This window comes from Streptosporangium nanhuense (assembly GCF_059358815.1).
Window position 1 is genome coordinate 286,900 of sequence record NZ_JCADBG010000009.1, and the last position, 44,317, is coordinate 331,216.

39 protein-coding genes and 2 tRNA genes are annotated in these 44,317 nt (G+C 70.1%); 27 read left to right on the forward strand and 14 right to left on the reverse strand.

Going from position 1 to position 44,317, the window contains the following annotated elements; genetic code table 11:
• Positions 1-476 precede the first annotated feature (476 nt).
• Positions 477-755 carry a cytochrome P450 gene (locus AC5L38_RS19715; protein ID WP_495244259.1) on the forward strand — a complete coding sequence of 93 codons (279 nt, stop codon included), beginning with the start codon at positions 477-479 and terminating at the stop codon, positions 753-755.
• Positions 756-817: 62 nt separating this feature from the next.
• Here AC5L38_RS19715 and AC5L38_RS19720 read toward each other — a convergent pair whose 3' ends face one another.
• Positions 818-1,834, reverse strand: a complete 1,017-nt coding sequence (locus tag AC5L38_RS19720; protein ID WP_495244260.1) for a LacI family DNA-binding transcriptional regulator — start codon at positions 1,832-1,834, stop codon at positions 818-820.
• 62 nt (positions 1,835-1,896) lie between these two features.
• Here AC5L38_RS19720 and AC5L38_RS19725 point away from each other — a divergent pair, with 62 nt between their 5' ends.
• The 4 genes from AC5L38_RS19725 to AC5L38_RS19740 all read left to right on the forward strand — a co-directional run bounded on the left by AC5L38_RS19725 (position 1,897) and on the right by AC5L38_RS19740 (position 6,233).
• Positions 1,897-3,066 carry a trans-sulfuration enzyme family protein gene (locus AC5L38_RS19725; RefSeq protein ID WP_495244261.1) on the forward strand — a complete coding sequence of 390 codons (1,170 nt, stop codon included), beginning with the start codon at positions 1,897-1,899 and terminating at the stop codon, positions 3,064-3,066.
• 99 nt (positions 3,067-3,165) lie between these two features.
• Positions 3,166-4,455: an ABC transporter substrate-binding protein gene (locus AC5L38_RS19730; RefSeq protein ID WP_495244262.1), complete on the forward strand. Its 1,290-nt coding sequence runs from the start codon at positions 3,166-3,168 to the stop codon at positions 4,453-4,455.
• A 2-nt stretch (positions 4,456-4,457) separates the two neighbouring features.
• Positions 4,458-5,393, forward strand: coding sequence for a carbohydrate ABC transporter permease (locus tag AC5L38_RS19735; protein ID WP_495244263.1), 936 nt, complete (start codon positions 4,458-4,460; stop codon positions 5,391-5,393).
• Positions 5,394-5,396: 3 nt separating this feature from the next.
• A complete protein-coding gene (locus AC5L38_RS19740) occupies positions 5,397-6,233 on the forward strand; it encodes a carbohydrate ABC transporter permease (RefSeq protein ID WP_495244264.1) in 837 nt (278 codons plus the stop codon).
• 22 nt (positions 6,234-6,255) lie between these two features.
• Here AC5L38_RS19740 and AC5L38_RS19745 read toward each other — a convergent pair whose 3' ends face one another.
• Positions 6,256-7,059, reverse strand: a complete 804-nt coding sequence (locus AC5L38_RS19745; RefSeq protein WP_495244265.1) for an SAM-dependent methyltransferase — start codon at positions 7,057-7,059, stop codon at positions 6,256-6,258.
• Positions 7,060-7,415: 356 nt separating this feature from the next.
• Here AC5L38_RS19745 and AC5L38_RS19750 point away from each other — a divergent pair, with 356 nt between their 5' ends.
• On the forward strand, positions 7,416-10,664 hold the full coding sequence (locus AC5L38_RS19750; RefSeq protein ID WP_495244266.1) for a penicillin acylase family protein: 3,249 nt from the start codon (positions 7,416-7,418) through the stop codon (positions 10,662-10,664).
• Between the two features lie 88 nt (positions 10,665-10,752).
• On the opposite strand, the gene AC5L38_RS19755 is transcribed toward AC5L38_RS19750, so the two are convergent.
• From AC5L38_RS19755 to AC5L38_RS19765, 3 genes are all read right to left on the reverse strand, one after another.
• A complete protein-coding gene (locus tag AC5L38_RS19755) occupies positions 10,753-12,477 on the reverse strand; it encodes an IucA/IucC family protein (RefSeq protein ID WP_495244267.1) in 1,725 nt (574 codons plus the stop codon).
• Complete coding sequence (locus AC5L38_RS19760) at positions 12,474-14,351, reverse strand: IucA/IucC family protein (protein WP_495244268.1); 1,878 nt, start codon at positions 14,349-14,351, stop codon at positions 12,474-12,476. The genes AC5L38_RS19755 and AC5L38_RS19760 overlap by 4 nt, the downstream gene beginning before the upstream one ends.
• 119 nt (positions 14,352-14,470) lie before the next feature.
• On the reverse strand, positions 14,471-15,628 hold the full coding sequence (locus tag AC5L38_RS19765) for an ATP-grasp domain-containing protein (RefSeq protein ID WP_495244269.1): 1,158 nt from the start codon (positions 15,626-15,628) through the stop codon (positions 14,471-14,473).
• Between the two features lie 177 nt (positions 15,629-15,805).
• Here AC5L38_RS19765 and AC5L38_RS19770 point away from each other — a divergent pair, with 177 nt between their 5' ends.
• From AC5L38_RS19770 to nudC, 6 genes are all read left to right on the forward strand, one after another.
• Positions 15,806-16,204, forward strand: coding sequence for a hypothetical protein (locus AC5L38_RS19770; protein ID WP_495244270.1), 399 nt, complete (start codon positions 15,806-15,808; stop codon positions 16,202-16,204).
• 27 nt (positions 16,205-16,231) lie between these two features.
• Positions 16,232-17,620: a sensor histidine kinase gene (locus AC5L38_RS19775; protein WP_495244271.1), complete on the forward strand. Its 1,389-nt coding sequence runs from the start codon at positions 16,232-16,234 to the stop codon at positions 17,618-17,620.
• Between the two features lie 73 nt (positions 17,621-17,693).
• The gene (locus tag AC5L38_RS19780; protein WP_362837064.1) at positions 17,694-18,356 is read left to right on the forward strand and encodes a response regulator transcription factor; all 663 of its coding nucleotides are present in this window, start codon (positions 17,694-17,696) and stop codon (positions 18,354-18,356) included.
• A gap of 96 nt (positions 18,357-18,452) precedes the next feature.
• The gene (locus AC5L38_RS19785; RefSeq protein WP_495244272.1) at positions 18,453-19,031 is read left to right on the forward strand and encodes a GVDTG sorting domain-containing protein; all 579 of its coding nucleotides are present in this window, start codon (positions 18,453-18,455) and stop codon (positions 19,029-19,031) included.
• Between the two features lie 2 nt (positions 19,032-19,033).
• The gene (locus AC5L38_RS19790; protein ID WP_495244273.1) at positions 19,034-19,669 is read left to right on the forward strand and encodes a class F sortase; all 636 of its coding nucleotides are present in this window, start codon (positions 19,034-19,036) and stop codon (positions 19,667-19,669) included.
• A 289-nt stretch (positions 19,670-19,958) separates the two neighbouring features.
• Positions 19,959-20,936, forward strand: a complete 978-nt coding sequence (gene nudC / locus AC5L38_RS19795) for an NAD(+) diphosphatase (RefSeq protein WP_495244274.1) — start codon at positions 19,959-19,961, stop codon at positions 20,934-20,936.
• 131 nt (positions 20,937-21,067) lie between these two features.
• Here the strand turns inward: nudC and AC5L38_RS19800 are convergent, their stop codons facing one another.
• Together AC5L38_RS19800 and AC5L38_RS19805 are read right to left on the reverse strand one after the other, a co-directional pair.
• Entirely contained in the window at positions 21,068-21,322 is a 255-nt protein-coding gene (locus tag AC5L38_RS19800) for a glutaredoxin family protein (protein ID WP_495244275.1), read from the reverse strand.
• A 58-nt stretch (positions 21,323-21,380) separates the two neighbouring features.
• Positions 21,381-22,565, reverse strand: a complete 1,185-nt coding sequence (locus tag AC5L38_RS19805) for an alpha/beta hydrolase (protein ID WP_495244276.1) — start codon at positions 22,563-22,565, stop codon at positions 21,381-21,383.
• A 189-nt stretch (positions 22,566-22,754) separates the two neighbouring features.
• Here AC5L38_RS19805 and AC5L38_RS19810 point away from each other — a divergent pair, with 189 nt between their 5' ends.
• From AC5L38_RS19810 to AC5L38_RS19830, 5 genes are all read left to right on the forward strand, one after another.
• Positions 22,755-24,827: an ATP-dependent DNA helicase UvrD2 gene (locus AC5L38_RS19810; protein WP_495244277.1), complete on the forward strand. Its 2,073-nt coding sequence runs from the start codon at positions 22,755-22,757 to the stop codon at positions 24,825-24,827.
• Positions 24,824-25,690 (forward strand): acyl-CoA thioesterase II, encoded by an 867-nt coding sequence (tesB, locus tag AC5L38_RS19815; protein WP_495244278.1) that lies wholly within the window; start codon positions 24,824-24,826, stop codon positions 25,688-25,690. Before AC5L38_RS19810 ends, tesB begins: the two co-directional genes overlap by 4 nt.
• A 130-nt stretch (positions 25,691-25,820) precedes the next feature.
• Positions 25,821-26,105: a hypothetical protein gene (locus AC5L38_RS19820; RefSeq protein WP_495244279.1), complete on the forward strand. Its 285-nt coding sequence runs from the start codon at positions 25,821-25,823 to the stop codon at positions 26,103-26,105.
• A gap of 128 nt (positions 26,106-26,233) precedes the next feature.
• Complete coding sequence (locus tag AC5L38_RS19825; protein WP_329085648.1) at positions 26,234-26,503, forward strand: WhiB family transcriptional regulator; 270 nt, start codon at positions 26,234-26,236, stop codon at positions 26,501-26,503.
• Between the two features lie 70 nt (positions 26,504-26,573).
• Positions 26,574-26,768, forward strand: a complete 195-nt coding sequence (locus AC5L38_RS19830) for a hypothetical protein (RefSeq protein ID WP_389927376.1) — start codon at positions 26,574-26,576, stop codon at positions 26,766-26,768.
• Between the two features lie 398 nt (positions 26,769-27,166).
• Here AC5L38_RS19830 and AC5L38_RS19835 read toward each other — a convergent pair whose 3' ends face one another.
• Positions 27,167-28,504, reverse strand: a complete 1,338-nt coding sequence (locus AC5L38_RS19835) for an ABC1 kinase family protein (protein ID WP_389927379.1) — start codon at positions 28,502-28,504, stop codon at positions 27,167-27,169.
• Positions 28,505-28,567: 63 nt separating this feature from the next.
• Positions 28,568-29,668 (reverse strand): ThiF family adenylyltransferase, encoded by a 1,101-nt coding sequence (locus AC5L38_RS19840; RefSeq protein ID WP_495244280.1) that lies wholly within the window; start codon positions 29,666-29,668, stop codon positions 28,568-28,570.
• 505 nt (positions 29,669-30,173) lie between these two features.
• On the opposite strand from AC5L38_RS19840, the gene AC5L38_RS19845 reads away from it, so the two are divergent.
• The 3 genes from AC5L38_RS19845 (at position 30,174) to AC5L38_RS19855 (ending at position 32,212) form a co-directional block, all read left to right on the forward strand.
• Positions 30,174-30,959 carry an enoyl-CoA hydratase/isomerase family protein gene (locus AC5L38_RS19845; RefSeq protein ID WP_495244281.1) on the forward strand — a complete coding sequence of 262 codons (786 nt, stop codon included), beginning with the start codon at positions 30,174-30,176 and terminating at the stop codon, positions 30,957-30,959.
• A gap of 141 nt (positions 30,960-31,100) precedes the next feature.
• Entirely contained in the window at positions 31,101-31,616 is a 516-nt protein-coding gene (locus AC5L38_RS19850) for a M48 metallopeptidase family protein (protein ID WP_329085638.1), read from the forward strand.
• Positions 31,613-32,212, forward strand: a complete 600-nt coding sequence (locus AC5L38_RS19855) for a glycosyltransferase family protein (RefSeq protein WP_495244282.1) — start codon at positions 31,613-31,615, stop codon at positions 32,210-32,212. The genes AC5L38_RS19850 and AC5L38_RS19855 overlap by 4 nt, the downstream gene beginning before the upstream one ends.
• A 117-nt stretch (positions 32,213-32,329) precedes the next feature.
• Here the strand turns inward: AC5L38_RS19855 and AC5L38_RS19860 are convergent, their stop codons facing one another.
• From AC5L38_RS19860 to AC5L38_RS19870, 3 genes are all read right to left on the reverse strand, one after another.
• On the reverse strand, positions 32,330-33,331 hold the full coding sequence (locus AC5L38_RS19860; RefSeq protein WP_495244283.1) for an endonuclease/exonuclease/phosphatase family protein: 1,002 nt from the start codon (positions 33,329-33,331) through the stop codon (positions 32,330-32,332).
• A 163-nt stretch (positions 33,332-33,494) separates the two neighbouring features.
• Positions 33,495-34,040, reverse strand: a complete 546-nt coding sequence (locus AC5L38_RS19865) for an NUDIX hydrolase (protein WP_495244284.1) — start codon at positions 34,038-34,040, stop codon at positions 33,495-33,497.
• The gene (locus AC5L38_RS19870) at positions 34,037-35,398 is read right to left on the reverse strand and encodes a zinc-dependent metalloprotease (RefSeq protein WP_495244285.1); all 1,362 of its coding nucleotides are present in this window, start codon (positions 35,396-35,398) and stop codon (positions 34,037-34,039) included. Before AC5L38_RS19870 ends, AC5L38_RS19865 begins: the two co-directional genes overlap by 4 nt.
• Before the next feature lie 79 nt (positions 35,399-35,477).
• Here AC5L38_RS19870 and AC5L38_RS19875 point away from each other — a divergent pair, with 79 nt between their 5' ends.
• The 7 genes from AC5L38_RS19875 to AC5L38_RS19905 all read left to right on the forward strand — a co-directional run bounded on the left by AC5L38_RS19875 (position 35,478) and on the right by AC5L38_RS19905 (position 42,966).
• Entirely contained in the window at positions 35,478-36,551 is a 1,074-nt protein-coding gene (locus AC5L38_RS19875) for an NAD-dependent epimerase/dehydratase family protein (protein WP_495244296.1), read from the forward strand.
• 207 nt (positions 36,552-36,758) lie between these two features.
• Positions 36,759-37,184: a molybdenum cofactor biosynthesis protein MoaE gene (locus tag AC5L38_RS19880; RefSeq protein ID WP_389927402.1), complete on the forward strand. Its 426-nt coding sequence runs from the start codon at positions 36,759-36,761 to the stop codon at positions 37,182-37,184.
• Positions 37,185-37,267: 83 nt separating this feature from the next.
• Positions 37,268-38,314 (forward strand): YlbL family protein, encoded by a 1,047-nt coding sequence (locus tag AC5L38_RS19885; protein ID WP_495244286.1) that lies wholly within the window; start codon positions 37,268-37,270, stop codon positions 38,312-38,314.
• A gap of 309 nt (positions 38,315-38,623) precedes the next feature.
• A complete protein-coding gene (locus tag AC5L38_RS19890; RefSeq protein WP_495244287.1) occupies positions 38,624-41,572 on the forward strand; it encodes a UPF0182 family membrane protein in 2,949 nt (982 codons plus the stop codon).
• Between the two features lie 74 nt (positions 41,573-41,646).
• Positions 41,647-41,720 (forward strand) — tRNA-Met (locus tag AC5L38_RS19895).
• Between the two features lie 599 nt (positions 41,721-42,319).
• Positions 42,320-42,396, forward strand: a tRNA-Met gene (locus AC5L38_RS19900).
• A 198-nt stretch (positions 42,397-42,594) separates the two neighbouring features.
• Positions 42,595-42,966 carry a PH domain-containing protein gene (locus tag AC5L38_RS19905; protein WP_495244288.1) on the forward strand — a complete coding sequence of 124 codons (372 nt, stop codon included), beginning with the start codon at positions 42,595-42,597 and terminating at the stop codon, positions 42,964-42,966.
• Between the two features lie 104 nt (positions 42,967-43,070).
• On the opposite strand, the gene AC5L38_RS19910 is transcribed toward AC5L38_RS19905, so the two are convergent.
• Positions 43,071-43,304: a hypothetical protein gene (locus AC5L38_RS19910; protein ID WP_495244289.1), complete on the reverse strand. Its 234-nt coding sequence runs from the start codon at positions 43,302-43,304 to the stop codon at positions 43,071-43,073.
• A 53-nt stretch (positions 43,305-43,357) separates the two neighbouring features.
• Entirely contained in the window at positions 43,358-43,768 is a 411-nt protein-coding gene (locus AC5L38_RS19915; RefSeq protein WP_495244290.1) for a hypothetical protein, read from the reverse strand.
• Positions 43,769-44,317: the final 549 nt, after the last annotated feature.

The following is a 44,317-nucleotide window of genomic DNA, read 5'->3' on the forward strand; positions in this document are numbered from 1 at the left end:
GGCGATCCTGTTTTCTTCGGGGGCAGATCACGGGAATCTTGGCATGCGGGCCCGACGGAAACCTGCGCCGGTCGCGAGCGGAGTGTGCCGGCCCGCGGAGCGGTGTCCCGTTTCCCGCTCTGACCGTCCGATGAACTGCGGCATACGGCTGGTGACACGTTCGTCGACGGCACCCCGGTTCGGCACCGGCGGGGATCGCGCTCATCCCCGGCCGGCCGCTGCGGCGTGGTGGCCGGGGAACATCACGCGCTTGACCGGCGGAACGAGTTCGGCCACCCGCAGCGCTGTGCGGAACGCGATCCGGGCTTGTCCGCTCCTGGAGGGAGGTCTACCGTCTGACTTGTTGACCAGATTTCATAATTGGTCACGAAGTCAGAGCGATCAGGGTAATCAGAGCGATCAGGGCGGACGGACACGGGCGCCGACCGGAGCCTCGACGCACGCGGGGCCCCCGCCGAGCCGCCGACCAGCTCCTCATGGTCTGGATCGCGGCGGCCAACCGCGACCCGAGGCAGTTCGCCGACCCCGACGTCTTCGATCCCTCCCGCGACCCCAACCCCCACCTCGGCTTCGGCCGGGGCATCCACTTCTGCATCGGCGCGCCGCTGGCACGCCTGGAGGGCAAGGTCGCGCTCGACCTGCTGCTCGACCGCTTTCCCCACCTGCGCACCGACCCGGACGAGCCGCCGCGCTTCATCCCGAGCCCGAGCATGACCGGGGTACGGAAACTGCCGCTGCTTACCTCCGGCACCTGAACGAGCCTCCGGCACCTGAACGAGGCCACCGGGGTGACGCCCCCCGGGTCCCCCGGGGGGCGTCACCTCTGTGGCGGCAGCTCTCCTGAACCCCGGACGACGAGCTCGACCGGCACGGTCACGTGCTGCTTCGGGCGCGCGGGATCGCGCAGCCGGGCGAGCAGCAGCTCCACCGCCGCGCTGCCGAGGCGGCCGACGTCGTAGCGGACCACGGTGATCCCCGGGTTGAAGACCCCCGCCATCTCGAAGTCGTCGAAGCCGACGAAGGCCGGGCGGGGGCCCGCGTGGTCGCGCAGGGCCTGTACGAGGCCGAGCGCGGCGCGGTTGTTGGTCGCGAAGAACGCGGTCGGCGGATCGGGCAGCGCGAGCAGCCGCCGTACCTCCTGCTCGACCCGCCAGGGGTCGAACACGCCGGTCACGCACAGCGCCGGGTCCACGGCGACCCCGGCCGCGCGCATCGCCGCGCGGTGTCCCTCGGCGCGGGCGTGCACCGAGCTCAGCGGGTCGTTGTCCGAGATCAGGGCGATCCGCCGGTGGCCGTACGCGAGCAGGTGCTCGGTGGCGATCCGGCCGCCCGCGTCGGCGTCGAGGAGCACGGCGTCGACCTCCGGCAGCCCCTCGGGCACGCGGTCGACGAATACGGCGGTGAGCCCGCTCGCGACGTACTCCGCCAGCCAGGTGTGGTCACCGGCGGTCGGGACGATGACCATGGCGTCCACGCCCCGGCCGTACATCGTCTCGATGATCATGACCTCGCGGTCGGCGCGCTCCTCGTAGCTGCCGAACACCACCAGCGCCGCGTGCGCCGAGGCGGCCGACTCCACGGCCTTGGCGAGCCGCGAGTAGAACTCGTTGGAGATGTTCTCGATCACCAGGCCCAGGGTGAGCACCGAGCCGCCCCTGGCCAGCCGGCTGGCGGCCTCGTTGCGCCGGAAGCCCAGCGTCGTGATCGCGTCCTGGACGCGCCGCACCACGTCCAGCTTCACGTGGGGCTCCTGGTTCACCACCCGGGAGACCGTCTTGAGGCTCACCCCCGCGTGGCGCGCGACGTCGGCCATCGTGGTCCTGCGAGGAGTCATCCCCATCCTTTTCCCGGAGCGGTCGGACAGATCTTCCGGAACATGTTGTACCTTGCGCAGTCATGTACGAAGACATCGACGACAACTGGATCTGCAGCAGGTACGGCGAGGACGAGCCCTGGATGCTGGGCGCGGTCAACCCGCCGGTCTTCGAGAGCTCCCTGTTCACCTTTCCCACGGCGCGGGAGCTGTCGGAGAGCCTGGCGGCCGAGGACGAGAACTACGTCTACTCGCGCGGCACCAACCCCACGGTGGACCTGCTCCAGCGCAAGCTCGCCGCGCTGGAGCGGGCCGAGCGGGCCAAGTGCTTCGGCTCCGGCATGGGTGCCATCGCCGCGACGATCTCCTCGCTGGTCTCCGCGGGCGACCACGTGATCGTGCTCGGAGCGGTCTACGGGCCGACCACCCAGTTCCTCCGCTATCTGGAGAAGTTCGGGGTGTCGCATACGACTGTGCACACCGATAATCCTGCCGCGCTTGATAGCGCTGTCAAGCCGAACAGCAGGATGCTCTACCTGGAGTCACCCTCGTACATGCGCTACGGGGTCATCGACATCCGCGCCTTCGCCGGGTGGGCGCGCGGTCGCGGGCTGACCACCGTGATGGACAACACCTGGGCGACGCCCATCTTCCAGAAGCCCCTCACGATGGGGGTCGACCTGGTCGTGCACTCGCTGTCGAAGTACATCGGCGGCCACAGCGACCTCGTCGGCGGCGTCGTGGCGGGCCCCGCGCGCCTGGTCAGGCCGCTGGCGCTGACCGAGTACCAGCTGTACGGCGCCGCGCTGTCCGCCCACGAGGCGAGCAAGGCGATCAAGGGGCTGCGGACCCTGCCGATCCGCATGGCGGCGCACCAGGAGCGCGGGCTGCGGGTGGCGGAGTTCCTGGTCAAGCACTCGGCGGTCCGGGCGGTCAACCATCCGGGCCTGCCGGACCACCCCGGGCACGATCTCGCGAGCACCCAGATGACGGGCTTCTCCAGTGTCTTCAGCGTCGAGCTGGACACCGAGGAGGTCGCCGAGGTGGGCCGGTTCGTGGACGCGCTGCGGCACTTCCGCGTCGGCGTGTCCTGGGGCGGATACGAGAGCCTGGTCAACGCCCCGGCGCTCACCACCCTGGACTCCGTGCGCGCGACCATGGAGATCCCGGTGGGACTGGTCCGTCTGTCGGTGGGCCTGGAGGACCCCGCCACGCTGATCGCCGATCTCGCGAACGCCCTGGAGAAGTCTTGACGGACCACCGGGGGCTCCGTAGCATCCCCGTCATCCAAAGTTGTGACAGCGCTGTCAAAGGCACTGCCCTCCGTTGAGCCGACCCCTTTGGGGAAAATCATGAAAACACCCCCCAGGTTCGCCGCCCTGATGGTCGGCGTGCTGACCGTGACGCTGGCCGCCTGCGGCGCCGACGACGCCGCGGGCACGGTGAGGCTACGCATGATCGAGAGCCTCACCAGCCCGGACCGCACCAAGCTCCTGCGGAGCCTGCTCGCCGACTTCGAGCGGCGGAACCCGGGGGTCAAGGTCGAGCTGATCTCGCCGCCCCTGGAGAGCGCCGACCAGAAGATCACCCAGGTGCTGCAGACCAAGAAGGGCGTCGACGTCCTGGAGGTCCGCGACCACACCGCCAAGTCGTTCTCCAACAACGGCTGGCTCGCCGAGCTCCCGACGCAGGGCTGGCCCGGCTGGGACGAGCTGACCGAGCTCGCCCGGAAGAAGGCCGTCGAGGTGGGCGGCAAGCCGTACCTCATCCCCTACGGCTTCTACGAGAAGGTGCTCTTCTACCGCTCCGACTGGCTGCGCGAGGCAGGCGTCGCGCAGCCGCCCGCCACCTGGCAGGAGCTGTACGACACCGCCAAGCGGCTCACCGACAAGGGCAAGCGCCGCTACGGATACTCCTTCCGCGGCGGCAAGGGCGGCTTCGACTACGCCGTCCTGATCGTCAGCGCCTTCAACGGCGACAAGGTGGACACCGAGAAGTCGTTCTTCCTCAAGGACGGCAGGACGATCTGGTCCACGCCGGAGGCCGCGCAGGCGATGGACCTGTTCGTCCGCCTGTTCAAGGACGCCTCCCCGGCCGACTCGGTCTCGTGGAGCTTCCCGGAGATGGTCCAGGGCTTCACCTCCAACGTCACCGGCATGCTCGTCCAGGACCCCGAAGTGATCAAGACGATCCAGGAGAGCGGGGTTCCCAAGGACGGGTGGAGCGCCGCGCCGATCCCGAAGGGCCCCGGCGGGTACGCCCTGCAGCCCGTCGGGTACGCCGGCTGGGGCGTGACGTCCTTCAGCACGTACAAGAACGAGGCGACCAGGCTGGTCCAGTTCCTCAGCGAGAGCGCGCAGAGCGTCAGGTTCGCCAAGGGCAACTCGCTCATCCCGATCGCCAAGGCCGCCGAGCAGGACCCCGAGTTCTCCCAGGGGGCCTGGAAGGCGTACCTGGACGCCCAGCGGGACGACAAGCAGGTGATCACGATCCGGCCGGTCGACTACCCGGGCTGGAGCGAGTGGCAGCAGGCGGCCGACAAGGACATCCAGTCCCTGCTGACCGGCGGCAAGACGGCCGCTGACGTCCTGGCCTCCTGGGACGCGTTCTGGACGGACCAGGCGACGAAGAAGACCTCGTGACGGTGGCGGAGAGAACCGGGCCGGGCACCGGCGGCACCGGCAGCGCGGCCCGGCCCGTCTTCGACGCCAGGCGGGCCCGTTTCATCGCGCTCTGCCTGCTGCCCGGGGTCGTGTTCGTCGCGGTGTTCACGTACTACCCGATGATCCGGGGCGGCGTGCTCGCGTTCCAGCGCTACAACCTGTTCGACCTGACCTCCACACCGTTCGTGGGGCTGGAGAACTTCCGGGCCGTCCTCGGCGACGACCAGTTCTGGACCGCGCTGGCCAACACCGGGATCTGGGTGTTCGTGTCCGTGCTGTTCCAGCTCGTGCTCGGCTTCGGCCTCGCGCTGCTGCTGCGCAGGCACTTCCGGGGGCGCGGGCTCTACCAGGCGTGGGTCTTCTTCCCCTGGGCGATGTCGGGCTTCCTCATCGGCCTGCTGTGGCGCTGGATGTTCAACGGCGAGTTCGGTGTCGTCAACGACCTGCTGATCAAGACCGGGCTGGCCGACGAGCCGATCCCCTTCCTGTCCTCACCCGGCTGGGCGATGGCCTCGATCATCATCGCCAACGTCTGGTACGGCGTGACGTTCTTCGCCATCATGATCATCGCCGCGCTCCAGTCGGTGCCCCGCGAGCTGTACGAGGCGGCCGACGTCGACGGCGCCTCCCGCTTCCGGCAGTTCCGCCACGTGACGCTGCCGTCCATCCGGACGACGCTGGTGCTCATCGTCCTGCTGCGGGTCATCTGGATCCTGAACTTCCCCGACCTCATCTACTCGATGACCGGCGGCGGTCCGGCGGGAAGCACGCACATCGCCACGACCTACCTCATCGAGCAGGTGCAGAACGGCGACTACGGCAAGGCCGGGGCAATTGGGATCTTCGTCCTCGGGCTCCTGCTCTCGTTCAGCGTCTTCTATCTCAACGCGACCCGGTTCGAGAAGGCGAGGGACTGACCCGTGAACCGTCCGGCCCCGCTGCCCGCCCGGATCGCCGAGGCCGTGGTCCTCGGCGTCTGGCTGCTGATCACCGTCTTCCCGCTCTACTGGATCGTCGTCACCTCGCTGAAGCCCACCTCGGAGATCTTCGCGGTGCCGCTGCGCTATCTCCCCGGCAGCCCCACGCTGGAGCACTACCGCGAGCTCTTCTCCTTCGCCTCCTTCGGCACGTACCTCGGCAACAGCCTGGTCGTCTCGCTGGTCTCGGCGGCGGTGGTCACCGCCACCGGCGTGCTGGGCGGCTACGTGCTGGCCCGCTTCCACTTCCCGGGGCGCGGGGCGCTCATGCTCGCCTACCTGGTCACCCAGATGATCCCGCTGTTCATCGCGTTGGGCCCGCTGTACCTGATGATGTCCGGGTTCGACCTGCTCAACCGGCTGAGCGGGCTGATGCTCGTCTACGTCGCGATGCTCGTCCCGTTCTCGACGATCATCATGCGCGGCTTCTACGAACGGGTCCCCGCCGCGCTGGAGGAGGCGGCCATGGTCGACGGCTGCTCGCGGCTGACGGCGATGGTTCGCGTGGTCGTGCCCGTCATGCTGCCCGGGATCGCCGCCACCTTCATCTTCGGCTTCGTGCAGTGCTGGAACGAGCTCTTCCTCGCGATCGCCTTCATCGACAGCGAGGAGACCAAGACCATCCCGGTCGCGATGAACTCGTTCATCACGCAGTACGACATCGACTGGGGCCCGATGGCGGCCGCGACGGTGGTCTCGGTCATCCCGACGCTCGTGCTGTTCTCCTTCGCCCGCCGCTACATCGTGGAGGGCCTGACCTCGGGCGCGGTCAAGGGCTGACACCGCCGCGCCCTCATGACGGTCAGAGCTTGCGGCCCACCCCGACGTAACCGATCGGGGCGTTGCGCCGCTCGAACAGGGGCGGGTCGGTGGGGCGCCAGTCCGAGGGGAACACCAGGCCGGGCTCGGCCAGCTCGTAGCCGTCGAAGAAGCGGGCGATCTCCTCGTGGGTGCGCAGGCTCAGCGCCTCGGTGGCCCGCTTGTAGACCTCCAGCGCCCCCGGCGTGTTGTCGGGGCGGGCGTCGATCGCGTGACTGAGAACGAGGTGGCTGCCCGGCGCGCTCGCCTTGCGCAGCCGCTCGATGATCTCGTACGCGCCCGCGCCGTCGGGGTTCTCGTCCGGGACGAAGTGCAGGATGGCGAGCAACAGGAACGCCACGGGCCGGTCGAAGTCGACGTGCTCGCGCAGCTCGGCCAGCAGCCCCTCCGGGTTGCGCACGTCGGCCTGCACGACGGTGACGTTCTCGCCCTTGCCCAGGATCGCCCGGCTGTGCGCGCACACGACGGGGTCGTAGTCCACGTAGACCACGCGCGTCTCGGGCGCGACCTCGTGCGCGATCTCGTGCGTGTTGCCCCGCGTGGGCAGCCCGGACCCCAGGTCCACGATCTGGCGGACACCCGACTCGACCAGGTGGCGTACCGCGCGCGCGAGGAACGCCCGGTTCTCCTTCGCGGAGTCGCGGGTGTCGGGAAAGAGCTTCAGAATCTGCTCGGCCGCGTCCCGGTCGGCGGCGAAGTTGTCCTTGCCGTCCAGGTAGTAGTCGTACATCCGGGCGACATTGGGCACGCTCGGGTCGACCCCGGCCGGCGAAGCCTGATCATCCACGGTCTCTCCAGACTCTCCAGCACTTATCTGGGTTTGATCTTAGAGAGTCTTTCACGTTTTGGCAGTGAGATAGGGCGATCGATGCCTGTCTGACCGTCATTCGCCCAGAGGGGCCGAACCCGCCGTTCCTCACCCTGCCGGCGAACGTCCGCCGCTCGCGGGGACAAACCCGGTGACCCCTCCCACGGGGTCGCCGGACCCCGGCCCCCGGGCTCCGCGAAGGGGTCGACCGGCTTTCCTGACAACCGGTCACATGCGGTACGGCCGATTATCACAGTGCCCATTGATTCGCTGTTGGCCTGAACGTATGTTCCTCTCACCATCCGAGTACGCCTCATGTTTAGGGGACCCTCCTAATGCATGCACGTCTCCGGCGGGTGATCACGGCGGCCTCCGGGTTGTCGCTGGTCCTCGCGCTGGCATCCCCCGTCGTGCCCGCATCCGCCACCGCGTCCGAAACCGTGGCCGAAACCGCGTCTGGAACCGCGTCCGGCACCACGGCGGCGGCCGTTCTCCCTCCCGACGACTACTGCCTCGGCGAGTGTTCCGACATCCTGCCCCCGGGGCAGAACGGCAACGCCACCCTGGCCGGGATCCTCGCCCACCAGACCCTGGGCACCAAGCCGAGACACAGCGACGACCAGCTCGGCAGGTACGCGAACCTCCTGTCCGGCTACACCGGCCTGACCGACGACCAGATCGCGAACTTCTTCAACGACGCCTCGTTCGGCGTCCCCGCGGGACAGGTGGAGAGCACCACGAGCCCTCGGCCGGACGTGACGATCGTCCGCGACAGGGCGACCGGCACCCCGCACATCACCGGGACGACCCGCGAGGGCACGATGTTCGGCGCCGGGTACGCGGGCGCGCAGGACCGCCTGTGGGTGATGGACCTGATGCGGCACGTGGGCCGCGGCGAGCTGACCCCGTTCGCGGGAGGCGCGCCGGGCAACCGGGCGCTGGAGCAGAGCGCCTGGCGCAACTCCCCCTACACCGAGGCGGACCTCCAGGCGCAGATCGTCAGGGTGAGGGACTCCGGTCCCCGGGGCGCGCAGCTCTACAGCGACGTGGAGAACTACATCGCCGGCGTCAACGCCTACATCGACCGCTGCATGGCGGACCGCAACTGCCCCGGCGAGTACGTCCTGACCGGCCACCTCGACGCGATCACCAACGCGGGCGGCCCGGTGGACTTCACCATGACCGACCTGGTGGCGATCTCCGGCGTGATCGGCGGCCTGTTCGGCGGCGGCGGCGGGGCGGAGATGCAGTCGGCCCTGGTGCGGGTCGCGGCCCGCGCCAAGTACGGCACGACGGCCGGCGACCAGGTCTGGTCGGCGTTCCGGGCGCAGAACGACCCGGAGACGACGCTCACCCTGCACAACGGGCAGAGCTTCCCGTTCGGCAACGCGCCCGCCGGAGCCACCGGGGTCGTCCTGCCCGACCCGTCGACGACGCCGGTGGACATCACCGCGAACGAGACCGGCTCGGCCACCTCCCCGGCCCCGGCCTCGGCGCAGAAGGGCGTGCTCGACGGGCTGCTCGTCGACAACTCCAAGCCCGGCATGTCCAACGCCGTGGTGGTCTCGGCGGCCAAGTCGTCGACCGGGAACCCGGTCGCGGTGTTCGGCCCGCAGACGGGCTACTTCGCCCCCCAGCTGCTCATGCTGCAGGAGCTCTCCGGACCCGGCATCCGGGCGCGCGGCGCCGCCTTCGCCGGGCTCAACCTCTACGTGCTGCTCGGCCGGGGCACCGACTACGCCTGGAGCGCGACCTCCAGCGGCCAGGACCTCACCGACACGTACGCCCTCCAGCTCTGCGCCCCCGGCGGCGGCGCGGTCACCACCGCGTCCAACCACTACCTCTACCGGGGCGTCTGCACGGAGATGGAGACGCTGCGGAAGACCAACTCGTGGAAGCCCACCGTCGCCGACTCCACCGCGCGCGGCTCGTACGACCTCGTCATCCAGCGCACGAAGTACGGCCTGGTGAGCTGGCGCGGCACCGTGAACGGGCAGCCCACCGCCTTCACCACGCTGCGCTCGACCTACCGGCACGAGGTCGACTCGGCCATCGGCTTCCAGATGTTCAACGACCCGGCGGCGATGGGCGACCCGGCGGCGTTCACGAACTCGGCCTCGACCATCGGCTTCGCGTTCAACTGGTTCTACGTCAACTCCAGGGACTCGGCGTACTTCATGTCGGGCAACACCCCGGTCAGGTCCGCGGTGTCCGACCCGAACCTGCCGATGACGGCCGACGCGGCGCACGAGTGGGCGGGCTACGACCCGGCCGCCAACACCGCGACCTACACCGCCCCCGCCACCCACCCGCAGGCGGTCAACCAGGACTACTTCGTCAGCTGGAACAACAAGCAGGCCAAGGACTACGGCGCCGCGGACGGCAACTTCAGCTTCGGCCCCGTCCACCGGGTCGACCTGCTGGACGCCCCCGTCAAGGCGGCCCTGTCGGGAAGCGGCAAGCTCGACCGGGCGGGCACCACGAAGATCATGGCCGATGCCGCCGTGACCGACCTGCGCGGCAAGAAGGTCCTGCCCGACCTGCTCAGGGTGATCAACAGCGCGGCGGTGACCGACCCGGCCCTCGCCTCGGCGGTCTCCAAGCTGTCGGCCTGGACGTCGGCGGGCTCCAGGAGGCTGGAGACCACGCCGGGCAGCAAGGCGTACGCCCACGCCGAGGCGATCCGCGCGTTCGACGCGTGGTGGCCCAAGCTCGTCCGCGCGCAGTTCAGGCCGGGACTGGGCGACGGCCTCTACCAGGCGGTGGTCAACGCCATCCAGATCAACGAGTCACCCTCCGGCCACCAGCAGGGAGACAAGTCCACCCTGCCCACCTCCGCGAACGAGGCCCAGACGCACAAGGGGTCGGCGTTCCAGTACGGCTGGTGGGGCTACGTGAGCAAGGACCTCAGGAGCGTCCTCGGCGACCCGGTCTCCGGGCCGCTGCCCGCCAAGTACTGCGGGAACGGCACGGTGGCGGGCTGCCGCACCGTCCTGCTGGAGAGCCTGGCTGCGGCGCTCGCCGAGCCCGCGACCACGACCTACCCGGCGGACGACGTGTGCTCGGCCGGTGACCAGTGGTGCTCCGACGCCGTCGAGCAGTCACCGCTCGGCGGGATCAAGCACTCGCTGATCTCCTGGCAGAACCGGCCGACCTACCAGCAGGTCGTGTCGTTCCCCGCCCACCGGGGGGACGCGATCGCCAACGTGGCGGAGGGGAAGAGCGCCAGGGCGTCGAGCACCCAGCTCTTCTACCCGGCGGGCAGGGCCGTCGACGGCGACCCGACCACCCGGTGGTCGAGCTCGTCCAGCGACAACCAGTATCTCCAGGTCGATCTCGGGGCGGCCACGACCGTGTCCAGGGTCCTGCTGCGCTGGGAGGCGGCCTACGGGGCCGCGTACTCGATCCAGACCTCGGCCGACGGCTCCACCTGGACCACCGTCCACTCCACCACCACCGGGAACGGGGGCGTGGACAACGTGAGGTTCGCCCCGACCAGCGCCCGCTACGTTCGCATGCAGGGTGTCACGCGCGGGACGTCGCACGGCTACTCCCTCTACGAGCTGGAGGTCTATCCCCGGTGACGAGCACCCCGGCATAGCGGACGGGAGACGGCGGCGACCATCGCCGTCGTCTCCCACCGTTACGTCGGGAACCGAACTTCGAGGGACGTCAGGCCGTGGCCAGCGGGTTGGCGACCGTCACGTACCCCGCGGAGCGGTCCGCCGAGCGCGCCCACCGGACCGACAGGTTGGCCTTGGCCGGCAGCGACGCCCCCGACAGCAGGTCCGACAGCGGCGGGGGCCATCCGCGCGACGCCGCGTACTTCTCCAGGACCTCCCCGGCCACCGCCCACAGCTCCCGGGTGGACCCGGTCCCCGCCAGGGAGGCGGCGATCTCGGCGAGGTGGTTGACCATCAGGCAGTAGACCACCCGGTTCCAGCCGGAGGCCGCGTCGTAGGTGAGCGCCTCGGCGACCCGGCCGGGCAGCCCGGACAGGTCGTGCCGCCCGGCGACGAGCTTCGTGCCCTCCAGGTCGCGGAAGACGGCCTCCACGGGCATCCCTTCGGCGTCCACGCCGATCAGGACGTTCTGCAGGTGGGGTTCCAGCACCACGCCGTGGCCGAGGTAGGCGTCGAGCACCGGCGGCGCCACGCGTTCCACGTACGCCCGCCACCAGCGCGCCGGATCGGCCACCGGCCACCCGGCCATGGTCGGCGCGCCACCCGGTGACGGATCCGCCGGGCCCGGCACGTGGCCCGGCACGTAGCCCGGCACCGTGTCGGCCCCCTGCCGCCCGGCGGCCAGCGCGCCGCTCAGCAGGGGGGTCACCCCCGGCCTGCAGACCGACCACGGGCCCATCCGGACGATCACGCCGAGCCCCTCCAGCAGCCGGGTGCCCAGCTCGGCGGAGCGGTAGCCCGGTTCGGGCAGCCAGCGGGTGCCGGGGAAGGCGGCGGCCAGGTCGAGGAACACCGGTTCGAGGCGACGGCTCAGCTCGACCGCGCCGGCCAGCTCGTACCAGGAGTTCTTCCGCACGCAGTTGGTGATCCGCACGTCCAGGCTGAACTTCAGGCACCGGTCGATCAGCGGCTCGTAGACCGTGCGGACCGACGACGTGGGAACCGCCATCCGGGAGCTGTCGCCCAGGTCGATCAGGCGGCCGTCGGCCAGCGGCGCGGCCAGGTCCGCCGCGAGCAGTTCCAGCTGCCACGGGTGCGCGGGCAGCAGCGAGTAGCCGGGCGGCGCCTGGCCGAGCTCGTCGAGCGCGCCGGTGTCACCCGCCCCGGCCAGCACGTCGTCCCTGACCCCGAGCAGCCGCAGCGGGAAGCTCGCGTGCGCCTCGGGCGCGTAGCGCAGCCAGCCCTCGCCGCCGCGCGCCTTCGGGCTGGGATGGAACGGGTGCCCGAGGACGAGCGCCTGCTCCGAGGCCAGCCACGGGTCGGCGGGTGGCGGGACCTCCCGCCGGGCCGCGACCAGCGTCGCCAGGGCGTCCCTGCTCGCGGCCACCTGGGCGGCGAACTCGTCGTTCCCCCCGCCCTGACCCCCGCCCTGACCCCCGCCCTGACGCCCGCCCTCGCTTTCGCCCTCGCTTTCGTTGTCGCCCTCGCCGAGCTCGGCCTCCACCAGCCGGACGAGCAGGTCCGCCGAGAGCGGCTGCCAGGAGCCGTTCTCCAGCCACTCCGGCCGCCCCGCGAAGCGCAGCGCGAGCCCGCCGTGCGTGCGCGCCCGCAGGTGGGTGCCCGCGACGCGCAGCAGCACGTACGGTCCCTCGTGCCTGACCTGTCCGCGAGGTCCCGCGATCTCCCTTACGCAGCAGCGCAGCAGCGCCGACACGGAGGCCTCCTCGGCGATGGCCATGGCGACGGCGGGTGAGTCGAGGGCGAGGCTCGTCATGTCGTCCTTTGCGTGATCTGGGAGGGCTGGCGGAGATAGTTCGGTCCGCTCGTGCCGTAGAACTTGTTCACGTCCCGCGCACCGGTGCGCGCCTTGTCCACCAGGGTCCCGGCGGTGATCATCGACTTGCCGACCAGCCGGGCGGCGTCGAGGGTCCTGGCCCGCAGCAGCCTGGCCATCGGGTCCTCCCCGTACGCGTCGAGCGCCTCGGCGAGCGTGCCGCGGACCAGCTCGAAGGCCGCCGGCGGCGGCAGCGCGCCGAACGTCACGGCGGCGGCGGCCAGGTGCAGGGTGATGGTCACGAACACGTCGGCGAGAGCGTGCGGGTCGTCGGTGAACATCCGCGCGTCGGCGAAGCCCGGCACCGCGAGCCCGGCGTCCCGCAGCCTGTCGGGCGAGGTCAGCAGGCCGTCGTTGTCCTTGACGAGCAGCCGCAAGCCACCCTCGCCCGCCGCCCCCTCCGTGCCGAAGACCAGCGAGAGGTTCTGCTGGTGGGCCTCCAGCGCCGTGCCGTACCTGACGAAGAGCCGCACGTGGAAGCGGAACAGCACCCGCAGGTACCGGCCGAGCAGCCCGGCGACGTCCCCGCCGGACCACCTCTCCGCGAGCTCCTCCACCACCAGCCCGCCCCCCGGCAGCGGTGCCGTCAGCGCCGCGACCGGGACGACCTCACCCGCGGGGTGGCGGCGCAGGAGCCAGCCCAGGTACTCGTGCCCGGCGTGCCCGTACGTCTGCTCGTCGGCCAGGAGCACCTCCGGGTCGGGCATGGCCCGCAGGAGCAGCTCGGCCCGCGCCCCGTCGGCGAGCGTGTCCGGCTTGAGGGACCTCCGGTTGCGCAGCCCGAGGGTGCTGGTGGTCAGCGGCAGCTTCAGGTGGGTGCCCGGGGCGATCTCGACCGTGCGCATCGACAGCGTGGGCCGCACCTCCAGACGCGCGATCGGGGCCACGACCGTCCACGGGATCTCCTCGACGGCGGGAACCGTCAGCGGGTGCACGGGGAACAGCACGTGGGTCCGCGCGAGGTCCGCGGCCAGGCCGACGGCGGGGAATCCGGGCGCCCCCGGCGGCTCCGCCCCGACGACCCGCTCCCTGGGCACCGCGGCCCAGCGCAGCTCGAAGACGGGCGCGAACTCCGGCGCGTACGCGGTCAGGTCCTCGTCGGACAGGCCGCTCCGGGACCGGGCCGTCGGATAGACGGGGTGATCGACGAACGCGGCCAGCGTCTCGTACCACATGCCGTCGCGCCCGCCACTCGCCGCCCGCGCGGCCCCGTTCCCGTTCCTCGTCGCGTGCCCGCTTTCGCGGTCCGGTGCATGAGTGCGGGCGGGGGGTACGGTCGCCTCCAGCCTGGCGAGCACCTCCTCGCGGTGGACGTCGTGGAGGTCGAGGGCGCGCAGCGCCTCGCGGCACTCCGTGACGAACGACTCGACCCCGGCGGCGTCGGCGGGAGCGGAGATCTCCCGCAGGGTGCCCAGGACCTCCTCCAGGCGGAGCGCCTCCTCCGGGGCCGCCACGAAGTCCTGGAACAGCGAGCCCGGGGTGAGCCGGACCCGCCTGCCCCCGGGCAGGACCAGCGCGACGCCGTCCTTGCTGCGGGTCACCCGCCCGGCCAGGCCGCCGTAGTCCTCGCGCAGGAGCGCGTTCAGCACCCGTCCGGCGAGGTATCGTTCCCGCCCGCTCACGGAACCACCGCCGCGCACGCGCTCACCCGCCGGTCCCCGGCTCACGCGCTCGCCCGCGGACCTCCGGCTCGTGCGCTCGCCCATGGATCCTCGCTTCGCGCGGTCGCCCGTGAACTCCTCGCGTACGCGGTCGTCCGCGGATCCCCGGTTCGCGCGGTCGCTCGCGGGTCCTCGGCTCGTGCGCTCGCCCATGGATCCTCGCTTCGCGCGGTCGCCTGTGGATTCCCCGCGTACGCGGTCGTCCGCGGATCCCCGGTGCGCGCGGTCGCTCGCGATTCCCCGGTTCGTCCGGCCGCCCGTGGACTCACGGCTCATGCGACCACCCACGGGTTCTCGGCGGTGAAGGCCGCGACGGCCGCGTCCACGCGCGCCCGGTCGGGCCCGATCGCGCGGACGATGCCCATGTAGTCGCGGTTGGTGTTGCTCACGTCGATCCGGTCACCCACGGCGCGCAGCGGCCGATGCCAGATCCGGACCGGATCGCCGGGCGCCGGAACGATCGTCCCGGGAGACCTCACCACGGTCCCCGCGCGGTCGGCGACCAGGCTCAGCGCCGTCGCGTGCCCCCCCGCCCCATCGGGAAGCTTCGGCTCCGCCCCGAGATGCACGCCGAGGATGAGCTCGAACAGGGGCGCGTCCAGCACGCTCGCCAGCAGGAAGTCGCAGTGGTCGCCGATCACCCGGTAGTTCACCTCGACGATCCGGGGCCCGGCCGGGGTCATCACGTACTCGGTGTGGCAGGCCCCGAACCCCACCCGCAGCGCCTCCAGTGCCCGCAGCACATGTTCACGGCCCGGTGGCGGCTCCCAGTCGAGCCGTTCCTCCACGAAGTGCGGCAGCGGCCCGAGGGTGGTGCGGAACCCGCCGAGCACCCTGATCCGCTCGCCGTCGCCGAGCGTCTCCATCGTGTGCAGGGGCCCGTCGAGATACTCCTCCACGACCAGCGTCTCTCCCGGCCGCCTGTCCCGGATGGCCGCGACGGCCCTCGCGAGCTCGCCCGCGTCGCGGACCAGCACGACGTCCTCGCTGGCCACGCCCTCGCGCGGCTTCACGACCGCGGGGAACGGCATGTCGGCGGGCGGCGCGTCGGCCGGTGCCAGCCGCGCGGAACGTACGGTCTCGACCCCGGCGGCGGCCAGCCGTCGCCGGGTGAGGGCCTTGTTCTTGGTGTCGACGCAGGCCCGCCAGTCCTTGCCGGGGAGGCCGAAGTAGGCGGCGGCGAGCGCCGTCTCCGCCTGGATGTGGTCGGAGTTCGAGAAGATCGCGTCCGGGGGGCGGTGGTGCGCGACGGTGTCGACCACGGCCCGCGCGTCGCGTACGTCGCAGAGGAGCACCTCCGCCCCGGAGTCGCGATGCCGCTCGGGGCGGTCGGTGAGGATCGTGACCTCACAGCCGAGCGCGCGTGCCGCCGGGAGGAATCCGTCGGTGACCGAGTCCGTCGGTTTGAGCGCGGTGAGGTACAGCCGCAATGCAGGGACCCCCGATATCAGGCAAGGCTAACCTAACTCGGTGATCCTAGCCTGAGGCCGATCGGAGCGCGGAGGCGATCGGTTTATTGACAGTACATGTCCGTGTCGCCCGATGATGAGAGTCTTCTCATCTCCATCCCAGCCTGATCTCCTGTGACGGCGCCTAGCGTGGACGCCATGAGCCGCAGGACGTCAACCGTCAGCATGGTGATCGGGATACTCGTCACCGCGGTCGCGATGTTCGCGGTCGTGATACTGGTCCAGGGCAACTCCGGCAGCCTCGGGGAGGCCGTCGTGGTCGACCGGGACCGCGGGAACGAGACGGCCGGGACGGGCACCGCGCAGCCACGGTCCTCCACAGGCTCCACGACACCGGCCGACCCCGGGGCGTCCGGCGACCCGAAGGCGCGGGACGACCGGACACCACCGGCCTCCGCGACCTCGGGCGGGCCCGGCGCGTCCAGCCTGACCGGAAGGGAACGGGCCGAGCGGGTACAGCCGCCACCGCCACCGCGAGGCGGGGGAGATGACGATGACGACGACGATGACGGCGGCGGCGATGACGGCGACGACTGAGACCGCGACAACGGCAGCGGCCGGGCGGTGAGCGCACGGACCCGCATCGTGGGGTGGACGCTCGCGGTCGTCGCCCTCGCCCTGAGCGTCTCGGTGTTCGCCACCTGGACCATCCTGCTGGTCAGGCTGGAGGACCGGGTGAACGCCGAACTGGCCAACGAGGTGGAGAAACTCCACTGGTACGCGAAGAACTCGACCGCCTCCCCGCCGGCGCTGCTCCAGGAGTACCTGAAGGTCAACGCGCCCGACCGCCACGAGACCTTCTTCGTGATCCTGGACGGGAAGGTCCGCTGGCGCACGTACGCCGAACCCCCGGCCGTGCTCGACACCGACCGGGCGCTGGTGGCGCGGATGGCCGCCGCGACCGAACCCACCTGGGACTGGGCCCCCAGCACGGCCGGGCTCGTCCGCTGGGCGGTCGCACCCGTGATCGCCGACGGCGAGGTCGAGGGCGCCTTCGTGGCCGTCGTCTTCTACGACCTCGAACGCCGTGAGGTCGATGAGGCGGTGCGCGTGCTGGGCCTCACCGCGCTGGCGGCGCTGCTCCTGGCCGGGGCGGGCGGGTGGTTCGTCGCGGGAAGGGTCCTCGCCCCCGTGCGGCTGGTCCGTCAGACGGCGGAGCGGATCGGCGGCTCCGGCGATCTCAGTCGGCGTCTGACCGTCTCCGGCGACGACGACGTCTCCGCGCTGGCCGCGACCTTCAACCACATGCTCGACCGGCTGGAACGAGCCTTCGCCGTGCAGCGCGACTTCCTCGACGACGCCGGGCACGAGCTGCGCACCCCGATCACGGTCGTCCGCGGCCACCTCGAACTCATGGGAGACGACCCCGAGGAGCGGACCGCCACCCTGGCCCTGGTCACCGACGAGCTGGGACGGATGAACCGGATCGTCGACGACCTGATCATGCTCGCCAGGTCGGAGCAGCCGGGCTTCCTCACCCTCGGCGAGGTCGAGCTTGCCGACCTGACCGTCGAGGTCGTGGCCAAGGCCCGCGCCCTGGGGGAGCGCCGCTGGCGGGTGGACGAGGTGGCCGAGGAACAGGTCACGGCCGACCGGCAGCGCCTCACCCAGGCGCTGATCCAGCTCGTGGCCAACGCCGTGCGGCACACCGGCCCAGGAGACCTGATCGCGGTCGGTTCCGCCGTACGGGACGGCCAGGTGGAGCTGTGGGTGCGCGACACCGGTCCCGGCGTGCCCGAGCGGGATCGCGAACGTATCTTCAACCGCTTCGTCCGGGGCGCGGGCCGCACCGGGTCGCACGACGGCGCGGGACTCGGCCTCGCCATCGTCCGCTCCATCGCCGAGGCGCACCGGGGCACCGCACGGGTCCACCCGTCCGACGGGGGCGGGGCGCTCTTCCTGATCTCCTTCCCGTACGAGGAGATCCCCATGACGCTCCCGTACGAGCACTGATGCCCCCGACGTCCTTCCGCGCCGCGCGGCGGGGAAGGCCCAAACCTGACAGTCCCCGAGTGAGGAGCCGAGGGTGAACCGCATCCTGATAGCCGAGGACGAGGGCCGGATCGCGTCCTTCCTGGAGAAGGGCCTGAGAGGCAACGGGTTCACGACCACCGTCGTCGCGGACGGGGTGGCGGCGTACGAGTACGCCCGTGCCGGTCGCTTCGACCTGATGATCCTGGACATCGGGCTTCCGCTGAGCGACGGCTTCACGGTCCTGCGCCGGCTCCGGCAGGAGATGGCGACCATCCCCGTGATCATCCTCACCGCCCGCGACAGCGTCGCCGACACCGTCGCCGGCCTTGAGGGCGGGGCCGACGACTACCTAGCCAAGCCCTTCTCCTTCGAGGAACTGCTGGCGCGGGTACGGCTCCGCCTGCGCCCGGAGCGCGTCCCGGAGACGACCGTCCTGCGCGTCGGCGACCTCGCCCTGGACCTGCGGACCCGGCGGGCCCACGTGGGCGAGCGCTCCGTCGACCTGTCCACCCGCGAGTTCGCCCTCGCGGAGATCTTCTGCCGCCACCCCGACCAGGTTCTCACCCGCCAGCAGTTGCTCAGCCACGTGTGGGGGTTCGACTTCGACCCCGGCTCGAACGTGGTGGACGTCTACGTCCGCTACCTGCGCCGCAAGCTGGGAAACCAGCGGATCGAGACCGTCCGGGGGTCCGGCTACCGTCTGCGGGTCCGGTGAGAGCCCTCTCATCTCGCGCTCATGGTGGATCCACCGGCCACCGGAAATCTGGAGTCATCCGCACAGAAGGTGCGGAACGACCTTCAGGAGGGCCAGATGAGCCTGGAACCACGGCGGACCCTGCTCGCCATCGCGATCACCCTCGGACTCGGGACCACCGGCGTCCTCGCCGGCGTCCCGGCGGCCCAGGCGTCCGCGTTCCCGGCTTCGTCCACGGCGGTGGTCGACGTCGCGGACGACGACGATGACGATGACGATGACAGAGATGGTGACGATGACGACGACGGCGGTGACGACGACCGGGATGACCGCGACGACCGCGACGACCGCGATGACCGCGATGACCAGGACGACCGGCGAGCCGGCCCCGCCGATGACCGGGACGACGACCTCCCCCGGGGCGGCGTGGAAACCGGCCAGGGCAGCACATCGCGTGACGACGACGATGACGACGACCGGGCTCCCGCGGGTGGTGTGGACGCCGGTCAGGGTGGTGCGTCGCGTGATGACGACGATGACGACGACCGGGCTCCTGCCGGTGGTGTGGAGACCGGGTTCGGCGGGATGGCGGAGAAGGAGGGCGTGCCGCTCTGGGTGCCGGTGGGACTGGCCGGTGCCGGGCTGCTGGCGGGTGGCGGCTTCTGGTTCAACCGCCGATTCACCTCGGGGAGCTGACCGTGCGAACCCCCGGTGCCCTCGTGGCCGCTCTCTCCGCCCTCGTGGCCATGACCGCGTGCTCCACCGAGGTGGCCGCGCACAGCGCCTCCCCGGTTTCCACCGCCTCCGAAGCTCTCACGACCTCCGCGACCTCCGCGACCTCCGCGACCTCCGGGGATTTCACGGCCGCCCGGTTCGTACGACCTCCGGCCAGGGGTGAGGTCGCCAACCCCGTGCGGCTCCGCGTCCCGGCGATCGGGCTCTCCACCGCGGTGACCGCGTTGAAACTGGACGCGAGGAACAAGCTGGTCGCCCCGGTGCGCTTCGACAGGGTGGGCTGGAACAAGGCCGGTCCCGAGCCCGGCGAGGCCGGTGCGGCGGTCATCGCCGGACACGTGGACTCCAGGACGGGGCCCGCCGTCTTCCACCGGCTCGGGAAACTCCGTCCGGGCCACCGCGTCCACGTCGACAGGGCCGACGGAAGCACGGTGACCTTCACCGTCCGGCGCCTGGCCCGATTCCCGAAGAGCCGGATCCCCGACAGGCAGGTGTACGGCTCCACCAAGGGAGCCGAGCTGAGGCTCATCACCTGCGGCGGGACCTTCGACCGCGAGCGGCGCAGCTACCGCGACAACGTGATCGTCTTCGCGAGCTGACGGCGCGGCACCACGGAACAGCAGGGGAAGCGTGCCACGAGAGGCGCGGGTACCGGGAGACGAGCCCCGGTCCCCGCGCCTCCGTCCGTGTCCCGACCGCTGATCCTCGGCCACCCCGTACCGGAAGAAACAGGACGGAGCACAGGGAGGAGAGGGAGGGCAGGGAGAAGGGAAAAGCCGGTGATGTGCTGAGACGCGTGTTTCCCCCTCCCGCCCGTACGCCGGGACGGGCGAAGAAGGTCTCGTCCGGCGGCATAGTATGTGCACTCGGTTGGGGAGGCGGAACAGCGTGGAGATCACGGCGCAAGAAGGACTGTTGGGGCCGCTGCTGCTCGCGCGCAGTGCCATCGACCGATCGGCGATGCTTCGCGGCGACGCCGAGTGGCTCGAAAGGACCTGGGCCGACACCGCGACCAGGGTCGTGGTCGTCGACGACGGGCAGGCTCTGGTCCGGCGCAGTGGCGGCGAGGTCAAGCTGGTCCTGCTGCCCACGGCCGAGGCGCCGGAGGGCGAGCGCTACCTGCTCGGTGTCGACGCCGAGGGCGTCGCCTACTTCGCCGTGGCGGCGCCGCTGGCCGACAGCGTCCACACCGGCTCCTTCGCCCGGATGGTCGCCCCGCTGCCCCCCTCGGAACTGGGGGAGGACCAGACCCTCACCGCCGGGCTCCGCCAGGTGGGATCGTTGCTGGGCGACCTGGACGCCGGGCTGCTGGTGTACGCGGTCGCCCTGGACGCCTGGCACTCCACCCACGAGTTCTGCCCCCGGTGCGGCGGCGGCACCGAGGTGCGCGCGGGCGGGCACGTGCGTGTCTGCCCCAAGGACGGCAGCCAGCACTTCCCCCGGGTCGACCCCGCGGTGATCATGCTGGTCCACGATGCCGATGACAGGTGCCTGCTGGCCAGGGGGCCGCAGTGGCCCGAGGGGCGGCTGTCGGTGCTGGCCGGGTTCGTCGAGCCGGGAGAGTCCCTGGAGCACGCCGTGGCGCGCGAGGTGGCCGAGGAGGTCGGCGTGCGCGTCACCGAGCCGCGCTACATGGGCAGCCAGCCCTGGCCGTTCCCGCGCAGCCTGATGCTCGGCTTCTTCGCGAGGGCCACGTCGACGGAGTTCGTCCTCGATCCCGAGGAGATCGCCGAGGCCCACTGGTTCAGCCGCGCCGAGCTGCTGGCCGCGACGCAGAGCGGCGAGGTGCGCCTGCCGTCCGAGGTGTCGATCGCCCGCAGGCTCATCGAGACCTGGTACGGCGAACCGCTGACCGGCGACTGGTAGACCCGCTCACCGGCAGCCGGCCGAACCGAGGTCGCGCGGGGTCCGTACCGAGGTCGCGCGGGGCAGGGCCCTCCCGGCAGGCGAGAGCCCCGGCGCCCGGATGAGGGAACCGGGGCTCGGCCGCGGAGCGGCTACGCGCTCGCGCCCGCCAGGATGCGCTTGACCTCGATCACCGAGGGGTTGGTCCTGACGACCCGGCCGGTCGGAGAGTCGACCACGACGGTGGGGACGACCTGGTTGCCGTTGTTGACGCTCATGACGAACGTGGCGGCGTCCGGGTTGCTCTCGATGTCGATCTCGTTGTAGGAGATCCCCTCGCGGCTGAGCTGGCTCTTCAGTCGCTTGCAGGGGCCGCACCAGGTCGTGGTGTACACAGTCAGCGCCATGTCGTGAGAAATCCCCTCATGTGATGTCCGGCGCCATTGGCAACAAAGCGAGGCCCGTTCATCTTCCCGATGACAGCAGCTTCTCCGCGACCCACTGCTGAACCCGCTCCGCCACGCCGGGCAGCCGGTAAAGAGGCGCGCTGTGCTCGATGCCGGGCTCGGAGACGATCGTCACCGGAACGCCGACCTGGCGCAGGTGCTCCTTGAGCTGCTTGCCGTGCTCCGCCGAGACGAACTCGTCCTCCGAGTGCACGACCAGCATGGGCGCGTCACCGCGGCTCGCGTGCCACGGGACCTCCATGCTCGCCCAGACCCTGGCGCACCTGCCGGTGGGCTCGCAGCCTCCGGCCAGCTTGATGGCCGACTCGCGCAGCTTGCGCTTCTCCAGGTCGTAGGTGTCGGTGCCCTCGGTGTACGCCGTGAGCGGGGAGATCACGGGGGAGATGCCGACCACACCGCGCAGGCCGGGCAGGCGGCTCTTGTAGGTGCCCGCCGCACCGGCCAGGTGGCCTCCGGCGGAGAAGCCGACGATCACGTAGTGGTTCGGGTCGAAGGACCACAGCGCCGCGTGCCGCCGCGCGGTGGCGATGGCGTCGAGGGTGTCGGTGCGCTGGGCCGGCCAGGAGGCGTCGGTGGAGAGGCGATAGTTGATGTTGAAGACGACGTAGCCCTGCTCGGCGTAGCTCCGGCTTATCTCCGTCATGTACTTCTTGTCGCCCGACGACCACCAGCCGCCGTGGATCAGGAAGACACCGGGCCGCTTCAGCTCGTCGGTCTGGTACCAGATGTCCATGCGCTGGCGGACGTGCGGGCCGTACGAGACGGTGTTGACGACGGTGCCCTGGGCCAGCGGGGCGGGATCCGGCACCGGAGAGGGTGTCGGGTCGCCGCTCTTGGGCGTGCCGGGCTTCCTCGCCTTGGCCGTGCCCGTCGTGCCGGCCCCGGCCCTGGTCGCCTCCGCACCGGCCCTGCCGACGCCCGCGACCCCCGTGCTGGCCTTCGCCGTGCCGTACGTGCCGGCGTCCGCGCGGCTCGCCCCGGACCTCGCCGTACCGGAGGCTCGCCCGGTAGTGGCCCCGGCCGTGTCGGTGGCCCCGCCGACACCGGCCTTCGCCGGACCGGGCGTGCCGCTGGGCTGGGCCGGAGCCGAGAACGCGTGGGCGTGCGCGGTCGTGTACACCACCACGGGCCCGACCATCGCCGCCGCCAGGGCGAGCGCACCCACGGTTACCCCAGTTCGCACGGGCCTCTTCCTTCCCCGAATTGTTCGGACCCCATTGTGGAGTAAAAAGCCCGCTTTGTGCATCTCGACGAACCACATAGGTTGACGGCGGCGAGTTGCCAGAATGACTGATGCTTGGCCTGTGACTGGGAGGATGTTGCCGCCCGGTCCGTTCGACCGCGTGTGTTCGACTGCGTGTAAGGAGGCTCCGTGGGGCCCGACAACGTTCTGGCGGCACTGGATCCCGAGCAGCGTGAGGTGGCCGAAGCCGTCCGGGGGCCGGTCTGCGTCCTCGCCGGAGCCGGGACGGGCAAGACCCGCGCCATCACCCACCGCATCGCGCACGCGGTCCACAGCGGGGTGGTCGACGCCCAGGGCGTGCTGGCGGTGACGTTCACCACACGCGCGGCCGGTGAGCTCAGGCAGCGGCTGCGGCAGCTCGGCACGCCGGGTGTGCAGGCGCGCACCTTCCACGCCGCCGCGCTGCGCCAGCTCACCTACTTCTGGCCGCGCGTCATCGGCGGCGACCCGCCCAGGGTGATCGAGTCGAAGCTGCCGCTGCTCATCGACGCCTGCCGCTCCCTGCGCAAGAACCAGGACCGTTCCGAACTCCGCGACATCGCCTCCGAGATCGAGTGGGCCAAGGTCACCCAGATCGCCCCCGAGGACTACGCGGGGGCCGCCAAGAAGGCGGGCCGCACCTCGCCCGTACCCGCCGAGGAGGTCTTCCGGCTCTACGAGGCCTACGAGAACCTCCGCCGCGAGCGGCACCTGGTCGACTTCGAGACCATCCTGGAACTCACCGCGGCCGTGATGACCGAGCACCGCGAGGTCGCCTCCCAGATCCGCCAGCAGTACCGCTACTTCGTGGTCGACGAGTACCAGGACGTCAACCCGCTGCAGAAGCTGCTGCTCGACACCTGGCTCGGCGGGCGCGACGACCTGTGCGTGGTCGGCGACCCCAACCAGACGATCTACTCCTTCACCGGCGCCACCCCCCGCTACCTGACCGGCTTCTCGGTCGAGCACCCCAACGCCACCGTGATCAAACTGGTTCGCGACTACCGCTCGACCCCCCAGGTCGTCTCTCTCGCCAACCGGGTGCTCGACAGGGCCCGGACCCCGCACAAGCTCGCCCTGATCGCCCAGCGCCCGGACGGCCCCGAACCGGTCTTCACCGAGTACGACGACGAGACCGCCGAGGCCGAGGGGGTGGCGCGGGCGGTCAAGAAGCTCGTCGGCGGCGGCGTGCCGACCCGCGAGATCGCCGTGCTGTTCCGGGTCAACGCCCAGTCCGAGACGTACGAGCAGGCCTTCGCCAAGGCCGGACTGCCGTACGTGCTGCGCGGCGCCGACCGCTTCTTCGAGCGGCCCGAGGTCCGTCAGGCGGTCGTGCTGCTGCGCGGCGCCGCCCGCTCGGCCGAACCCGGCGACACGCTCGCCTCGACCGTGCACCACATCCTGTCCGGCATCGGGCTCACCCCCGAGCCCCCCGGCGGCGGCAAGGCCCGCGAGAAGTGGGAGTCGCTGAAGGCCCTGGCCGACCTCGCCGAGGACCTCGCCGCCACGGGCGCCGACCTGCCCGCCTTCGTCGCCGAGCTGGAGCGCAGGGCCGGGGAGCAGCACGCGCCGCCGGTCGAGGGGGTCACCCTGGCCTCGCTGCACGCCGCCAAGGGCCTGGAGTGGGAGGCGGTCTTCCTCGTCGGCGTCACCGAGGGCATGCTGCCCATCATCTACGCCGAGACGACCGACCAGATCGAGGAGGAACGCCGTCTCCTGTACGTCGGCGTCACCCGTGCCCGCGCCCACCTGGGAGTGTCGTGGGCACTGGCGCGCTCGCCCGGCGGGCGGCGTTCCCGCAAGCCCTCCCGCTTCCTGGACGGGCTCACCGGCCGCTCCGCGCAGAAGAGCCGCGCCACCGCCTCCGCCACGGCGGCCGACCGCCGCCAGGTCGCCGCGCCGATCAGCTGCCGGGTCTGCGGCAAGACCCTGGCCGCCGCCGCGGAACAGAAGCTCGGCAGGTGCGCCGGCTGCCCCGCCGACTACGACGAGTCGCTGCTCGCGGCGCTCAAGTCCTGGCGTACGGCGGTGGCGAAGCACGAGAAGATCCCCCAGTGGGCGATCTTCACCGACGTCACCCTTCAGGCCATCGCCGAACGGGCGCCGCACTCGGAACAGGACCTGCTGGCGATCACCGGAATCGGACGCGTCAAACTGGATCGTTACGGCGAGGCGGTGCTCGAACTGTGTCGTATCGCCGCGAACCAGACGGAGGGCGCGTGAACGAGGCGTTAAAGGAGCTTTTGGACCTGCTCGACCTGGAGCAGATCGAGCTCGACATCTTCAGAGGGCGTAGTCCGGAGGAGCGCATCCAGCGTGTCTTCGGTGGCCAGGTAGCCGCCCAGGCGCTGGTCGCCGCGGGACGGACGGTGCCCGACGACCGCAACGTCCACTCGCTGCACGCGTACTTCATCCGTCCCGGAGACCCGGCCATCCCGATCGTCTACAACGTCGAGCGGGTCCGCGACGGCCGGTCCTTCACCACCCGCCGGGTGGTGGCCGTCCAGCACGGCAAGGCGATATTCACGATGTCGGCCTCCTTCCACGTGACGGAGACCGGTGTCGAGCACCAGGCGGTCACGATGCCCCAGGTGGTCGACCCCGAGGGCCTGCCGCTCTTCCAGGACCGGATGCTCCAGGCCGTGGGGACGGAGTCGCCGCTGCGCGAGTGGGTGTCCAGGCCGAGGCCGGTGGACGCCCGCTACGTGACCCCCCTCACCTGGGAGGCCTACCGCGACCCGGAGCTGCGCGGGTCAAACACCAACGTGTGGTTCCGCTACGACGCGGAACTGCCCGACGATCCGCTGCTGCACGTGGTGCTCGCCGCCTACGCCTCCGATTTCACCCTGGTCGACACCGTGCTGCTCACCCACGGCCTGGCATGGGGCGCGTCCAACCTCTCCGGCGCCTCGCTGGACCACGCGATGTGGTTCCACCGTCCCTTCCGCGTGGACGAGTGGATGCTCTACGCCCAGGAGTCGCCGTGGTCGGGGGCGGCGCGAGGGCTCGCCAAGGGCGAGATGTTCACCCGGTCCGGAGAACTGGCCGTGTCGGTAGTGCAGGAGGCGATGATCCGCGTGAGATAGTCGCAAAGTCGCAGGTAGAAAATATGTTGCCCCCTCCTGGGGCCGGGGTTTAGGGTCATGCTCAAGCAAGTCGGACATCACTGTCCGACGATCAACGAATGGAGGTGAGTCCGCTGTGAGGAACATTCCGATGACGTCCCAGATGGGGCTCACTTCCGCGCGCCGTAACACCGCTCTGTCTTGCGACAGCCAGATCACTCTCGCCGGCGGCGTGGCAGCTCTGGTTCAGCAGGCCAATCCTGCCCATCTTCAGGTCGAAACCGGCCGTTGGTTCGCTCCGGTCGCCTTCCCGGCGACGGACGTCCCGGCTGTTCGCAACCGAGTGGGCGACAGCTACGCAGCAACGACCAAGCACATCGGAAACGGTGGACTGCGCGGTCCGCAACCCTGGGGGCATCCTCCGGTCATAACCTGACCGAGGAAAAAGCCTTCAGGCCGCGGATCCGCACCCAGGATCCGCGGCCTTCTTGTTTGTCCGCGTCATTCCTGACCCCCACCCCAAGAGGTAACCGAAGATCAACACCTAGCTGAGAGGTGAAGCAGATGGGGGCCCAGACGGTCATGGACCTGATCGACGAAGCCACAATCCCCTGTCGTACCGACCCCGACCTGTGGTTCGCCGAGTCTCCGGAGGACGTGGAGTTCGCCAAGGCGCTCTGCGGGGGCTGCCCGATTCGTGAGGCCTGCCTGGCCCGCGCGCTGGAGCGCGAGGAGCCGTGGGGCGTCTGGGGCGGCGAGCTCGTCCTGCGGGGGGCGATCGTTCCCCGGAAGCGCCCGCGCGGACGTCCCCGCAAGAACCCGGTCGCTGCCTGAACAACCGAGAACCTGAACCACCGAGAACCCGAACCATCACGAGCCGCACGTTTCCGAAAGGACCATTCCGATGAGCTACTTCACCTCCAGAGGCCTCGACCTGTCGTCTATGCAAGAAGAACTGGTTCGTGACCGAATACGAACCCTTCACCGCGAGGCGGAGGAGCATCGCAGGGCCGCAGGGCTCAAGCGCCTCCAGCGCGCGGAGCGCGACGCGGAGCGTGCCTCGGCCCGCCTGCGGAGCGCGATCCTGCGCCTCGTCTGATCTGTCCTGCCTGTTAGGTAAGGACCGGCGGCGACGTGTAGGAGACGCACGAGAGACACGCGAAGCCGCGCGGAAGACAGATCGAAGAACGAGACGGACGACGAGATAGACCAATGAGGGGTGGCCCGCTTCGGCGGGCCACCCCTCAAGCGTCTGTCCGGGCCGCTCGGACCGGCCAACCGCGTCACGAGCATGAGCCGCGGGAGGAAGCGGCGAGGAAGAGCCGCGAGAAGGAGCGATGACAGGAAGCGTGGAGAAGGAGCGGCGAGAAAGTGGCGAGCAGGAGCGGTGAGAGGAAGCGGCGGAAAGCGGTCGGGAGAAGGAGCGGTGAGAGGAAGCGGTGAGAGGAAGCTACGGAAAGCGGTCGGGAGAAGGAGCCGCAGGAGGGGAAAGACCCCTCAGGCGCTGGTGAGGGTGGGTTCTCCCGAATCCTCGTCGGTGAACCCGGGGACCCAGCGGACGACCTCCTCGCGGAAGCGGGCGGTGGCGCCGAGCTGGCAGAGGACGCCGACCCCCGCCGCGTGCACGCGATGGATGAGGACGTACGAGGCCGGCAGGTTGAGCTGGCGCACCACGTTGCCGGGACGCAGGTCGGTGGCCGTGGCGGCCTGCCGCTGGAGCCATTCCCTGCTGAAGGAGAACTCCTCCACGGCGGTCGGCTCGACGTAGGGGGCCAGGAACGCCCGCAGGGCTTCGGGGTCGATCTCGATGTGCGGCTGGATGAAACCCTCGTCGCGCAGGCCCTGCACCACGGTCGCCATGTCGCCGTTGTTGAAGATGCGGGTCAGCTTTCCGAAGATCGGTGGGTACCCGTCGGGCATCCGGTTGACCGCGCCGAAGTCGAGCACGCACATCCGGCCGTCCTCGACGATCCGGAAGTTGCCCGGATGGGGGTCGGCGTGGAGCATGCCCACCCGTGCGGGCGAGGAGAACAGGAAACGGACGAGCTGGAGCCCGGCCCGGTCGCGCTCCTCCTGGGTGCCGTCGGTGATGATCCGCGACAGCGGAGTGCCGTCGACCCATTCGGAGACGAGCACCTGCTCGTTGGCGGCGATCACGTCCGGGATCAGGAAGTCGGGGTCGTCCTTGAACTCCAGGGCGAAGGCATGCTGGGCCTCGGCCTCGTGGAGATAGTCGAGCTCCTCGACCACCCGCTCGCGCAACTCGCTCAGGACGGCCTTGATGTCGAGGCCGGGCAGCAGCACCCCGAAGAGCTTGCCGAGCCGGGCAAGCTGGGTGAAGTCGGAGAGCAGGGCCTTTCCCGCCCCCGGGTACTGGATCTTGACCGCGACCGTCCGGCCGTCGTGCCAGACCGCCTTGTGCACCTGCCCGATCGACGCGGCGGCGGCGGGTTTGTCGTCGAACGACAGGAAGTTCTCCCGCCAGTCGTCGCCCAGCTGCTCGACGAGGACCTTGTGCACGGTCGCCGCCGGAAGCGGCGGAGCCGCGTCCTGGAGTTTGGTCAGGGTGGCGCGGTAGGGGCCGGCGACCTCGGCGGGCAGCGCCGCCTCGAAGATGGACAGCGCCTGGCCGAGCTTCATCGCCCCGCCCTTGAGCTCTCCGAGAACCTTGAAGATCTGCTCGGCGGTGCGTTCCTGGATTTCCTGGGCGACGATCTCGGCGGACTTGCCCCCGATACGTTTTCCGAGACCGAGAGCGGTGCGGCCGGCGAACCCGATCGGCAGGGCCGCCAGCTTGGCGGAGCGCGCAACGGCGCGGCGCGGAAGGTCACTCACCTTGGTTGGCGGCGCATCCGCTGCTACAGCGAGACGCCGCTCCCTCCCTTCGCTGTGTGTCCGTCAGCGGCAGGTAGCCGACGCGACCATTGTTAGCGAACCCAACTCGTTTCGGAAGCAACGACATTGAGGATGAACACTCCAGGATCGCCTCTTCCAGCTCCAATCTGGCAATACTTCCAATGTGCTGTTTGTCACAACGGGTTCACGGCCGTCGATCACGGCGAGTGCGTGACCTGCCGCCGACGCCGCCACCAGCGTCGACAGCACCGTGCCACACGCGATTTCTCCCGCGGGGAAGCCGCCCAGCCGGGCGCTGACGACCGGCCACCCGGGGTCGCGATCCCGCCGGGTCAAATCTAAACAGTGCAGGCACGTGCTTCGTCCCGGCAGCACGAGAGGGCCGACCGAGCCGGAACCCTCGAAGGCGGTGACCAGCAGGTGCGGGATCTCCCAGTCGACGAGTTCCTTGACCAGGAGGCCGTCCAGCGGCACCACGGGCGCGAGCACCGCCAGGTCCGGGGGCCTGCCCCCGTCGGCCAGCTGGGCCGCCCCGTCCCCGGTCCATGCCGTGAGGCCGGGCGCGAGCCTCTTGGCCACCGCGACCGCGCCGTCCTGCCTGCTCATTCCCACCTCCGTCCAGCCGAGGCCGCCGGGGACGACGTCCCGTCGCCGCGCCGTACCGGGGTCGACGACGCAGATCCGGCCGACCCCGGAGGCGGCGAGCAGGCCGACGACCTGCGCGCCCACCCGGCCCGCGCCGTAGACCCGCACCCGGGCCTCTCGCCGGCGCTCTAGTGCGGCGAGCCCGCCGTCGATCGTGCCCGGAGTGAGGGAGAGCACGTCGAGATCGGGCTGGAGCCGATCACGCTCGGCCATCGTGAGCGTGCGCAGCGGGCCAGGACCCACACCCGCGTCGTCCACCACACCACGGCTGACCAGCAGGTCGAGCAGGGTCCGGCCGTGCTCCTCGCCGAGCCCCACCTGGACGGCATCGGCCAGCACGCCCGCGAGATCCCTTACGCCGTCGAGGCTCTCCACCCAGCGGCGGACCTCGGGTTCGAGGTCGGTCAGCACCACCGCGTGGCGGGGATGCAGTCCGAACTGCAGGGTGCGCCCATCGCGGGCGACGCGGCGCAGAGCGGGCTTCAGTCGTGGTCGCATCGGAGAACCTTTCTTCGGGACGGCCCGCGGGCGAGCCGGTGAGGGCAGGAGATGAGCAGGGGGAACAGGGGGAACAGGGGGAAGCAAGGGACGAACAGGTCGGAGGTGACCGAGAGGCAGAGGTGGCAGAGGAGGCAGAGGAGCCAGGGGTGGCTGGGTGTGCCAGCGTGGCATGGCCCCACAGGGTCCCGGACGGCTTTTCTCCCGCCTGTGGATAACTCCCGCCCTGTGGATAACCCACCTTCAGCGAGCAGTCCGGGACCTCCTCTTCACCCTCTCGGGGGGACACGCCTGGAACCTCAGCCCCTCGGGACGAGGAACATCCGCGCCACCGGAGCGGAGAATCCCCGTTTCGACGTCCAAGGCAGGAAATGACCAAGGAGACGAGGGGCCGCGGGCCAGGAGAGCCGGGAAACGGGCACCTGTAAGACCGCGGACCGCGGTGAGTCCGACCGGACAGGGCCGGGAGGCGGTGGGCGGGAGAGGGTGGGTTACGCTCCCCGGCATGGACGAGCTCTTGATCGATCGGCGTGACGACGGCGTCGCGGTGCTCACTCTGAATCTCCCCGATCGGCGCAACGCGATGACCGACGGAATGACCGCCCGATGGCGGATCGCCATCGCCGATCTCGCGGCGGATCGCGATCTCCGATGCGTCGTCGTCACCGGGGCGGGAAACGCGTTCTGTTCCGGGGGAGACCTGTCCTGGCTCGCCGAGAGGGCCGAAGAGGGAGTGCCCGCACTGCGCGAGCGGATGCTCGCTTTCTACCGGACCTGGCTGGCGATCGCCGACCTGGAGGTGCCGACCATCGCCGCGGTCAACGGCGCGGCCGTCGGGGCGGGGCTGTGCCTCGCTCTCGCCTGCGACCTGGTGTACGCCTCCGAGGAGGCCAAGTTGCTCGTTCCCTTCACCTCGCTCGGCCTGCACCCCGGCATGGCGGCCACCTACCTGCTGCCCAGGGTCGCGGGGGTGGGCGTGGCCAGGGAGATGCTGCTCACGGGGCGGACGATGACGGGCGCGGAGGCGGCGCCCGCGGGGTTGGTGACCAGGGCGTTTCCCCGCGAGTCGCTGATGGCCGAGGTGATGGGGATCGCGTCGCGCACGGCGGCCAACGCGCCGGTCGCCACCCGGCTCACCAAGATCGCCCTGGCCGGCGGCGGGCACGCCGACCTTGACGCCGCGCTGCGCTGGGAATCCCTCGCCCAGCCGGTCACGATGATCTCCGACGACATGCGTGAAGGGCTGGCGGCCCAGAGAGAACGGCGGGTCCCGCGATTCGGCAACGCATGAGACGGCTGATATCCAGGTTAATTAGATAAGTCGCGGTCATAGTTGATCACCCGTGTTGAACAATCGACGAACGGGGATTGACCAGCGGGAACGTGTTCTACCCCCTGGTGTGAATTCGTCATTCTCGGCTACCGTTCATATGTGCCCCCCGAGACAGTCGAGGTCCGCCGCAGTTCTCGCCGCCGGCGGACGGTTTCTGCGTACCGCGACGGCGAGAAAACGATCGTGCTCCTCCCCGCCGGTCTGAGTAGCACCGATGAGGAACAATGGGTGCGCCGTATGCTCGATCGCCTCGCGGCCAAGGAGCAGCGCAGACGTCCCTCCGACGACGATCTTCTCGATCGGGCCGTCGATCTGTCGGCCCGCTATCTCGGCGGGGAGGCGAAGCCGTCCAGCGTGCGCTGGGTGGAGAACCAGCAGCACCGCTGGGGCTCGTGCACTCCTGATCACGGCACCATCAGGATCTCCACGCGGCTGCGGGGCATGCCGTCGTGGGTGGTCGACTACGTGATCATGCATGAGCTCGTCCACCTGCTGGTGCCGAGTCACGGCTCGCGCTTCTGGGCGCTCGTGGAACGCTACCCCAAGGCCGAGCGGGCGCGAGGCTTCCTGGAGGGATTCTCCACGGCGGCTCACGGTTCCGCGGAGGAGTGTTGACGGAGGATCGAGTGGTGGCCGTCCTCGTCACGCCCTCCGTGGCGGACGCGGCCCCCCCGGGGATCGACGCCACCGACTTCCTCACGGCCGTCGCCGAAGACACCTACGAGCTCGTCGCCGGCCTGGACTTCGTCTCACCCGTCGTGGTGACGAGCGTCCCCGGCATGGAGGAGATCGTCTGGCCGGGCACCCCGGTCGTCGAGATCCCCGACCTTTCCGGCAGCGCGCTGGTCAAGGCGGCCTTCGCCGCCCTGCCGTACGGCGAGCAGGCGGTCCTGCTGAGCGCGGACGCTCCCGACCTGCCCCCGCTGCTCATCGGCAAGCTCTTCCGCGAGCTCGGCCGGGCCAGGATCGCCGTCTGCCCCGACGGTGGTGGCGGCACGGTGGCGCTGGCCGCCCACCTGCCCTATCCGGACTGGGCCGCGACGGGTTTCGACGACCTCGACCCGATCAAGGCGCTTCGTGCCTCGGCGCCCGGCAGCCGCATGGTCGCGAGAGGCCCCGGCTGGCACCGCCTGCGCGCTCCCGGCGACATCGGCCTCCTCGACCCGGGCCTGGAAGGCTGGGACAACACGCGGGCACTGCTCTCGCCCTGAGTCCTCGAACGGCCGAGCACCCGAGCATCCGAGCACCCGCCCCAGCCCCGGCCCCGGCCCCGAGCATCCGGACAGCCCCGAAGGTCAGGCAGTGCGAGGGACCGGCTGCCAGGCCCCTCAGGGCGGGGGCAGCCGCAGGTCGGCGAAGACGGCCCGGTGGTCGGTCCCCGGAACGGTGTGCACGCTGACCGTGTTCACTCCCACCCGCCGGTCCGCCACGACATGGTCGATCGTGATCAGCGGGGGAATGCGCTTGTTGACCGGCCACGTGGGGGTGAGGCCCTCCCCGGCGCTGTCGGCCGCGTCCAGATAGCCGCGGCTCAGGAAACGGCGCATGGCCGCGTGGTCGAGGCTGGCGTTGAAGTCGCCCGCGAGGATGCGGATCGTGTCGGGCGCGGCGGAGGGCAGGGCGTCCAGCGCCGCCGTCCAGTCGTACACCTGCCTGCCCAGCGGCGGGAAGGGATGCACGTCGACGATCTCGACGGGCTTGGCGCCGGGCACGGTCATCAGCGCGGCGGGCATGTTGTGCCCGATCGCCTCGAACAGGTTCTTCCTGGCGGTCAGCGGATACCGCGCGTACAGGCCGCTGCCCCCGGCGCTCCACTCCGGCTCCAGCACCTGGTACGGCATGATCTTCTCCAGCCCGGCCGCCTCCAGCTTCTCGACCATGCCCGGTGTCAGCTCCTGGGTGCTGAGCACATCCGGGTTCAGCCGCCGGACCAGGTCCATCACGGCGTCGGGCTCGGCGTGCCCGAACAGCGTGTTGAGCGTCAGCACCCGCAGGGGCGTTCCCGTCACGGGATCCCCGGAGCGGAAGGCCCTGGGAAGCACGCTCAGACCGAGCGCCGCGGTGGTGATCAGCGCCACGGCCGTCGCCGCCCGGTTGCGGGTCAGCGCGGACAGCAGCACCGGCACGAGCGAGGCCGCGGCCACGTACGGGGTGCCGGTCATGAGCTGGGTGGTCAGCGAGTCGCGTTCGAGCCCGGCCACCCGGGCCACCGCCCAGGCGGCGAACGGTGTCACCGCGGCCCAGGCGAGGGTTCTGGGAATCCTCCAGCGCCGCCGTCGCGCCGGCGGCACGACCGTGCCCCCGGCGCCCCCGGCGCCCCTGTCAGCCACGATGTCCACACTCACAGTGCCCCGATCCGCTCCGTACAGCCTGATGAGAACGAAGATATCCGGGGAAAGGTGAGACAAGCGTAAAACGGTCCAACGCCCTCGGCCCGTGCCCCGCGCGGGCCGGAACCGGTCGCCGGACCGTCGTACGAGGCCGGGAACCCGGTCACCCGGAGCGCAGAACCTCGCGGGCGCGGCGGGCCAGGCGGCGGGTCGCCTCGTCGGAGAGCTCGGGGATCTCCTCCACCGGGAACCAGCGCAGGTCGAGCGACTCGGCGCTGATCACGGCCTCGACGTCGGCGGGGGCGACCGCGCCGTACTCGACGTCGAGATGGCTGGTGTACGGCGGGTGGCACCAGACCTTGTGACGGTCGAGCGCCAGTGGGCCCGGCAGCAGCCGCAGGCCCGGGATGCCGGACTCCTCGGTGGCCTCCCGCAGCGCGACCGCCTCCAGCGAGGCGTCGCCGCGCTCGCAGTGCCCTCCCATGGGAAGCCACATCCCGGCCTTGGGGTGCAGCGTCAGCAGCACCCGCTCCCCGTCGTGGGAGAGCACCGCGGTCGTGGCCGTCAGGTGGCCGGTGACGCACTCGCGCCACATCGCGTCGTCATTGGCGTGGACGTGCTCCAGGAACTCCTTGCGGAGGATCTCCTCCTCCGCCGTGGGCGCGGCCCACCCTGTGAGCACGTCCTTCGCGTCGGCGCGCAGGCTCACGCGCCGCCGTCCGCGCCGCCGTCGTCCTTACGGCGCTTCTCGTCCTCACCCGGAGCGTCCGGAGCGTCCGGAGCGCTCGAAGCGTCCGGAGTGTCGGCGGCAGCCGAAGCGCCCGAAGGCTCCTGGAGCGTCCCCTCCAGGGACGACAGGTCAAGCTCGGGCTCACCCCGTACGAACCTGTCGGGATTGTCGAGATCGTCGGCGGTGGGCATCAGGTCGGGGTGGTCCCAGACCGCGTCGCGGCCGTCGACACCCCGGTCGGCCTCCAGGGCCTGCCACAGGGTGGCGGCCTCACGCAGGCGACGGGGCCTGAGCTCCAGGCCGACGAGCGTGGCGAAGGTCTGCTCGGCGGGGCCGCCGGTCGCCCTGCGGCGGCGTACGGTCTCCGACAGTGCGGTCGCCGAGGGGAGCTTGCCGTCCGCGGCGCCGTCCACGACGGTGCCGACCCAGCCCTCGACCAGGGCGAGCATGGTCTCCAGCCGGGACAGGGCGGCCTTCTGCCGCTCGGTCTCCTCGGGCTTGAGCAGGTTGCCGCCGCTCAGCGCCTGCTGGAGTTGCTCGGGGTTGTTGATGTCGAGCCCGCGGAGCTGCTCCTCGAGCGCGGACGCGTCCACCGTGATGCCCCTGGCGTACTCCTCCACGGCTCCGAGCAGGTGCGCGCGCAGCCACGGCACGTGCTGGAACAGCCGGTGGTGGGCCGCCTCGCGCAGGGCGAGGTAGAGGCGGATCTCCTCGGCGGGGGTCTCCAGACCCTGGCTGAACGCCGCGACGCCGCCGGGCAGCAGGGCGGCGTTGTCCGACAGGGGCAGGCCGATGTCGGTGGAGCCGATCACCTCCAGGGCGAGCGAACCGACGGCCTGGCCGATCTGCTGGCCGACCATCATGCCGCCCATCTGCTTCATCATCCCCATCAGCGGCCCGGCCATGGCCTGTGCCTCAGGGGGCAGGCCGGTGGCGCCGAGCGTGCCGCTCATGGTCTCGACCATGCGGGCGGCGATCGGGTCGCAGAGTTTCTGCCAGACCGGGACGGTCTTCTCGATCCACTCGGAACGGCTCCACGCCTGGGGATTGCTCACCCCGCTCGGCAGGGAGGTGGCCTCGTTGAGCCATAGATCGGCCAGATTCAGGGCGTCGACGATCTGGCGCCGCTCGCCCTCCATGACACTCGGATCGCCCTCGGCGACCACGACGTGCCGTGCGATGTTCTTCGCCATGTCCCAGTTGACGGGACCTGAGGTCGGCGGAGCGGAGAGCATGTCGGCGAACTGGCGCATTGCCGCTGCGATCTGCTCCGGGTTGCCGAACATGGCGAACGGATTCTCGTTGGGGTCGTTTTCCCGACCTGGCAAGTCAGTCACCGCTCTACCTCGTGCAGGATGGAGGAGTCCACATCCGCCACGTTATCCGTCGCATGGCGGGTCAGTGCAAAGTGAGGACCTGGTGCCTACCTCGAAACGCTCCCGGCCCCCCGTCGTCGCCGTCACCGGCGCCGCCTCGGGCATAGGCCGTGCCTTCCTCGCGAAGGTCGCCTCGTCTGCGGATTTCCGCAGGGTCGTGGCCATCGACGAGCAGCGTGGTGACGTTCCCGACGTCACCTGGCGGGTCCTCGATGTCCGAGATCCGCTCTTGGCGAACCGCATATCGGATATTGACGTACTCGTGCATCTGGCGGCCGACTACACGCTCGATGTCAACCCAGCGGAGCGGCGCGCCTACAATCTGCGAGCCGCCCAGACGGTGCTCACCGCCAGCGCCGCCGCACGGGTGCGGCGGGTCGTCCTGCTCACCAGCGCCATGGTGTACGGCGCCGTGCCCGAGAATCCCGTCCCGCTCCCCGAGGACTCCGCGGTGGCCGCCGAGCCCGACACGGGCATGGTCGGCGACCACCTGGAGATCGAGGCGCTGGCCCGGCGCTCCCTGCGCAGCCACCCCGGTCTCGGCGTGACCGTGGTCCGGCCCGCCGCCGTGGTCGGCCCCGGCGTCGACAGCGTGGTGACCCGGCACTTCGAGGCGCCCCGGCTGCTGACCGTCAAGGGATGCAGCCCTCGCTGGCAGTTCTGCCACGTGGACGACCTCGTCTCGGCCCTTGAGATGGCGGCGCTCGGCACGGTCTCGGGCGTGGTGGCCGTCGGCGGCGAGGGCTGGCTGGAGCAGGAGCAGGTCGAGGAGATCTCCGGGCTGCGCCGGCTGGAGCTGCCCGCCGGGCTGACCTTCGGGACCGCCCAGCGCCTGCACCGCCTCGGTGTCACCCCGGCCCCGGCCACCGACCTGCACTACGTCGTCTACCCCTGGGTGGTCGACTGCGCCGCGCTGCGCGAGGCCGGATGGAAGCCCCAGTGGAGCAACGAGGCCGCCTTCGCACAGCTCCTGGAGTTGCGCGAGGGCAAGCACGCCGTCGTGGGCCGCCGCCTTTCCGGCAAGGAGGCCACGCTCACCGCGGCCGGTGCCACCGTCGCCGTCCTCGGCACCGCGGCGATCGTCCGCGCCGCCCGCAAGAAGCGCCGCCCCTGACGCCCGCGCGAGGCGAACGGCCCGCTGATCCGGGAGCCGTTCCGCGAACTCGCACGGACTCGCACGGCTGACGGGGCAGGGCGGCTCCGAGCGGTGGGGCGACTCGGACGCCCGCTCCAAGCTCGGATCCCTGCCCCGAGCTCGGACGCCCGCCCCGGGAAGGTGCGCGGCCGAAGGCCGTTTTTCCCGGGCGGTACGCTTTGCGGCGTGGATGTCATCCGGTTGCTCGATATTCGCGACAGCGCGCTCTCCGTCGACGAGGTGCTCGCCGCCGTCGGCGACCACGCCGCGGGCGGCACGACCGTCTTCGTCGGCACGGTGCGCGAACAGGACCACGGAAAGCCGGTCACCAGCCTGTCCTACTCGGCGCACCCGAGCGCTCTGGACGAGCTCCGCCGGGTGGCCCAGAAGATCGCCGCGGACTTTCCCCTGACCGCCCTGGCCGCCGTCCACCGGGTCGGCGACCTGGAACTCGGTGACATCGCGGTCGTCGTGGCGGTCGCCGCGCCACACCGGGGCGAGGCGTTCGAGGCCTCCCGCAGGCTGATCGACGACCTCAAGAGCCAGGTCCCCATCTGGAAGAACCAGCTCTTCACCGACGGCTCCTCCGAGTGGGTCGGGGCTTGCGAGTGAGTTCGACCGGCGGGCGCGCGGCCGTCGGCGCGGCGGCGTCCGGGTGCGGTTTCATGACCTGTCGTACGGCATAGGCTTTGTCCATGTCCCGACGAGCGCTGACCCTCATGGTGGCGGGCTTTCTCACGCTCATGCTCGCGCTGGTCGGCGCCGTGCTGCCGGTGCCGTACGTCGTGCTGAGCCCCGGGCCGACCGAGAACACGATCGGTGACGTCGACGGCAAGCCGGTGATCAGCGTCGAGGGGCGCCAGACGTATCCGACGGAAGGCAAGCTCAGCCTCGTCACCGTCGCCTACCAGGGTGGGCCCGGCACCAGGATCGACCTTTTCAGCGCCCTCAGGGGATGGATCGATCCCACCATCGCGGTCGTGCCCGAGGAGACGATCTTCCCTCCGGCGACCACCGCGAAGGAGGTCGAGCAGCAGAACACCCAGGAGATGACCAACTCCCAGGACGACGCGACCGCGGCGGCGCTGACGGAGTTGAAGATCCCCTACAGCTCGGTCGTGACGGTGGCCTCCACCGAGAAGGGCCTCCCGGCCGACGGGAAGTTCAAGATCGGCGACGAGATCGTCTCGGTGGACGGCACGCCCGTGTCCGACCGCGAGACCGTCTCCACCTCCGTCCGCCGTCACAAGCCGGGCGAGCAGGTCAGTTTCATCGTCAACCGGGGCGCCCAGAGCGTGACCGTCGCCGTCCCGACCATCGCCGGCAAGGACGGCACCCCCATCGTGGGGATCACCATGCGAGTCGGCTACAAGTTCCCCTTCCAGGTAAAGATCAACGTCGGTGACGTCGGCGGGCCGAGCGCGGGGATGATGTTCTCCCTGGGCATCGTCGACAAGCTCACCCCCGGCGCGCTGACCGGCGGCAAATCCATCGCCGGGACCGGGACGATCACCGCGGAGGGCCAGGTCGGCCCGATCGGCGGCATCCAGCAAAAGATGGTCGGCGCCAGGAAGGCGGGGGCGACGATCTTCCTGACCCCCGAGAGGAACTGCGCCGAGGCGGTCAAGGCGATCCCGGCGGGCCTCAGGCTGGTCAAGGTCTCGACCCTGCACGAGGCCGTCCAGGCGGTCGACGCGCTCCGCACCGGCTCGGGTTCCGTGCCGAGCTGCCCGGCGGGCTGACCCCCGGAACGCGAGCTTTTCCGGCAGACCGATCCCGAAACCGGGCGGGAAAGCGGCCCGGAAAGCGGGACACCACGCCCGATCCACGAAAAGATCAGTTTTTCCGGTCCCAGACCTCGTCGCGGGGCACTCATCAGGCCTCTCGTACGTTGGACCTGTGGACCCGAGACCAGCGGGTGTTGTGGCCGGACCGTGCCCGAAAGGCCGACCGCGCCCCAACCTCCGCCGGTGTAGGTTGCCAGACACGGACCGTGCTCTTACGACAAGGGGTTGGCCTTGAGCTTCCGGACCCCCGGAGCCGGCAGGGCAATGCGCTTGCCCCGCCGGCCACGACTGCTAGTTCCCGTCGCGATCGCGCTGGTCGCGATAGTCGCGTTGTTCTTTCTCTTCGCCAGTATTTTCACCGATTACCTCTGGTACGACTCGGTCGACTACACGGCCGTCTTCTCCGGCGTGATCGTCACGCAGATCCTCCTGTTCGCCGTCGGCGCACTGCTGATGGTCGGCATCGTCGGCGGCAACATGCTGCTGGCGTACCGGATGCGGCCGATGTTCGGCCCGGGGATGTTCGGCGGCGCCAGCGGCGCCGACCGATACCGGATGGCCCTCGACCCGCACCGCAAGCTGATCTTCCTGGTCGGCGTGGCGGTGCTCGGCCTGTTCTCGGGGTCGTCCTTCTCCGGCCAGTGGAAGACGTGGCTGGAGTTCATCAACGCGACGCCGTTCGGTGAGGTCGACCCGCAGTTCAAGATCGACGTCTCCTTCTTCATGTTCACCTATCCGTTCATCCGGATGGTGCTGAACTTCCTGTTCGTCGCGGTGGTGCTCTCCGCCGTGCTGGCGGCGATCGTGCACTACCTGTACGGCGGGTTCCGCCTCCAGTCACCCGGCGTGCACGCCTCGCGCGGCGCCCGGGCGCACCTGTCGGTGCTGCTCGGCGTGTTCGTGCTGCTGAAGGCCATCGCCTACTGGGTCGACCGGTACGGGCTGGTCTTCTCCGACCGGGGATTCCGGCACGGCGCCTCCTACACCGACGTCAACGCGGTGCTCCCCGCCAAGAGCATCCTTGCGGTGATCGCCCTGATCTGCGCGGTCCTGTTCTTCGCCGGGGTCGTGCGGTCCGGCGGGATGCTGCCCGGCGTCGGCTTCGGGCTCCTGGTGCTCTCGGCCATCCTGATCGGCGGGGTCTACCCGGCCCTGGTCGAGCAGTTCCAGGTCAAGCCGAACCAGCAGGGCAAGGAGCAGGAGTACATCAAGCGCAACATCGACGCGACCCGAAAAGCCTACGGCGTGAACGACGCCGAGGTGATCGACTACACGGCTCAGGGCGACCCGGCCAAGGTCAGCGTCACCGCCGACAGCTCCATCTCAGGCGTGCGCCTGCTCGACCCGAGCCTGGTCGCCAAGACCTACCAGCAGAAGCAGCGGATCCGCGGTTACTACGACTTCCACGAGCCGCTCGACGTCGACCGCTACCCCGACGCCAACGGCACGATGCGCGACACCGTCGTGGCCGTGCGAGAGCTCACGGGGCCGCCGGCGGAGCAGAACAACTGGATCAACCGGCACCTCGTCTACACCCACGGCAACGGTTTCGTGGCCGCGCCCGGCAACGAGGTCGACTCCGAGGGCCTGCCCAACTTCGACGCCAAGGACATGCCGGTCACCGGTGCCCTGGTGGACCGGACGAAGCTCAAGGAGTCGCGCATCTACTTCGGCGAGGCTCCCGGCTCGACCGAGTACGTCGTCGTCGGCGGCACCGGCCAGCAGAAGCAGGAGCTCGACTACCCCGAGAGCGGCGGCACCGGCCAGAAGAACACCACCTACGACGGCAAGGGCGGGGTCCCGGTCGGGTCCTTCCTCAACCGGATGCTCTACGCGGCCAAGTACGGCGAGATCAACCTGCTGCTGTCGGGTGACGTCAACGCGAACTCCAAGATCCTCTACGAGCGCAACCCGCAGGAGCGGATCGCCAAGGTGGCGCCGTTCCTGAGCCTCGACGACAACCCCTACCCGGCCATCGTCGGCGGCAGGGTGGTCTGGCTCGCCGACGCGTACACCACGTCCAACGCCTACCCGTACTCCCAGAGCAAGAGCCTGGAGGCGATGACGAAGGACACCGTCACCGACCCGCGCCTGGTGGTCCCGCAGCCGCGCGACCAGATCAACTACATGCGCAACTCGGTGAAGGCGGTGGTGGACGCCTACGACGGCACCGTCAGCCTGTACGCCTGGGACGAGAAGGACCCCATCCTGCAGACCTGGCGCAAGGCCTTCCCCGGCGTCATCAAGCCGCAGACGGAGATGTCGACCGAGCTCAGGCAGCACCTCCGCTACCCGGAGGCGTTGTTCAAGGTCCAGCGTGACGTGCTCTCCCAGTACCACATCGCCGACCCGAACGCCTTCTACAGCGGCCAGGACTTCTGGAACGTCCCGAACGACCCGTCCTCGGGCGAGCAGAACGTCAAGCAGCCGCCGTACTACCTGTCGGTCAAGATGCCGAAGACCGCGGCGCCGTCGTTCTCGCTGACCACCACGTTCGTGCCGCGCCAGGGGCCCAACCTGGCCGCGTTCATGGCCGTGGACGCCACCCCGGGAGCCGACTACGGGAAGCTGCGCATCCTGCGCATGCCGTCCAACACCACGATCCCCGGGCCGGGCCAGGTACAGAACAACTTCCAGAACAAGTTCTCCGGCGAGCTCAACCTGCTCGGCCTCGGCCAGGCGAAGGTCCGCTACGGCAACCTGCTGACCCTGCCGTTCGCCGACGGCCTGGTCTACGTCGAACCGGTCTACGTGGAGATCGCGGCCGCCTCCGGCCAGGAGCCGTACCCGATCCTCCGCCGCGTCCTGGTCGCCTACGGCAGCAAGGTCGGTTCGGCCGACACGCTCAAGGGCGCGCTGGAGCAGGTCTTCGGTGACGGCACCCAGGCCGCGCCGCAGGAGGAGGCCAAGCCGGGCGAGGCCAAGCCGGAGGAGGCCAAGCCCGCCACCGCGCTGGCCAAGGTCATCGACGAGGCGCAGGCCGCGTACGACAAGGCGCAGAAGGCCCTCCAGGAGAACCCGCCGAACTGGGTCGACTACGGCAACGCCCAGAAGGAGCTCCAGGCGGCGCTGGCGAAGCTGAAGGGCACCGAGGCGACGACGGGTGCCACCCCCACCCCGTCGCCCGCGACGTCGGGAACTCCGGCGCCGTCGGCGACACCGTCCGCCACACCGGTCCCGTCGGCCACCCCGACACCCACACCGAGTCCCTAGGAGACATCTGAGGGCCCAGCGCTATTCGATTCGCGTCCCCCACCAAAGCCGGGTATGGTTAAGACATACACCGACGCGGGGTGGAGCAGCTCGGTAGCTCGCTGGGCTCATAACCCAGAGGTCGCAGGTTCAAATCCTGTCCCCGCTACAAAAGAAGGACCCGGTCACCGGAAACGGTGACCGGGTCCTTTGCTTTGCCCTTCTCTACTCCCTCTGCGAAGACCGGTCTTTCCCCCGAAGGCGCCTCTTCCGAAAACTCACCTCCCTCGAAGACCGGACGCGCGTCTCACGAAAACGCGCCTACGCCGGTGGGTACGCGGATCCACCCACGGGTGGCCGTACCCGGGGGGCGTCCCGGCCCCACGGCCGCTCGTCGTCCATCCCCAAGGGGGACCCGGTCGCCCAGGTGCCCCCGGCGGTGTCAAGGACGCTCAGAGCCCGCACGGCACGGGTGCCCTGCCCGTCCGGTTGGTGAACGTGGTGTCACTCCGGCGCCCCGGCCACGGCTTCGGCCGGCCCCTTCCCCCTGCTCGGCGGCTTCGCGCGGGCGACGACCCGAGGGCCGGCATCACCGTCATCCACGTGCTTGTGGCCTGGGGGTTCATCGTCCGCACCTTGATCATGCCGATCTGGATGATCGCCCGGATGCCCGAGTTCACACAGGGGTGGCGCGAGGGCGCCACCCCGTGTTCCCGCGCTGATTTGCAGCCGGAGGGGGATTCCGGATATTGTTCAAACACACACCGACGCGGGGTGGAGCAGTTCGGTAGCTCGCTGGGCTCATAACCCAGAGGTCGCAGGTTCAAATCCTGTCCCCGCTACCAATCGAAAGGCCCTGATCTTCCAAAGATCAGGGCCTTTCGCATTTCCGGCAATCGGGAACCCGCGTGCCGTGGCATCACGCCGCCGTACATGCCGGATGGCCGAGAGCCGTTGCGTCCAGAAGTCACTCCGAGAGGGCAGATGTGGCCGAAACATCCGAACCCGTCCTGCGCTGGCGTGTGCGCCGCGACCTCCTCATCATGAAGATCGTCGCTGCGCTCGCCTTCGCGGTGCTCACGGTGTTGACTCTCGGCGACCCCCGAGGCGCGATCCTGGCGGGTGCCGCGTCCGCCGTCCTGGCGGTGCTGGCGGTGCGCGACGTCCTCGTTCCCGTCCGGCTGACCGCCGACGGCGAGGGCCTCGTCGTGGTGAGGGGTTTCGCCGGATCGGAACGGGTGCCGTGGAAGTCTGTCGAGCGCATCCGGGTGGACACGCGGACCCGCTTCACCTCGCGTACGGAACTCCTGGAGATCGACACTGGGGAGAACATCCACCTCCTCAGCCGGTTCGACCTGGGAGTGCCGTGCGGGCAGGTGGCCGACGAGCTCCGCTCGTTCCGGACGGGTTCATAGCCTGTACGGTCTCGGGCGCCGCGGTCGTGCTTTCGAGGTGCCATCGCGGGCCGGGGCCCGGCGCCGGTGGGCGGCTGCCGGGCCCCGGCCCGCGATGGCGTTCGTCAGGCCCTGACCCGCACGCGGCGATGTCTCGGGACGAAGCTGGGCCTGGTGCGGCGTACCAGCAGGCTCGCCTTGTAGAGAGCCCAGCAGGTGAGGAAGGCCCCGAAGGAGACCTGCCCGATCCACGTCCACGCCGCGGTCTCGACGGCCGCGAACATCACTACACCGGTCCAGACAAAGCCGAAGACGCCCACGAGGGTCGCCGCAGCCCAATTCAGCCCTCGCTGCAACATGCCTGGAGTCTTACAGATCTTGGTTCAAGACCAGGTCAATGACGCGGAACGCCTCATCGTGGGAGGCTACGGCTTGTGCCGGCACACCTCCGCGCGCGAGATCCGCCGGTGTTCATCGGGGTCGTTCCGAGGGGGGTCTTCTCGAGACAGGCCAGCAACGCCGCCGCGGTGTGGGCGTCGGCGAGGATCCGGTTCACCTCGTCCTCGGATGTCGGGAGCTGGCCGCGCTTGGCGAGCTCGTCGGTGAGGAAGGTCAACGGCTCCGGATAGCCGGCCGCCTCCGCGGCGACCGTCGCCCTAGCCGCGGTGAGGAGACGCAGATAGTAGGCGCGGAGGGTCGCCTCCCTCATTCGTGCGTCTTCAAGGTCGTTAAGCAGAGACCTGGCAACCCTCAGTAGGTCACCTGGATGGTCGGCCTCCGCGTCGATGTGCGCGCGGATGTCGTCGAACTCCGAGCGGGTCATGGTGCTCACCTCCACGGCGGAGTCAGGATCCTGACCCTCGCGCCTACTTCGTATCCAGAGTCGATTGCGAATGGCTTGACGTCTGGTTGCGCGCTTCGACTTCCTATGACTGTTTGGGACGCGCGAGTCTCCGGGATGGTTGGCAAGTTGTCTCTGTGACGTGAGAGTCCTGGTAGTGTTCTTTCCGCAGGGCAACGAAGTCGCAGGTTTAAACCTCCTGAGGCGGACGAACTGCCCAGCAAAACCCTCTCTGATCCCGGCAAGTCGGGCGTGTCCGCACGATTGGACAACGACCGGATGTCGGAGTAAGTTAGAGGGGTTGCCCTGGAAACGGGGTGGTCGCAATCCTAACGGGTTCGGCGGGATCGCGTCGAGAGTCGGAAATCCGACAGTTTGACACGAAACCGGCACTCCTGATAAGATAGTGACACGAAATGGAACGCCCCGGAGTTCGGGTCCGACTCATCTGGTCGGGTTTGGGTGATGGTGTACGCGTCCGTTTCTTGAGAACTCAACAGTGTGTTAAAAGCCAGTGCATGAAGCACAATC

Excerpts from the sequence above, each read along its gene's own strand:
- AC5L38_RS19910 (WP_495244289.1), bottom strand. The coding sequence starts at position 43,304 with ATGTTGCAGCGAGGGCTGAATTGGGCTGCGGCGACCCTCGTGGGCGTC.
- AC5L38_RS19800 (WP_495244275.1), bottom strand. The coding sequence starts at position 21,322 with ATGGCGCTGACTGTGTACACCACGACCTGGTGCGGCCCCTGCAAGCGA.
- AC5L38_RS19840 (WP_495244280.1), bottom strand. The coding sequence starts at position 29,668 with ATGCGACCACGACTGAAGCCCGCTCTGCGCCGCGTCGCCCGCGATGGG.
- AC5L38_RS19770 (WP_495244270.1), top strand. The coding sequence starts at position 15,806 with ATGAGCCGCAGGACGTCAACCGTCAGCATGGTGATCGGGATACTCGTC.
- AC5L38_RS19750 (WP_495244266.1), top strand. The coding sequence starts at position 7,416 with ATGCATGCACGTCTCCGGCGGGTGATCACGGCGGCCTCCGGGTTGTCG.
- AC5L38_RS19715 (WP_495244259.1), top strand. The coding sequence starts at position 477 with ATGGTCTGGATCGCGGCGGCCAACCGCGACCCGAGGCAGTTCGCCGAC.
- AC5L38_RS19825 (WP_329085648.1), top strand. The coding sequence starts at position 26,234 with ATGGGGGCCCAGACGGTCATGGACCTGATCGACGAAGCCACAATCCCC.
- AC5L38_RS19755 (WP_495244267.1), bottom strand. The coding sequence starts at position 12,477 with ATGACGAGCCTCGCCCTCGACTCACCCGCCGTCGCCATGGCCATCGCC.
- AC5L38_RS19890 (WP_495244287.1), top strand. The coding sequence starts at position 38,624 with ATGCGCTTGCCCCGCCGGCCACGACTGCTAGTTCCCGTCGCGATCGCG.
- AC5L38_RS19830 (WP_389927376.1), top strand. The coding sequence starts at position 26,574 with ATGAGCTACTTCACCTCCAGAGGCCTCGACCTGTCGTCTATGCAAGAA.
- AC5L38_RS19760 (WP_495244268.1), bottom strand. The coding sequence starts at position 14,351 with ATGGGCGAGCGCACGAGCCGAGGACCCGCGAGCGACCGCGCGAACCGG.
- AC5L38_RS19905 (WP_495244288.1), top strand. The coding sequence starts at position 42,595 with ATGAAGATCGTCGCTGCGCTCGCCTTCGCGGTGCTCACGGTGTTGACT.
- AC5L38_RS19730 (WP_495244262.1), top strand. The coding sequence starts at position 3,166 with ATGAAAACACCCCCCAGGTTCGCCGCCCTGATGGTCGGCGTGCTGACC.
- AC5L38_RS19725 (WP_495244261.1), top strand. The coding sequence starts at position 1,897 with ATGTACGAAGACATCGACGACAACTGGATCTGCAGCAGGTACGGCGAG.
- AC5L38_RS19785 (WP_495244272.1), top strand. The coding sequence starts at position 18,453 with ATGAGCCTGGAACCACGGCGGACCCTGCTCGCCATCGCGATCACCCTC.
- AC5L38_RS19885 (WP_495244286.1), top strand. The coding sequence starts at position 37,268 with ATGTCCCGACGAGCGCTGACCCTCATGGTGGCGGGCTTTCTCACGCTC.
- AC5L38_RS19845 (WP_495244281.1), top strand. The coding sequence starts at position 30,174 with ATGGACGAGCTCTTGATCGATCGGCGTGACGACGGCGTCGCGGTGCTC.
- AC5L38_RS19720 (WP_495244260.1), bottom strand. The coding sequence starts at position 1,834 with ATGACTCCTCGCAGGACCACGATGGCCGACGTCGCGCGCCACGCGGGG.
- AC5L38_RS19915 (WP_495244290.1), bottom strand. The coding sequence starts at position 43,768 with ATGACCCGCTCGGAGTTCGACGACATCCGCGCGCACATCGACGCGGAG.
- AC5L38_RS19820 (WP_495244279.1), top strand. The coding sequence starts at position 25,821 with ATGACGTCCCAGATGGGGCTCACTTCCGCGCGCCGTAACACCGCTCTG.